Raw genomic sequence first — 57671 nt, forward strand, 5'->3', positions numbered from 1 at the left:
CGGTTTGTAGCTGTTTTTTTACGGTGTTGTCTAAATAATCGGACAGATCTTTGATTGGCATCGTGTCTGATCGAAACGTTACCGATACCACAGGCACATCAGCAGGGTTGTATTGGGCAATGATTGGATCTTGTATTTCATCGCGAAAAGTTGGGGTTACCAATGCCAATTTATCACGTACATTTTGGGCGGCAACATCAGAAGATACATTTAAGTCAAACTGTACAATTACCCGTGATAAACCTTCTTGTGAAATGGAGGTAACTTCTTTTACCCCTGAAATGGTATTGACTTGATCTTCAATTTTTTTGCTAATATCGGATTCAACGACCTCAGGCGATGCTCCCGAATAAACCGTATTAATCACCACAAAGGGAAAATCAATCTCTGGAAACTCTTCTATTTGCATGCGTTGAGTGGCAAAAAAGCCAACTACCATAAACGCAAGCATGATCATGGTTGCAAAAACAGGATTATTAATACTGACTCGGGTAAGCCACATGAGGGTTCTCGCTTTTTATTATAAGTTTTTTGGTTTGTATGTTTAAGCACAATTAAGTTTAAGCACAATTAAGTTTAAGCCAATAAATTTTTCTTAATTTTTTATTTCTGCATTGTATTTATTTAATTTTTAACAAATTTTAATTCAGCAAAAATTTGCCACTATTTTAACACCACTTTTTTACCCAAATCCTCATGATTTAAGGTTGTGGTAACCACCACCGTGCCTTGTTCAATGCCACTTACCAAATATTGGCTGCTGTCGTCTTGATGGCGGATAATTTGTACAGTTTGGCTGCGCAGTACATGATCTTGTCCGACAACCATCACCATACCGACGGAGTTTTTTGCACCAGTTTGGTTTTTTGCACCAGTTTGTGCACCAGTATCAGTTTGTGTATCGGAATTAACCGCGGTAACATTGCTTGCTACCGAACTTGCCATTGAGCTTGTGGTTTTGGTTGGATTTTGATCAAAACTTACCGCCGTCATCGGAATGAGTACGCCGACTTGGATTTGTCCGTAATCAAGTTGCCCTGTGGCAAATTGCCCTGCTTTTAAGATCTGTCCATTTTGTTCAGGTTTTACGGTGATAAAAATTGGCAATTGTCTGGTCATTGGATCAACCTGAGGGGCAATGCGACTGATCTGTCCAACAAATTGTTCGGTAGAATTGGCTAAATGAAATGGCACGCTTTGTCCGATGCTAATTGATTGGGCTTCGCTTGGTACATTGGCACTAAATTCTAGTTTGCTTGGGTTAATAATTTCCATCAGTGGCTGATTGGGGGCGACGATTTGCCCTGCGTTCACATTGCGACTGGCGATAATACCATCGGTTGGGGCGGTGATGGCGGTATCACCAACTTGTTTTTTGACAATGTCAAGTTGGGCTTTTTTGGCTTTAACCGAGGCTTGTTGGGCTTTGGCATCGGCCAGACTGCGTTTGTATTCCATTTCTGAAACAAAACCTTGTTCAAGCAAAATTTTGTTTTTTTGTGCCAATTCGCTTGCAACTTGGGCTTGGGCTTCGCTTGCATTGACATTGGCTTGGGCTTGAGCAAGTTGATTGTCGCTGTCTTGACTGTCCAATTGGATAAGCGGTTGATTTTTCTTGACAGACTGTCCAACGTCTACCAGTACTTTTTGCACTTGAGCGGAAACGGTGGATTGTACCACGGTTTTATCATTTGCTTGTAGTGTGCCTGTAATGGTAACGCTTGGTTGATAGCGTTCGGCTTTGGCAGTCATGACATCACTTGCAAGGAGTTGAATTTCTTGGCGGTTGGTATTGTCTTGACTGGTAGCGGTTGTGGGCGTACCGTCTTTATTGCTTTGATTTTGGGTTTTATCGCACGCACTTAGCCCTATGCTTAGTCCAATTAACACCGCTAAAAAAGTCTGTTTTTGCTTAAAATTTTGCACAACAACGGATTTTAAGGCATAGGGTGAGTAAGTCATGGCGTTTTCCTTAAATAAATATAAAATCGGTGGCTTGAATCCAGGTTTTTTACAAAACATCGTTAAAAAACTTTGTTAAAAAACTTTGTTAAAAAACTTTGTTAAAAAACTTTGTTAAAAAACCTTGAATAACTATTGTAACAAAATAAGTGGTAAATATTGTAATAAAATGTGCTTTTATTTGATTGATAGTATTTTGTTTAGCACTGATTTGTGATAGATTATACAAAATTATATAAAAAATTTGCATTTTATACACTCAAACTGCAAAATTATCCTATTAATGGTTTATTTTACCTGAAAAAATGTGGTAACATTTTAACTGTATGCGCAAGGATAAAAGTTTGTTTGGCAAAATAAATTTTATCGATTCAATTTCACAAAGGTTTTATGGTTTTTTGTTTTTTATGGTTGTCAACTGCAAATGCACAAAGGCAACCACAAAATAAATAGCCATTTCACCCACAACAACTTAGGAATTTACTATGGACGCAAATTTTGACGGTCTAAAAATCATGATTATTGACGACTCAAAAACCATTCGTCGTACAGCCGAAACCTTGCTTGAAAAAGCAGGTTGTCAAGTGGTAACAGCGGTTGATGGTTTTGATGCGTTGGCAAAAATCGCTGATTCAAACCCTGATGTAATTTTTGTGGATATTATGATGCCACGCCTTGATGGTTATCAAACCTGTGCGTTAATCAAAAACAACGCTGATTTTGCCAACAAACCTGTGATTATGCTGTCATCAAAAGACGGTCTATTTGATAAAGCTCGCGGTCGTATTGTGGGTTCTGATGAATATTTAACCAAACCATTTAGCAAAGAAGAATTGTTTGATGCAATCAGCCGCTATCGTCCTGCTAATTAAATATTTTTTGCAATTTTTATCATCAATTTATCATAAAAAAGTTTGTAAGGAAATATTATGGCAAAGATTTTAGTAGTTGATGATTCACCGTCTGAAATGGCAAAATTTCGCGATATTTTAGGGCGTTATGATCACCAAATCATTGAAGCAACCACGGGTGAAGATGGCATTCAGCATGCCATTCACGATCAGCCCGATGTAATTTTGATGGACGTGGTGATGCCTGAGATGAATGGTTTTCAAGCAACCCGTCAAATCACCAAAAACCCTGCAACAGCACACATTCCTGTGGTGATTATCAGTACAAAAAATCAAGAAACTGACCGCGTGTGGGGAAAGCGTCAAGGGGCAAAAGATTATTTAACAAAACCTGTAACAGAAAATGAGCTTATTCAAGTCATTCGAGCGATGATGGAGTAATGATCTGTGGCATCAAACGGATTTATTGAATTATTACGCTTGGCCGATAGGGCGGTAAAACGCAAAAAAGGTGAGCATTTTACTGCCAAAACCCAGTGGCTCGGCGTAAGTTTTATGTTGGGCGGCGAACAATTGGTTGCACCACTTGGTGATATTGCTGAAGTTTTGTCTATTCCTGATGTAACGCCTGTGCCACTTGCAAAATCGTGGATTACGGGCGTGGCAAATGTGCGTGGACGTTTGTTGCCAATTACGCATTTGGGCAATTTTTTGGGTTTACCACCAACACAAGGCAGACTGTCGCAACAAAAACTTTTGGTTGTTGATCAGCCTAAGATTTTTAGCGGTTTACAAGTTGATGAAGTGTTGGGTATTCAAACCTTTAGCCAACGTCAATATGAACCTATTGGATTGCCACCTGAGTCGCCTTTGGCAAACTATACGCATGGATGCTTTCGCCAAAACGAACAAACATGGTATGTATTTATGCCAAGTCGTTTGGTTGCAGATCCGCGTTATTTAGAAGCATCGCTATAGGCTTTTAATTTTTTATTTTTAGCCATTTTTATTTTTAATCTTTTTAATCAATGTTGTTTTAATCAATGTTATGTTTAATCAATGATTACTTAATCAAAATCTGTGCTTAACGTTTTGATTGTAAATAGAGGAACATCTATTCATGGATACCCAAACTTCTAGCGTGAATACCAATACGACGTCGCCTGTCGTGGTTTCATCAGAAAAATTTGTGAACAATGCTGGCACTCAAGCGTCTAAAAAATGGACGACTTTGGCGGTGGTTGTTACAATTATGGCTATTTTGGCGTTTATTTATTTGGTCTATAGCTTGTTGGGTAACCAAGGCTCAATGCCTGTTACCACCAATGTTGGAGCAATTGGTCAAGGTATCACAACCAGTATTGATGATACTTTAAAAGCCAAGGATATTAATGGCGTTAAGTCAGGCATTGCGAATTTGGACAAAAATGCCAATGAAATGAATACGGTTGTTACCGCAAATCCAAATTTGGTAGCAGGTTGGCCAGAAAACCAAAAACGCATTGACTTTTTATTGCAAAACCAAGAAGCAATTGCAAAATTCCATAAAGGCATGGGCGGCATCGCAAAATCCTTGCCAGAAATACAAACCCAATACCGTCAATTGGTTGAAAAAATGTTGGTGACAGGGGCGACCACCAATCAAGTTGCAATTGCCAACAATCAAGTATGGCTGGCAGAAAAAATTAACCACCAAATCAATTTATTGCAATCCAATCAAACCACCGATATTAAAGCCTTAATTCAAGATTTACAACAATTTGATGCGACGATTAAAGCTGAATTATCAGGCACGCCTGAAATCCAAAAAGTCTTTAACCCCACCCAATTAGAAACCTTGCATTCAATCAAACAAAGTTTTGATGGTTCGGTAAAATCGGCATTACAGCAATTGGTTGCCAACGAAGATATATATAGCCAAGCCCGCGAACAAATCAATGCAATCATCAAATTTGCCAATGCCAACAATCAAGTCATCAGTAGATCAGGAATTGCCTCAAATCACAATCCAATGTTGTATTGGGTGTTGGCATTGACAGCCTTGGTTGGATTTTTGTTGGCACTTTATTTTATGTATCGTCAATTACAAGCCAAAGGCGAAGAGGAACGCCGTATCGGTGAGCGCGAAACCTTGCGTCAACGCCACGAAATGGAAGCTGAGTCTGAACGAGCCAGAAAAATCCAAGAAGAAAATGAACGCAACCAAATGGCAATTTTGCGCCTGCTTGATGAATTGGGTGATTTGGCAGAGGGCGACTTAACCGTCAATGCCACGGTATCAGAAGATTTTACTGGAGCAATTGCTGACTCGGTGAATTTTGCAATCGACCAATTGCGTCAATTGGTATCTGCAATTAACGTTACAGCAGACCGAGTTGCGCGAGCATCAGAGCAAACCCAAGCAACCGCTGTTGAACTTGCCGAGGCATCAGAAAGCCAAGTTGAAGAAATTGCAGGTGCTTCAGCAGCAATTAACGAAATGGCGGTGTCAATTGACCAGGTATCATCTAACGCAGCCGAATCAGCATCGGTTGCTGACCGTTCGGTTGCGATTGCTTATAATGGAGCGGAAGTGGTACAGCGTTCGATTGATGGCATGAATACCATTCGTGATCAGATTCAAGAAACATCAAAACGTATTAAACGTTTGGGTGAATCATCACAAGAGATTGGTGATATCGTTGGATTGATTAACGACATTGCTGACCAAACCAACATTTTGGCTCTAAACGCCGCCATTCAAGCATCGATGGCAGGTGAAGCGGGGCGTGGTTTTGCGGTGGTTGCTGATGAGGTACAACGGCTTGCAGAACGTTCCGCCACAGCGACAAAACAGATCGAAACCTTGGTAAAAACCATTCAGGCAGATACGAACGAAGCGGTTATGTCAATGGAATCAACCACGGCGGAAGTTGTAAAAGGGGCGAAATTGGCAAAAGACGCAGGCGAGGCACTAGAAGAAGTACAATCAGTTTCTAATAACCTTGCAGAATTGATTCAGTCAATTTCTAACGCTGCAAAACAACAAGCGGCATCGGCAGGGCATATTTCAAATACGATGAACATCATTCAGGATATTACATCACAAACAACGTCCGGTACGTTGGCGGCCGCTCGTTCAATCGGCCAGCTGAATGAAATGGCTGCAGCCTTGCAAGAGTCGGTATCTGGTTTCAAATTACCCGATGAAGCCTTTACCATTAATTAATGTATGAGGCCAAATGATTGGCAAAGGTGGTTTTGCCACCTTTTTTAGTCATTGTCATGCAGACCAATAAAAATACACACAAAGGTAAGGCCGTGCAAGCATATAAACTTACGCCCAATGAATTAAGCCTATGGCTCAAATACATTGAACATCAGGTAGGTTTTGTGTTGCCTGATGCGCAGATAAATTGGGTTAAAACAGTGATTGAACGCCACTTGGCAAAACAGTCGCTAAGCACCACTCAGTTTTTGGAAAAATTGGCATTGGACAAAGCATTGTATCATAGCTTGTTTGATGATATTTTAATTCCAAGAACTCAATTTTTTCGGCATCAGCCCAGTTTTGCATTGATACAACAGTACGCAAAAGAATGGACAAAAGTCTACCAAACCAGTGCGATGCCTTTTACAGCGTGGAGTGTGGGCTGTTCTACAGGGCAAGAACCTGTTTCTTTGTTGTTAAATTTGGCACAAGAATTGCTAAAGCATAACTGGCGTGAGTTTTTGGTGTATGGATCGGATTTTCGTCAACAATCGTTAGAAGTTGCCAAACAAGGGCTGTATGACAAATCTGAACTGGCAAATATTCCTGAAATTTATCATAATAAATTGCAGATATCGGAAAAAAAATTTGGTTTATTGCCAGATTATCACCGTCATTTGCAATTTTTTAGCAAAAATTTGGTGGATAAATCGGTGTTTATTCCATTGGCAAAACGTCAATGTCAAGTAATTTTGTGTAAAAATGTGCTGATTTATTTTCGTCAATTTGAACAGCGCGATATTTTGCAGTATTTAACGCAATTTTTGGCGGACGATGGCATACTTTTGTTGGGTGTTGGTGAATTGACAAAAATGCAACAATCAAAACTCATGCGTTTGCCTTTGCCAAATTTGAATGTGTTTTGTAAAAAGAATGCTCCGATGTGGGTGCAACAGTTAACACCAACAGGCTAATTAACAGACTAATTAACAGGCTAATTAACAGGCTAATTTAATCAATTTTTTAATCGTATGGCTTGGAAAATTTAAAAAAATTAAATGTATGACGGTAGGAATGTATGAGTAAACAACGCACTTTAGTCGCTTTAGATTGGTTAATGCCAGTATTGCAAGATATTTTTGAGGAACAAAATCGTCTGTTAAAGCGTGATGATGAGCCGATGGATTGGACGGCTTTGGGGCAGTCATTGCACCAAGTCAGCGGTGCGTTGACACTAACCAATCAGGCGTTATTGGCACAGCTTGCAGGCAGTTTGGAGCTGGCAAGTTTGGCATTGGCACGTGGTGAATTGACCGAGCATTTGGCATTTAAGAACGAACAAGCGGCCAAACAAACCTTAAGTCAAGCCATTCAATTGTTGCGTTATGAAATTCAGCAGCTACAACGCAAGCAGCAGCTTCATCAAAATTGGTTGATTGATCGCATTAATTTTTTACATGAAACGTTGCAAATTCCAAGTCCTGATTTTAGCAAATTGGTTGTCGATCCGCTCCTTGAACAAAACTTAGGCACTGAATATGTGTCTTTATTGGAACAATTGCCAACGCCAGATATTGAACGCGAGTGGCAAGACAAAGCCGTGCGTTTACAAGAATTGACGAAACTTTGGCGTTATTGTACGTTACAATTATTACAGCAACAAAAAAACGACAGCAAAACTTTAGATACCTTAACCAAATTGGCAAATTATTTGGCAACCTCGCCGTTAAATGTATCATTTCGCCAAGTTTGGCATTTGGTGGCATTATGGTTTTCAAGCCTTGCGTTAAATGAAAAACCCACGCCTGGGCAATATGTGGCATTTTTGGCAAATTTAGAAGCCTTGATGCATGGCGATACAGATGAAGCAGTTATGCCTGATTTTGACACAGGGCGTTTGGCTGTAGATGTGTTGTTGCACTTAAGTCAGTTGGCACAAAAAACCGAAAATGCCCAAAATTTATTGGCAACATTGGATTTAAGCGAAGGCTTGCAACATACCACGGTATTTAGTCAAATTTTGGCAAATTTGGAAAAAACCATTTATCAGATCTATCAGCCTCAATTGGTTTTGCCAATGCTAAACAATATGAAAACAGCACTGGCAAACCGTGGTTGGGTGTTGTATGAACATCAGCTTGATGTGATTATGAACGACGTGCAGATGATGCTTGATGATGAGAATATGGCATCAAGTTTGGCGTGGCAAGTTGAACGCCAATTGCAAGATTTGTACACGCAGATTTTGTCAACGGTAGACACGCTGGAGAGCCAAATTGGACTACATCAGTTTGCCTATGCGTCCGATCCAAAACAAGAAGCGGTGCGTAAAACCCGCGTTCATTTAGAAAATGTAAAACGATCATTTAATAATTTTACAAAAACACACAGTCTTACCGAGCTTAATGTAAATGATGATCTTGTGGCAATGGTGCAGGTGTTTGGGTTGTTAAATTTGGTGCGTCCAAAAGAGCTAACGGAGCAATTACGCATTTTGTTAAACCGTTTGTTAAGTAAGCATGTGGCAGTGTTAAGTTGGGACGTAACCGATGCAATTGCTGAAATGATTGCACGTTTTGAGTTGTTTTTGGATTATTTGTCGCACCAAAGCGTGAATGAAGAGCTGTTGGACAAAACACAATCACAATTAAATCGTGCCAATCTGTTGGTGAAAAATCTGATTGATGAACCATTAAATGCCACAGCACTGCCATCGCGCGATAAAGTGTTTGGGCAAAATACGGTGATTTATGACGATGAAGGCGAAAAAATTGCCAATGCTGATACCGCTTTTGACGCGGAAAATGTTGCAGCTATTCATGATGACATGATTGACGATGATGTGGTTTTTGCTGATGAATCCAGCACCACCGAGCCTACCACCGCCGACAGTGCAGAGCTTATCGAAAGTGCAGAACTTACCAAAGCCCGCGAGGCTTTAAAACCTGATGATTTTGATTTAGCCGATGAAGAGATTCGCGAGATCTTTATTGAAGAAGCGGACGAAGTTTTGCAAGCAATGGATGCAAACTTACCAATTTGGCAAGCCGATCCTGATGATCTAAAAACCCTAAAAGAAATCCGACGCGGTTTTCATACCTTAAAAGGTTCAGGGCGTATGGTAGGTGCTTACCAAGTTGGTGAAATGGCATGGGCAGTAGAAAACATGCTTAATCGTGTGCTTGATGGCACATTGTCTGTTAGCGAAGAACTTACCAATTTCATTGCTCAAACTCGCCAAAAAATCCCAACCCTTGTCAATGATTTTGCTCAAATGCACGCTCCAAGCATTGACCCTGCTATCACAGTTTTGCAAGCGAATAATTTATTGGCAGGGCAACCGATTGAGACAGGATTGGACATTGTTGACCATCAAGCAAAAGATTTAAACCCAACATCAACCGATCAACCTACTGAAATTAGCACAGATGAGGTTGAGAATGTCGCAACTGTAGATACAATTCAAACCGAAGCGATTGTTGATGAAGTTGTTGACGAGATTGTTGATGAAGATGCGATATTGACCGAAGAAGAGGAAAATGAACAAGCGTCGATAAATGTATTTTTAGAAGAAGCCCATGAATTGATTGCTAAAATTGATACCTTTATCACAATGCATGAACAACAAGGCAAAGCAAATGTTACCGATGAATTGGTGCGTGCGTTTCATACCTTGCGTGGCGGTGCAGGCATTGCTAAGTTGTCGCAGGTGCAAGCCTTGAGTGAAATGTTGGAATTAGGCCTTGGTGAATTGTTACGCAAAGAAATTCCGTTGCACCAAGAACAATTGCAACTATTAAAAAATATTAAAAATAATTTGCAAGATTATTTAAATGGTTCTCAAACAGAAAGCGACATTGCAATGCTTGATGATATTGAAAACCTAGAAAAATGGCGTGAACAATTGTTTGTTAACGTACATCAAAGCAATGTGTTAAGCGTGTCAGAACTGTTAAACTTAGGCATTGATGATTTGATTGATGCGGATAATACTTTGGTTGAAACTTTTGCAAAAGACGATCATGAAATTATCGCAAATTATGCCACCGTTTTGGCAGACCAAGCGGATAAATTGCAAAAAGCCACCAATGAACTAAGCTATAGTGTCATTGCGGAAACTTTGGCAAATGCGTATCAAATGCTGGCGACTTATCCAACTTTTGCCAAAGATGAACGTTTGCAATCGGTATTGTTGTTGTTACAAGAACAGCTCATTGGTATGTTTGATGCCATTGCAGCGGGGTTAAATGTTTTTGTGGATCAAGGCTTGATTCAAGAAATTAAACAATTGTTGGCAGAAAAACAGCATCAAGCCCAAATGGATGCGATTGAGTATGAAAATGTTGATACAGACATTGAACTGCTACAAATTTTCTTAGTGGAGTCGCAAGAATTACGTGTAAGCATTCAAGAAAATTTTAACCAATGGCAAAATAACCTAAGCAATACCGAAGTGGTTAAAGAGTTGCGTCGTCAATACCATACCTTAAAAGGCGGGGCAAATATGGTTGGTATTCTTAGCGTGGCAGATTTGGCAAAACAAGCCGAAAAAATTTACGATGCGTTGTTGACTGAAGATCTGGTAGCCGATCCAGATTTGGTGTTGGTTATGCAAAAAGTGCATGAAACCACACAAGCCCAGTTACAATATGTAGCTAATCAACAACAATCGTTTTTTGCCAAAGAATTGGTCGAACAATTGGCAAAAATTCGTCATGGCAATTTGTCAGTGCATGATGTTGTGCTTGCTGTGCCCTTGATTGTTGAGGCCAATCAAGAAGATGTGAATGTTGCTGAAACGGTCGAAGAAGAGCAAGCAGTAGGGCATACAGCCGATCCATTGTATGTCCAAGAAATTATTAATAACTTTGAACAACGGCGTTTAGAAACTTGGCAAGGCCAAGAGCCTGATGAAGATATTTTGGGCGTGTATTTAGAAGAAGCCAAAGAGCTTATTGACAGCAGTAGCCAAAATTTACAAGAATTTCGTAGTAATAACAACAATTTAGGTGCATTGCAAGCCTTACAGCGTGAGCTGCATACCATTAAAGGTGGTGCAAGAATGGTGGGGGCAGAGGGAATTGCCAATCTTGCTCACGAAATGGAAAGCATTTATGAAGAGTTAGGCAGCCGTCGTAAACCTGCAACGCGTATGATTGGTAATTTGTTGGCATCGTGTCATGACTGGTTGGCAAGTTCATTGTATGTGCTTGAAAATAAATACAATCCCCAAACGCCTAACACGTTAATTGAGGCCTTGCAAGACTTTTCGCACAATCCTGACAGTCTAAAAGAAATTCCTGTTGTGTCATTGGCACAACAGATCGAACAAATTGAAATTTACCAAAGCAGTTTAAACCGTGAAGATGAACGCAATCAGCGTGATTTAACGGTAATGCCAGCGATGGAGGGAAATTTTGAAGCTGAACAAGAACAGGTGAATCTAAACGCGGAAATGCTGCGTATCTCGGCAGGCTTAATGGAGCGAATGATTAACCTATCAGGGGAATCGGCGATTAACCGTGCGCGTATTGAAATGGGCGTGTCAAGTTTGACGCATACCATTGAGGAAATGGGGATCACGGTACAACGTCTTGCAGACCAGTTGCGACGTATGGAAACCGAGCTTGAGGTGCAAATTTTGGCACAAATTGCAGATGAATATGCTGATGAGGCAGGTTTTGATCCATTAGAAATGGACCAATATTCATCATTAAATCAATTGTCAAAATCATTGTCAGAGTCGGCATCGGATTTGATTGATATTAAAGCTACCATGCTTGATAAAACGCGTGATACCGAAAATCTGTTGTTACAATTGTCGCGTACTCAAGAAGATTTGCAAGAAGGGCTTATGAACTCGCGTACCGTACCATTTTCGCGGATTACGCCACGTTTGCAACGGATTGTACGCCAAACCGCTACAGAGCTTGGTAAGTCAGTTGAATTGCGGATTTTAAATGACGAAGGTGAAATTGACCGTAATATTTTAGAGCGTGTTACATCACCTTTGGAGCATATGCTTCGTAATGCTGTTGACCACGGTATTGAAAAGAGCCAAGAGCGTATTGAGCATGGTAAATCGCGTACAGGGTTAATTACACTGGAAGTTCAGCGCGAGGGTAGTGAGATTGTCATTCATTTATCCGATGATGGTAAAGGCATTAATGTGGATGCGGTGCGTAAAAAAGCGGTGGAGCAAGGGTTAATCTCTGCAGATGACACGTCATTAAAACCGCTGGATATCATGCAATATATTTTTAACGCGGGGCTATCAACTGCCAAATCTGTGTCGCAAATTTCAGGGCGCGGCGTGGGTATGGACGTGGTGCAAAGCGAGGTAAAACAACTGGGTGGCGTGGTGTTGGTTGACTCGGAAATGGGTAAGGGTTCGCGTTTTACCATGCGTTTGCCATTGACGGTTGCTGTTTCGGATGCGTTGGTGGTGCGTGCAGGGGATAAAAACTATGCCGTTCCGCTTGTGCAGATTGAACGCGTTTTGCGTATTAACACGGAAACCATTTATCAATTCCATAGCCTTGAGGCAACAACATTAGACATCGATGGACAAGATTATCGTTTGCGTTATTTGAATCAAATATTGTATGGCAGCGATCCATTGGAGGCTTTGGCTCAACAACCTGTGAGTGTGCCAATACTCATTATCCGTACCGAAACAGGGCAAAATATGGCCTTGCAAGTAGATGCGATTACAGGTTCGCGTATTGAAGTGGTGGTAAAACCATTGGGGCCACAGTTATCACAAATTTCAGGAATTTCAGCTGCAACCATTATGGGAGATGGTTCGGTAATGTTGATTCTTGATTTGATCGCCTTGATGCGTAATGCCAGTGCTGCTGTTCGTATTGAACGCCAAAAAACCAAAGATCTTAGCCGTAAGCCTGTGGTATTGATTATTGATGACTCGGTAACGGTGCGTAAAGTAACATCACGTCTGTTGGAGCGTAATGGTTATGAAGCCCAAGTTGCAACCGACGGCGTGGATGCACTAGAAAAACTACAAGAGCTAACACCAGATATTATGTTGCTTGACATTGAAATGCCACGTATGGACGGTTTTGAAGTGGCAACCCAAGTGCGTCATAACTCACGCCTTAATAACACACCAATTATTATGATCACCTCGCGTACAGGTGAAAAACATCGCGAACGTGCTATGAGTATTGGGGTGAATGAATACAAGGGCAAACCATTCCAAGAGCAAGACTTGTTAGACACAATTGCTCGTTTGCTAAATGCCAAAACAGTTAGTTAATCTAAGAGCAAAGGGAAATTAAATGCAGGATATCGATCCGCCTTTACGCTTTATTGTGGTCGCCGAAAACAATCAACAACGCATGGCCTTTAGCGATACCATTCGTACTTGGCAAATGGAGTTGGTGGATTGTATCAGTGTACACAAACTTAATGCAAAGCATTTTCACAGTGCTGCTGATGTTTGGCTTGTAGACAGTGAAAAAGATTATGAGGTTATCCAAAGCCTAGAAGAAGAAATGGTGCGTACAAGTTACAGTTGTATGCCAAAAGCGGTGCTTGTTGGTTTTACGCCTGCACCTTATATTAACACAGGTGCATTGTATGAAAAATGGCAACGCAAACTTAAGCGTAAAATTGCTGACAGTTTGCAACGTCCTGATCTGTTGTTAAAAGAGCGGGAAAAATCCGACGATGTGGTAACGTGGAGGTATGTGATCATGCTTGGTGCGTCCATGGGTGGGCCTATGGCGGTCAAAGAATTTTTGGATTATTTGCCACATGATTTGCCAATTGCACTGATTTTAGCCCAACATTTTAACCGTGAAAGGTTGTATACGTTACCAAGAATATTAACGCGACACAATCAGTGGCGTTGTGATGTCATTGCCAATACCCAACAGTTGTTGGCAGGTCGCTGTCTGATTGTACCGGTTGAACAATCGGTGGTGTGTGACTCAAATGGACGCGTGTTGCTACAAAAACAAGGTTGGCAAGGCATGTATGAACCGTCTATCAGTCAATTGCTTGCCACTTGTAGCAATGTGTTTGGCAATCACTTGATTACGATTATTTTTTCGGGTATGGGCAATGATGGCAGTGATACCGCCCAATTGGCTCGCAAAAACAACAGTGTGATTTGGGTGCAAAGTCCTGACAGCAGTGAATGTCCAAGCCAACCACAAAATATGATAGATACAGGTTTTGTGGATTATGTTGGTACGCCAAAACAATTGGCTGAAGCATTGGTAAGTTTGTGCAAAAAACGCTGCCTACCTGATGGCACGCCGATTTTGCTTGCACCAAATCCATTAAGCTACCAAGCACCGAAATTGGATAACTATTAGGATAAACTGGGATAAACCTATCCTAACGGTTTTAATGAATAATATTAACTTTGCTTCATAAATCATTAAGCACATTTAGAGAATAACATGGCAAAAAGTCTGATTAAAATTTTAACCCAAGATCGAAATATTGGTATTTTGAGTGTAACCACAGGACAGCTTGAGATCGCACGCATTCCTGTAATGAATGCTCCTGATTGGATAATACCAAAAGAGCTGATTTTGGCAATTGAACCATACCGCGATAGGATTTGGAATTTTTTGTGGCAAGGGCAAGATGTATCGGTATATCATTTATTGCCAAAAACCGAACAAGCTGAATCTATCATTGTGTTAGAAAGCATTACAGATGTACACCGCATTGGCCTACAAATTCAAGGTGATGTAACGTTTCATTCGGTGCGAATTTCAGAATTAAAAGATGTTGATGCAACGGTTTATCAACAAACCTTAGAAAGTTTTTATCCGCATATTTTAGAGCAAGAACGCCTAGAAAAACAGCACCAACAAAAACAACTGGAAAACAATCAACGCTTAGCATATCAACCAACCGAGCAAGATTATGTGTTTCAAGCGGTGATGCTTGACGGTGATGTTTGTATCATTCCTGATTTGGATAAGATGTCGCACTTTTTGGTTGATTTGGACAGTTAAGATTGGTTTAATTGTAAATTAACGGTGTATTGTTTGTAAGTGATTGATAATATAGGAAAAGTTATGGCGTTATATCCTGCCAGCGAGCGTTCTCAGCCAGCAGTTGTTGCTCATACAAAATGGGCGATCAGTGTACGGATTTTTCATTGGCTTGGGGCGTTATTGTTGTTGATAACTTGGGCAATGATTAAACTTGATGCAAATGCAATTGACGATACTTACATAGATCTGCATAAGGCGTTTGGTTTAAGTGTGTTATTTTGGACAGTTGCTCGTTTGTTGAATCGCGTATTGACCTTAAAATCCATACCTGCCAAAGTTGTGATGCCAAAATGGCAAACAGGCATTGTGCATTTAACCCAGTTGTTGTTGTATGTGTGCATGCTTGCTATGCCCTTAACTGCGTTTACGGCCGAGATGATGAAAGGCAATGTTGTTTGGTTTTTTGGTATGGAAATACCTGCTTTTATTGGTGAAAACCGCGACGTTGCTCGCACGTTGATGAAGTTGCATAAAGATGTATTTTGGACAATGTTGTTGGCTTTTACAGGATTGCATATTCTTGGAGCATTACAGCATCAATTTATCAAAAAAGACAATTTAATTAAACGAATGTTGTAATTAAAAAGATTGAAAATTAAGAAGATTGAATAAATAAGGCTTACATATGATTTGTGTAAGCCTTATTGGTAAAAAATGATAAAGTTTGTGTGGGTTTATTTAAAACCAGCTTTTTTCATAAGCATAATTGCACGCGATTGGTTTTTACCGGCAACAGAAACGTTAATCACGTCCTGCTTAAATTTACCCCAAGCGGCAATTTTTGCATCAGGAGCAATTTTTGGATTGGCAGGGTATTCATTGTTTAGATCGGCAAATAAGTTTTGTGCTTGATCGCCACTTAACCATTCAATGAATTTTTGAGCTTCTGCTGCGTTTTTGCTGTATTTGACAACACCTGCACCCGATACATTGACATGTGTGCCTTTGCCATTTTGATCAGCGAAGAAAATTTTCACATTTAAGTCTGGTTTTTTATCCAACATACGACCCAAATAGTATGAATTGGTAATACCAACATCACAACGCCCTGCATCAATAGCTTCCAAAACATTGTCGTCTTTTGGCATTGGATCGGTTGCTAAATTATTCACCCAACCTTTGACAATATTTTCAGTTTGTTTTACGCCAACATTTTGAATCATCGTACCAACCAAAGATTGGTTATAGACGTTGTTTGAGGTGCGTAAACACAATTTATCTTTCCATTTTGGATCTGCCAAATCGGCATAAGTGGAAAGTTGGCTTGGGTTAACTTTTGTTGGGTTGTAAACAATGGTTCTGGCACGTACAGATAAGCCATACCAATGATTGTTAGGATCTCTTAAGTGAGAGGGGATATTTTTTTTCAAAACGCTAGAATTGATGGGTTTTAACAATCCCATCTGAGTGGCTTGCCATAGATTACCACCGTCTACGGTAATAAATACATCTGCTGGTGTATTTTTACCTTCGGCTTTTAATTTTTCCATTAGTGGACCAGCTTTGTCGTTAACCAATTTTACGCTTGTGCCTGTTTGTTGTTCATATTTGGCAACAATTGGTTCAAGTAAGTTGGTAGCACGCGATGAATAAACCACCAATTCATCAGCAAATGCCGGAGCGATACTTGCCAATGCAACACTGGCAACCAATAATTTTTTTAACATCGTTGTAACTCCTTTGGATTAAAATAAGTGTTTTTAATTATAAATGATAATTATTCTATAAACAAGTTTTATTCTCAAAAATAACTGTTTTTTTACATAAAAATTGTTATACTAATGTGATACCTTTTAGACAAAATATAAAAATTTAGACAAAATACAAAATGACACATCGTACTCATACACGTTTTTATCTATGGCCTAAGCTGTGGCTATTTTTTTGCATGGCATTGGTGCTAATTCCTGTTTTGGTGATTTTATTGGGCTTTAGCGAGATCGATCGCGAAATTTGGGATTTTTTATGGGAATTTCAGTTGCCACTACTGATTAAAAATACGTTATTTTTGATGATGGCAGTTGGCATTGGGGTTGTGTTTTTGGGAACAACCACTGCTTGGTTGACAACCATGTATGATTTTGTAGGACGGCGTGTGTTTTTTTGGGCGATGATGTTGCCTCTTGCAGTGCCTGCTTATGTGTTGGCGTTTACGCAGCTTGGCATGGTAGATTATGCTGGATCTATTAATACATTTTTTAGAGAAACTTACCAAATAAAGCAGTTTATTCCAGACATGCGCAACGGTTATTTTTTAAGTGTGGTGATGAGTTTGACGTTTTATCCGTATGTGTATTTGCTTGCACGCAATGCGTTTATGAGTATGGGCAGTCGCAGTCTTGAGGTTGGTGCAAGTTTGGGATTAAATCCCATGCAGTCTTTTTTTAAAATCGCACTACCAATGGCACGTCCGTGGCTTGTGGGTGGTTTAATTTTGGCATTAATGGAGGTATTGGCGGATTTTGGTGCGGTGAGTGTTTTTGGTTTTGAGACGTTTAGCACGGCTATTTATGAAGCATGGTTTGGTTTTTACTCCATTGAAACCGCCAAACAATTAGCCTCTTTGCTGATTATTTTTGTGTTTTTATTGATCGCACTGGAGCAGTTAAGCCGTGGCAAACGACGATTTCATACCAATAAATCTACCAATTACCGCCAACAATTACCCAAAAAATATGGCATTTTGGCATTTTGTTATTGTGGGTTGATTTTGGCATTGGCATTTATCATTCCGATCATTCAGCTTGGAGTTTGGGCTGTGCGAACATGGGATCAAATCGCAAATGAACAATTGGTAGAACAAGCCATGTATTCATTATTAGCCAGTGGGTTATCGGCGGTTTTGATTGCATTTGTGGCGTTTTTATTGGCGTTGTCAAAACGTATGGATAACTCGGTATTTGCCCTGATTGCCAGTCGTATTGCCACTTTGGGCTATGGCATTCCAAGTTCGGTATTGGCTGTTGGTGTGTTTGTACCAATTGCTTTTATAGATAATTATTTGATTGACTGGCTAAGTCCAATAATCAGCCCTGATGAACCGTTGACAGGGGTGATTAAAGGAACGATTGTTGTGGTGTTAACCGCGTATTTAATTCGTTTTTTGGCTTTGGGGCTTTCTAGTGTTGAGGCGGGTTTTGAACGCATTCGTCCAAGTTTAACCGAAGCCTGCGTATCACTTGGCGTAACGGGATTTGCGATGATTTGGCGGGTGTATTTGCCTTTGTTAAAAAGTTCAATGGGCGTTGCGATGCTGATGGTGTTTGTTGATGTGATGAAAGAGATGCCAATGACCTTGATGACAAAACCATACGATTGGCAAACGCTTGCTACGATTATTTATGCTTATACCAGTGAAGGGCGTTTTGACCAAGCGTCTTTGCCTGCACTGTTGATTGTGTTCACAGGGCTTATCCCTGTGATTTTATTTTCAAAAATTAATGACAGTAACCACTAATAAGATGACTATGCTAAACGTAACTGATTTATCTGTAGAATTTGACAAGCGTCCGATTTTAACCAATTTTAATTTTAACTTGCTCGATGGTGAAATTGCTTGCTTATTGGGGGCGTCAGGTTGTGGTAAAACAACTGCTTTGCGCTGTGTGGCAGGATTTTTAACCCCAAACCGTGGCAAAATTGTGCTAAATGATAGGCCGTTGTTTGATGCAAAAATTAATTTGCCTGCTCACAAACGTCATATCGGTATGGTTTTTCAAGATTATGCGTTATTTCCTCATTTGACTGTGGCGGATAATATTGGATTTGGCTTGCATGGTTTTTCAAAAACCGTTAAGCAACAACGCATTGATGAAATGTTGTCATTTATTGGATTGACTTCACACAAAAAACATTATCCGCATGAATTATCAGGCGGCCAACAACAACGCATTGCTTTGGCTCGTGCGTTAGCGCCACGTCCAAAATTAATTTTGCTTGATGAACCATTTTCTAATTTGGATACCGATTTGCGCACGCATTTATCCAAAGAAATCAGACAATTGCTAAAACAAGAACAAGTCAGTGCAATTATGGTAACACATGACCAACAAGAAGCTTTTGCTATGGCGGACAAAATCGGCGTGGTAAATGAGGGCAAAATCCAACAATGGGATAAACCACAAAATCTATATCATTATCCTGCCAACCGTTTTGTTGCAAAATTTATCGGTCAAGGCACATTGCTTGATACAACACAGCTAACCGAACAATTTTGTCAAATGCTTATGACTCAAAGTCAGTTAGTCCAAAGCCAGTTACCGACACAAGCACTGTGGCTTATTCGTCCTGATGATGTGGTTTTATCCACGCAAAATACCAGTAATGGCATGCCTTGTGTGATTAAAGATAAAGAGTATAAAGGCGATCATTATTTGTATCAAGTGCAACCAAAGTTGCCTAATGACACAAATTTGTTGTTGGTTAAAACCGATTTGCACACAGATTATGCTTGTGGGCAAACCGTTTTTGCTGTGATTAACAACATCGTGGGTGTTGAATAATCCGTTAACTGGGTTAAAATGTCAACTGGGTAAAAATAGCTTAACGTCGACTGTTGTCAGGCAGATTAATGTTCATTTCCAATACTTCCATATTGGCCTCGGTGTGATGATTGATATTCACATCGTCAATTTGTACGCCTGATACATAGGTATTTACCACCGCCAAAATTTCACGCTTCATTTTTTCAATGCGTTCTGGTGTCAAACGGTTGTGTAAGCGGTTTTCACTGGCAACAATGACTTTTAAACGTTCAGCGGCGGTATTGGCACTTTTGGATTTTTGTTCTGTCCCAAATAGGTTGCTCCAAAAACTTTTTTTCATGGATTAACCTCCAAACCAACGTTGTAAGAAACTTTTCTTTTTGACTTCAATATGACGATACGGCCGTTCTTCGCCCAAAAATCTTGCCACCATGTCATCATAAGTTTGTCCGGCTTTTGAATCTTTATCCAAAATCACAGGTTCGCCTTGGTTAGATGCTTCCAGCACACTGTTGCTTTCTGGAATAACCCCAAGCAGTGGCACTTTTAAAATATCGTTAGAAATACTGTTAATATCCATCATCTCGCCACGTTCTGCACGTTCTGCATTGTAGCGGTTAATTACCAAATGTTCGCGTACGGAGCCTGTGCCTTCTTCTATTTTTTTGGTGCGACTTTGCAAAATGCCAATAATGCGATCAGAGTCGCGCACCGATGAAATTTCAGGGTTGGTAACAATAATTGCTTCATCTGCGTGATACATAGCAAGTTGAGCACCACGCTCAATTCCGGCAGGCGAGTCGCACACGATGTAATCAAATTGTTTGGATAATTCAGTGATAACCTCTGCTACGCCCTCGTCAGTTAAAGCATCTTTATCACGGGTTTGACTGGCCGGTAAAATAAATAGATTGTTTAACTGTTTGTCTTTAACAAGTGCTTGGGATAGGCGAGCATTGCCTGTGATGACATCTACAAAGTCATATACGATGCGATTTTCACAACCCATAATCAAATCAAGGTTTCTAAGTCCTACATCAAAATCAATGACGACGGTTTTATAACCACGCAATGCCAAACCTGTTGCAAAAGATGCACTGGTAGTGGTTTTTCCCACACCACCTTTTCCAGAAGTTACAACCACGATTTTTGCCACTTCATGCCTCCAAATTCATTTATAATAAAAGTTAATATAATAAAAGTTAGTATTCTATCATAAATATTCTATCATAACTGCTGGCTTAACATAAATCTTTTTATAATTGACAACTTAGCCGATTAACTTAGCTGATTAATGTAAAAATTAACCCTATATTATGATCAAAACTTACCTCGACCGCTTTGCCAAGAAGTTCGGTTGGAATGTTTTCTTTTAAACAATACGTTCCTGCCACCGATACCAATGACGGATTAAATTGTAAACAAAAAATCCTTGCGTTTTTATCACCTGTTGCCCCTGCCACCAAGCGTCCTTCGCCTTTGCCATAAATATGCAAGCTATAATCGGTAATTGCTTCTGCCCCTGCGTTGATGCCTTTGGTTAAAATCACATCACCTCCGACGTGGTTAATGCTTTGTCCGGATCGCAAAATTTGATGGTAGACTAAATCACCCTCCACATTATTATTGTCGCTGTTACTGTCATTTTCATGCTGAATGTTGAGTTGGTTGTTGGTTTCGGTAAATGGGGCTTGATTGTCAAGTGCGTGTAACTGGTTGTCATCAGTAGTGGTTTTGGGTTTTATTTTGGCAATCGTATCATCGGGTTTTTTGTCTGTTTTACCGTCAATGCGTTGTCCATCAGCAGGGAAAATTGCGATTTTTAACTCTTTTGCTTGATGGTCAAACGCTCCGGTTACTATACCAATGGGTTGTAATCCAAGCTCCCATAAACCATGCCACAGTTTTTTTAAATCAAACGGTGTTAAATTTGTGGTTAAACTTACCACAATGGGCAAATTTGAGTTTAATTTTTTTGCCAATTTTTCTTTGACTTTTGCAAGCATTTCATCAATATCATCACCTTGTAATTGCAATCGGCTAAAATTTAGCATACGGCCGGTGATTTTTACCGATGTTGCTATGTTTACCGATGTTGCTATGTTTACCGGTGTTGTTGGGGCAGGTTGGTTGTCATTTTCTTTAGGGGCTGTGTTTTTTTGTGTGATATCAGTCATGTCAGTCTTCTTGTGCGGATAAAAATAATACAAGGTTTGGTTATACAGGGTTTGGATTAACAGGTTTATGTTAACAAGGTTTTGTCAAAACTACAATCAAAAAGCGTGTCAAAATCACCTTTTTTAATGAATCAAATCAGGTGAGTTTGCGTGATTTTTCCATTGCTTCACTTTTACTTGCTCGGCAATGGCAGTTAGGCTTTCGTGAATGATTGAACCAACCAGTTTTTCAAGGGCAGGGCTTGTGATATCGACCTTAGCAATGCCTTTGCCAATTTCTTGATAAATTTGGTTTAAATTGTCAACTTGAGTCAACTGTTGTGCGGTATTAAATGCAATGTTTTGGCCGATTTTTTGGCTAATCACCACGATTTGATCCTCGATAAGGCCGCCTGCTATTGGTATCATGCGCAACAAGCGATGCAAATCAGGGGTTTGCAAAAAGGCGTTTTTCACTGCAAGGCTTACATGTTCGGCAAGTGGTTTGGCGAATTTTGCAGGTTGATGGTTGGTGGATTGAATAAGAGGAGTTACTTCTTGTTGCAGCAGTTCAATCACAACGGTTTCGATCTCATCACGGTGCTTGTCAATGATATTTTGCACCAAATGACCTTTGGTATTGGCAAGTTCGGTGCGAATGTTGTCAATTGCCATTAAAATCACGCGATCAGAAATTTCTTCTAATAACACATGGTAATAAAATTTGCCTGTTTTTAACCAATTTTTTGGCAAAACCTGATAGCCAAGCTGATACAAGCGATAACCAATCACCACAACTCTAAGCAGTCGCAACGCACGCAATTGTGGAAAACAGCCCAGTACTTCATACCAATGCACAAATGGAAAAAAGAACCAACGATAATGGGTTTTTTGTACAATTGCAATGCCCCAACGCAGCAACAATTCTACCACCAAAAATACAGTAAACAGGCCGGTAATAAATTTTAACATTGAATGAACATCAGTGCGATAGTGGTTGATTAAACTGCTAAAACCGCCCCATTGGCCAATTTGATCCATAAAACCACTCATCAGCAAGCTATCGAGGATTAACAGTAACAAATCAACACTGATAACCAACATCATAACAATGTCATACATCAGTTGTGGGCGAGTGCGAACGGTTTTTGGTAAAGATGTGTTTGGCATATAAAACTCACGATTAACCTTAAGAATAATTAAATTGCGTAGTTTAAAACAAATTGGTTGGTAAAAAAATACATTTTGTAACCATTTTTTTGCCAAAAATACATAACTTATCACATTTTATTACACACAAAGATGAGATTTTTCGGCATAATACAAAAATTCATAATGCAAAAATTATTGGTATTTTTACTTACAAACACTTTTTAAAAAAACAGTTTTAAAAAAACAGTTTAAAAACAATTTTTAAAAAGAACAAAGTTTAAATGTAATTTTTATGGAGGCGAGCATGAACATGAACACAAAAAACATGAACACAAAACTATTGGCTGTTACCTTGACATCAAGCGTACTCATAGCAGGTTGTGCCAGTACAGGTACAAACAATTTAGAGGGTGTTACTAGTAACAAAGCGGTTTTGGGTGCGTTAGGTGGAGCATTGGGCGGTGTTGCAATTTCCAAAGCAACAGGCGGTGAAAAAACAGGTCGTGATGCAGCAATTGGAGCGGCAATCGGTGCAGGCGTGGGTTACTATATGCAACAACAAGAGGCCAAACTACGACAACAAACCGCAGGTACAGGCATTGAAGTAACTCGCGATCCTGTAACCAATGACATAAACCTTGTCATTCCTGAGGCAATTACTTTTGATGTTGCACAATCGGCGATTAAACCTGGATTTTACAACACATTGGCACAAGTGGCAAACACCCTTAGCCAATATAACCAATCATCAATTGTGGTAAATGGCTATGCATCGGTTGAGGGCAATCCAAACTTTAACCTAAATCTATCACAAAACCGTGCCAATGCTGTTGCAAATTATTTGGTTAACCAAGGCATAGCACCAAACCGTGTGCGTGCAATGGGCTATGGTGCAACATCACAATTTGGCAGTTCTTACGATGCCAATCGTCGTGTGGAAATGACCATTCTTGCACCACAAAACTTAAACTAATTTTTAATTGATTGTTAATAAATTGATTGTTAATAAATGATGACTGACCGTGAGCCGTCTGCTTTTTTGCCTGACCTAAAAACTTTTTTACTTGCCATCAGTCCTGTGATTTTGGTGTGGTTGCCTGTGTTGCTGTTGCATTTAACGCTTGTGTTATTTGCAGGGTTGATAACTTATACTTTTACTCGAGCAATTGCCAATAGTATCCGCCAAAGCAAACAAATGCCGACTTTTTTTGGCAAGTTTCATGCAAACAATCGTGCTGAGATGGTGGCAATAGCTGTTATTGTGGCATTAATTTCGTTGGCAACTTATTTGTTTGGCGATTGGATGATGGCAAAAGCAAATGTTATGGTGCTAAATCGTTTGCTAGAGCAGTTGATGTCTATCATTGAACAATTGCATACTTTATTGCCGTTTTCTATTTCGCAATATTTGCCAATTTCAGATTATGAATTCAAAGAAATGTTGCTAAGAACCGCAAAACAGCATGCACCACAACTACAAACGCTTGGTGTACATACGTTGCGTGGCGTAGGTTATTTTGTGATCGGAATTGCAATTGGAGCAATTATGGCATTGCAAATACCATCAACATTGCCACTTACTGCCAAGCCTTTTTTGCATCATATGCGTCAACGTTTTGATGAGTTGATTACAGGTTTTAGCGATGTGTTTTTTGCTCAGGTAAAAATTTCCAGTATTAACACGATTTTGACATCGGTGTATTTGCTTGGAATTTTGCCAATGATTGGACATCCGTTGCCTATGTCATGGACGGTAGTGTTAATTACCTTTTTGGCAGGGTTAATACCTGTGGTTGGGAATTTATTTTCTAATGTGGTGATTGTTACCTTAAGTTTAACCCATGGCTTAATGGTGAGTGTGTTGTCGCTTACATGGTTGGTTGCTATTCATAAGTTGGAATATTTTTTAAATGCTCAAATTATTGGCACAAAAATCCGGGCAACCGCTTGGGAATTGTTGTTGTTTATGTTGGTATTGGAAGCAACGTTTGGTTTGGCGGGGTTGATATCTGCCCCTGTGATTTATGCTCAAATCAAACGAATTTTACACAATCGTGGTTGGGTATAAAAAAATTTAAAAAAAAATTGTAAGAAACCTGACGGTATAAAAGTCTAAACTAAAACCTTTTTTGTATCAATGTAAATGTAATTGGAGCTTTATATGCAAAACACAATTTCTCAATCATCACAAAACAAAAAACACCTTGCGAAAAACTTGGCTTTATCATCACTTTTGGCAGTGAGTGTGGTTGGTTGTGCCGAAAGTCAAATGGGAGCAAAACCAATGGAACAAGGTTATCAAAATAACCAAAACCCACCACAAGCAAGCCAAGAAAACATGAGTCAAGCCAGCATGAGTCAAGAAAACATGAGCCAAGCCAGCACAACTGTGAACGAACAACAATCAAATTTATTCAAAGCCCCAGAGGCTAAATGTTCAGAGGGTATGTGTGGAGCTTCGCACAAAGATTCATCGGGAGGTTGTGGTGCCTCGCACAAAGATGCATCAGGTGGTTGTGGCGCATCGCATTAAGGAGCAAAAAGGAGCAAGCAATGAATCCTAATGTTGGTAAGACTGATCGTATTGGTCGTATCGTGATCGGCGTGGCAATAATTGCTATAGGTGCTTGGTTTAAGTCGTGGTTAGGATTGGTTGGGCTTATTCTGTTGGCTACGGCAATGATTAATTTTTGTCCGATTTATCGCATTTTTGGCATTAGTACTTGTCGTATTAAACATCATCAGGGTTAATAATTGTCATGATACATAACCATACTTCCCAAGTTCTGCAAGGTGCAGGGCTTGGTTTTCGTCGTGAGCTTGTAAGTGAGCTAAGAAATGCTGATTTATCAAGCATTGATTTTTTTGAGGTTTCGCCAGAAAATTGGTTGACATCACAGGGAATCATGGGCGGACGTTTTAACGCCATGTTAAGAGAATTTACCGAACAATTTGTTTTTAGTTGTCATGGGCTGTCTATGTCTATTGGCGGTAGTGGTGAACTTAATATTCCATTTATCAAAAATATTGGCAAATTTTTGGATTATCACAATATTGCGTTATTTACCGAGCATTTGGCATGGTGTTCTGATGCCCAAGGGCATTTGTACGATTTATTTCCTATTGCTTGTACCGATGAGGCGGTCATGTGGGTGGCATCGCGTATCAGGCAAATACAGGATATTTTGGAACGTCAAATTGCCATTGAGAATGCATCTTATTACTATCGTCCGAATCTAAGTACTTTATCTGACAGTGAGTTTATCACTTATATTGTAAAAGAAGCGGATTGTTTGTTGCATTTAGATGTGAACAATGTTTATGTCAATAGCCAAAATTTTGGTTTTGATGCCGATGAATATTTGCAAAACTTGCCACTGGAACGCACTTGTTATTTGCATATTGCTGGACATTATCAAGATAAAGAGCTGATTATTGACACGCATGGCAATGCGGTGATAGATCCTGTTTGGGCATTGCTTGATCGTGCTTATGAATTAATTTATCAAAAAACGCAAAAACAGCCCAGTCTTTTGCCAACTTGTTTGGAGCGTGATTTTAATTTTCCGCCGTTGGCAGAATTGTTAAGCGAGGTGGCTGTTATCCATCAAAAGCAAAAACAGATTTTGCCAAAAACACAATACACCAAACAAGCACAACAAAACAAACACATAGCGTAAACAGCGCGGTACAAACACGACATAGATAGCACAAGCATTATGACCAATCACACCATTGCACCCATCTTAAACCGTTCGCTTGATATGCCTTTTGTTGTGCATCAGCAGGCATTTGCCAATTTTTTACGCCAACAAAATTCAGTTGATCAAAATTTACCTCTATCCGCTCCACTTGATGATTTATCACCGCGTATTGGCAAATTATACCAATCTTTAGTGTGTAATAATGTAACAAGTTTTGTCAATCAATGTTTTCCTGTTTGTCAGACATTGGTAGATAGCGTGCTTTGGCAACAACTTATTCAATTGTTTATCCAATCCAATCATCTTAAAAGTCCGTATTTTATTGAAATTAACCGTCAATTTTGTGAGTTTTTGGCGGATACGACTTGTCTTGTTGATCTTGGGTTGCCACTGTTTTTAGGTGAGCTTGCTCATTATGAATGGATAGAGCTTTGGGTAGAAACATTGCCAAATGAAGCATTTCATCAAGTTTTGCCAATGCTTTTTATCAATCCAACGTTGCAGGTTTTGCAGTATGATTGGGCGGTGCATGAAATTAGCAGTAAGACACAGCCTATTGCTACGCCGACGTTTTTATTGGTGTATCGTCAAGGCACAAGGGTAAAATTTATGCAAACCAACAGTTTAACCTTTTTATTATTGGATTTTTTGCAACAATCGATTCATGACAACCAAGCCTTTCATAATTCCGCTGTTTTGCTTGATGCTTTTTCTCACCATTATGAATTGCCTCAATTGTCATGTCATGATTTTGAGCAGTTGGTGGCTGATTTTAGCCAGCAACATATTTTTTCTCAAAGGAGCGTTGTATAACGTTTTGTGTAAGGTCTTATGAAAAAGCACCCATTTGTTAGCAATCATTCACAGTTTACCGATGAATTTATCCAAAAAACTTATGGACAATTGTTAAGTTTTGCCAAAAATCAGCTTGGTGATAGTGATGAAGCGTTTGATGTGGTGCAAGAAACTTTTGAAAATGCCTATAAGTATGCCAATCATTTTAAGGGCAATTCAGCATTTAAAACTTGGGTATTTGCGATTTTAAAAAATAAAATTGCAGATCACATTCGCCAAAACCAAAAATATGTAAATTTAGCCAATTTAAATATCGACAATCAATCCGATACCGATATTTTACAAGTGCTGTTTGATGACATTGGGCATTGGCAAGCGGCAACAGGCATTGCCGCGTTTGATGACAGTTGGCAAAATCCAGAGCAGCACGCCGAGCAGGATAGTTTTTGGCAAGTGATGGAATTGTGTTTGACCAATCTGCCCAGAGATCAAGCCCAGGTGTTTTTAATGAAAGAATATGTTGAGTTGTCCACCGATGAAATTTGTCAAGAAATTGGCATTAGTACGCAAAATTTTTATGTGCTTATGCATCGTGCCAGATTGCGATTACAGCGGTGTTTGTCATTGCATTGGTTCAACCACGATGCTGTTTAAAACAACTTTATCTAAAAATTAAACAATAAATTTAAAAAATTGACATACGGATAAAAAATGCCCCTTAAAAAAATCCCACGCCACTTAGCCACTCACTTGACTTTAAGCTGTGAGCAAGCCACTAAAAATATCAGCATGTCGCACGAGGTAACATTGCCAAAATCCACTCAATTGCGATTAAAATTGCACCGAATGCTTTGCAAAGAGTGCGAACAATTTTATCAAAATGACAAAGAATTAAGTCGGATTATTGATGCCCACAAACAGCAGTAATCATTAGCAGTAACTTGTTGATTGAATGGTTTTAATAAATAGATTTTTTAATGTTTTTTAACATTTCATCTAATAAATGATTGGCATCTGTTGCAATTTTTAATTCATTTTGTAGATTTTGTGTTTTTTCAAACAAGGTTAACGCACACAGCAACAACAATTCTTCTTGTGGCAATTGAGGAGAGGTGCGTCGGATTTCTTGAATAAAGGTGTTCATGTAGCTTGATGCGTGTTGAAGAGCGGATTCTTCGCCTTTTGGGCAGTTGATACCATAACTGCGCCCATTGATAAAAATGTCTACTTTTTGGTGCTGATTTGACATAAAAAATCCTTAATGGTTTTAAATTGGTTTTAAAATGAATTGGCTTGATTGATTTTAATAGCTTGCTGATTTTACTGGTTTTCACTGTCAATTTTGGCAAGGCGTTCTAGCACAAGTTTTGTGTGTTCGGCGGCTACATGATTTTTTTCGATCAATTTTTGATTGGTTTGGGTGAGTGTTTCGATTTTGGCTTGGGCTTGTTCGTATTCGCTGCTAAGCATGCTGTGCGAGTCGGCAAGCGATTGGTAACGGCTTTCTAAGTCGGCGTGTTGTTGTTCGTGAGTGGCAATCAGTTGTTCTAATTTTTCAATGCGTTGCTGGGTGTTGGTTAGTTCGGTTTGTACGGCTGTCATTTGTTCACTGCTAATGCTTGGCTGGGTTTTGATACGTGCCAATTCACTACTAAGATATTGATTTTTATTGATTAATTTTTCGATATAGCCTTTTAGTTCGGTTAATTTTAAAAGCAGATTTGTCATGATGGTGTCTTCAAAAAGTTAAAAATAAAATGAAAAAAGAAATGTAAAAATTTATGCTTTAATAATGCCACAAAAGCCCCTATAATGGCTAGTATTTTTTGTAAAATTGTCAAAAAACAAATATTAAAAAAACAAATATTAAAAAAACAAATATTAAAAAAACAAATATTAAAAAAACAAATTGTTAAAATGTTGGTTGTCAAAAAATACCAGTGGTTTTGCTAATTTTAGGTTTTTGGCAATTTTACAAGATGGTTTGTAGCAGCAAAAAGGTGAAAAAATGAATGATTATTTATCAGGTTGGCAAGATTGGCATGAAGCATTGCAAGATTGGCATGATGTGTCAGTCAGTGAGTTGCATGGACTGATAACAGGCGTGCTAAGTGTGTGCGATGCTCCAACGCCCAAACTTTGGCAAGCACTGCTTACAGAGCTAAGTTTTACTGAACTTGAGCCAAAAGCACTGAAACTTATCAGTGAAGAAGGTGAGGATTTGGCAGCATTATTGACCGATGATGAGGACAGTTACCAGTTTTTGCCTTTGTTGCCTGATGATGAACACCCATTGTATGAACGCTTGCAAGCATTAAAAAATTGGGCAAATGGTTATTTGACTGGGTTTGGGGTAACAGACAGTGCACTTCGCTCTTTGGAAAATACATTGTTTCATGATTTGGCAAAAGTTGGAGCATTGCGCATTGATGTGTTTGACGAAAATTTGCAGGGCAATGACAATCCTGAAGGTGAGTTACAATACATGGAGCTTTTGGAATTTGTGCGTATGATACCTGTGAGTGTGGCAAATGGGCGTGTGCGCAAATCAGTGGCAAAATTGCCATTGATCGCAGGGTTTGCTATGACACAAGCGATTGGTAAAACGCCTAAAAATCAACCAGTTTCTGATTTTATTGACAATGACTTGATTGACAATGTACAAGATTTTGACAATGTACAAGATCTTGTAGATGATGAGTTGGATTGGCAACATGAAAAAGACCACAATGATGAATTTGTTACCAATATGGTGATAGATGCGATGACCGGAAAAAAGCCATCATAATTGCCTAGCAACAATTATCCAGCAAAGAGAAAAATCCATGATTTATCCAATCACCACTTTACAGTGGCTGGCAAAACTAATCAGTTTTGATACCACGAGCCGACACTCAAATTTGGCATTGATTGACTACATCAATCAATTTTGCCAATCACTAAACCTTACGCCACGGTTAAGTTTTAACCTTGCAAAAAACAAAGCCAACTTGTTTGTTAGCATTCCTGCCAATGACAATAATGTCAAAACAGGCGGTTTTGTTTTTTCAGGGCATACCGATGTTGTGCCTGTGGACGGACAGGCGTGGGATAGCGATCCTTTTGTTGCTGTTGTCAAAGAGGGCAAGGTTTATGGGCGTGGTGCTTGTGATATGAAAGGATTTATTGCGTGTTGTTTGGCAATTTTACCAAATATTGTTAAACTATCTGTTGAGAAAAAATTAACAAAACCCATACATCTTGCGTTATCATTTGATGAAGAAATTGGCTGTTTAGGTATGCCTTTTTTGTTAACAGATTTGCAAAATCAAGGAATTATGCCTGATTATTGTATTGTGGGCGAGCCTACGATGATGAAAATGGTTACCGCCCATAAAGGAATACAGACCTTTCGTTGTCGTGTACAGGGCAAGGCCGCCCATTCATCACTAACCGAACAGGGGGTAAATGCGATCAGTTATGCCAGTCAAGTGATTGGTTTTATTGATGATTTGGCAGAAAAATTAAAACAGCAAGAGTTAAAACAGCAAGAATCAAAACAGCAAGAGTCAAAACCACGAGATTTGGTGCAAGGTTTTGATGTGCCATTTTCTACCTTGTCAGTGGGCATGATTAAAGGCGGTATAGCGACCAATATTATACCTGATTTTTGTGAGTTTAGTTTTGATTTTCGCAATTTGCCCCACGTTTTGCCAACACCGATCATTGAATCAATCCGTGATTTTGTTAAAACACTTAGTGAACAAATGCAAAATAAAAACCCCAATTGTTATATTGAACTTATTCAAGATTGTCAAGTGCCTGCGATGAACGATAAGGAGAGTTTGGCTTTGCAACGCTTGATTGAAAATTTGGTTGATGACAAACGCCGTCATAAAGTGGCATATGCAACCGAAGGCGGACAGTTTACTAATTTTGGCGTGCCAACACTGATTTGTGGTTGTGGTGATATTGCACAAGCCCACAAGGCAAATGAATTTGTAAGTATTGAACAGCTAAACAAGTGCGAACAATTTTTGATAAATTTGGTAACAATGACGGCGGTAACCAATAATTATGGTAACTGACAATTGCGATAACTAACAATTGCGATAACTAACAACCAAGAACAGAAGGAATCAGCATGAAAATCAACCTGTTGGAAAAACTTCCTCAAAGTGAATTTGCCAAACGTCGTGCCAAACTTGCCAAAAATTTGCCAAACAACAGTTTGGTAATTTTATCCACCGCACCGCACCACATTCGCAACAACGATGCCGAATACAAATACCGTCCTGATAGCAGTTTTTTTTATTTAACAGGTTTTGCAGAGCCTGAAAGTACTTTGGTGTTACAAAAAACTGCCAATGAAGTCAGCTATATTTTGTTTTTACGTGAAAAAGACAAATTGCGTGAGATTTGGGACGGTAGGCGTGTTGGTATCGATGGGGCAATCCGCAAGCTTGGGGCAGATAAAGCCTTTGCCATTGACGAGCTTGACGAAAAAATACCGCAGCTGCTTTTAGGGGTAAAGCATTTGTTTGCACGTTTTGACACGCGTGTAAGCAGTTGGCTGGCTGGAGCAAAAAATTTGGTGCGTGGCGAGGGCGTGGTGAATGAAATTCACAACATTGATAGTGTGATTCATGAAATGCGATTGATTAAAGATAAGCCGGAAATCGAACGGATAAAAACCGCTTGCCAAATCAGCAGTCTAGCCCACATACAAGCTATGAAAACCGTACGCCCACAGCAGTATGAATATCAACTCGAAGCCGAGCTAAATTATGTATTTGGACAATATGGTTGTGTGCCATCTTATAACAGCATCGTGGCAAGTGGTGATAATGCCAATATTTTACACTATATAGAAAATGACCAAATCATGCAAGACGGCGATTTGGTGATGATAGATGCAGGGGCGGAGTATCAACTGTACGCAGGCGATATCAGCCGAACTTTTCCTGTTAATGGTAAATTTAGCGATGTACAAAAACAGGTTTATAATATTGTCTTAAAAGCCAATATAGAAGCAATTAACAGTCTTAAGGCAGGCGTGCATTGTAAAGTGCATCACGATACCGCTTTAAGGATTTTAACTCAAGGTTTGATTGAACTTGGCATTTTGTCAGGCGATGTAGACACACTGATTGCCAACAAGGCTTATCAGCCGTTTTATATGCATGGTACCGGGCATTGGCTTGGACTTGATGTGCATGATGCTGGGCGTTATTTTAGCGATGAAACACAAGACGGCGAAAAACAACCACGCCTATTACAAGCAGGTATGGTGATGACAGTAGAACCCGGCTTGTATTTTGCTAATGACAATGAGCTGATACCCAAAAAATACCGTGGCATTGGCATACGCATTGAAGATGATGTGTTAATTACCGAGCATGGCGCTGTGGTATTGACAAGTGATGTACCAAAAACGGTTGAGGAAATTGAGTGTTTAATGGCCGATTCGATTGGCAATATCGATCAACAATTAGCAAAATAATAGCCAAAATTTATAATGCTTATAAAAAGAATTTATGCTTTTAAGAAAAATTGATAATTGGTTGATTTTATTATTGTTTTATCAAGAAAAACGGCAAAATTTGTCGTTTTTTTGTTGTTGTGTGCGGATATTAAAAAAAGATAGTTTGACTTTATGATAGATTGCATTAAAATTTGGAATATAAAACACAAAATGCTGACAAATTTTTGCATTTTTTAACATTTTTACAAAGTATAAATTGAAAAAAGGAGCAATGAGATGAGTGAAAATCACAAATCTTCTCATGCACAATGGAGTTCCAAAATCGGTTTTTTGATGGCGGCGGTAGGCTCGGCGATAGGTTTGGGCAGTATTTGGAAGTTTCCATATATGACGGGCGATAGTGGTGGATCTGCGTTCGTTTTGGTGTTTATTGTCAGTATTACACTGATTGGTTTTCCTGTTTTGGTAACAGAATGGCTTATTGGTCGTCGCGGGCAGTCAAACCCACATGCAAGTTTTAAAAAAGCGGCTTTACAAAATAATACAAGCCCTGCGTGGGCGTTGCTTGGCGTGTTTGGACTGCTTGCAGCCTTTATGATTTTGTCATTTTATAGTGTCATTGGCGGGTGGTCGCTTAGTTATACCGCTAAGGCAGGCATGAATGCGTTTTCAGGTTTAAGTGCTGATGCAACAGGGGCAATTTTTAGCGATATGCTTGCCAATCCGATCCAAATGACGATTTGGCATACAATCTTTATGGGTTTTACGGCGTTTATTGTAGCAAGTGGCGTTACCGCTGGCGTGGAAAAAGCCTCCAAAATCATGATGCCTGCACTTGCGGTGATTATGGTGCTTATTGTGGGGTATAATGCGATCAATATGGATTTTGCCAAAGGCATGGAATTTTTGTTCAAATTTGACTTAGGGCGTATGCAAGAGGTCGGTGTTGGTAAAGTGCTAATGGCAGCCTTGGGACATGCATTTTTCTGTTTGTCGCTTGGTATGGCGATCATGGTAAGTTATGGTTCGTATTTAAAACAAGATGTCAATCTGTTGGCAACTGCTCGCACGGTGATTATTTGGGATATTATTTTCTCACTTATGGCAGGCCTTATGATTTTTCCAATTTTGTTTAGCAATGGCTTGGATCCGGCTGGTGGGCCTGGTTTGATTTTTATCACCTTGCCAATTGCATTTGGACAGATGAGTTTTGGTGTGGTGGTTGGCACATTGTTTTTTATTTTGTTAACCTTTGCAGCTTTGACATCGTCTATTTCGATTTTAGAGCCAATTACTGAGTTTTTAGAAGAACGCACATCACTTAGTCGTAAGGCTTCAGCCTTGGTTGGTGGGGTAACAACTTGGGCGGTTGGAATTTTGGCTTTGTTGTCGTTTAATGTGTTGAGTGATTTTGCGGTATTTACCATTACTGTGGGCGGTGAAGCCAAGCCACAAGGCATTTTTGATGCGTTGGATTATATTTCAAGCAAAATCATGCTGCCATTAACAGGGCTTGGCACCATTATTTTAATGGGTTGGTTTATGAATCAAAAATCGGTGCAAGATGAGCTTGGATTGACAGGTACAAAATGGACACTGTGGCAATTGGCAGTCAAATTTGTTGCGCCACTTGGTGTCATTGCAGTGTTTTTAACCGAACTGGGCTTGTTTGATTTTTTAATTAAATAAGCAAAATATCTAAATTTAGTTGTTAATGGTTTTATTAAATCTCCAAAAAATCAGATTTTGGGGATTTTTTCATTTACCAAATCTGTTCTATCCCTTATAATACCAAACAATACCCTAATTGTTACTTTTAATCGTTAAAACATAAGGATAAATTTATGTACGCAGAAGAAACCACCAACACGGTGCAAATTAAAGACATTATCGCTCGTGAGATTTTGGATTCTCGTGGCAATCCTACCATTGAAGCGGATGTAATTTTGGCAGATGGCACAATTGGGCGTGCAGCTGCACCGTCTGGTGCGTCTACTGGTTCGCGTGAAGCGTTGGAATTGCGTGATGGCGACAAATCGCGTTATCTTGGCAAAGGGGTAAAAAAGGCAGTAGCAAATGTTAACAGTGAAATTCGCTCGGCACTTGTTGACAGTGATGTAACCGATCAAGCGGCCTTAGATGACAAACTTATCAAACTTGATGCCACGGACAATAAAGCCAAATTAGGAGCAAATGCAACGCTTGCTGTATCCTTGGCGGTTGCACGTGCAGCAGCTGTGGCAACCAAATTGCCACTACATCAATACATTGCCAATTTACGCGGTCAGACATCATTGTCTATGCCTGTACCAATGATGAATATTTTAAACGGTGGTGCTCACGCTGATAATACCGTGGACATTCAAGAGTTTATGATTGAACCTGTGGGTTTTGACAGTTTTGGTGAAAGTTTGCGTGCTGGTGCAGAAATTTTTCACAGCCTAAAATCGGTATTAAAAGCCCAAGGTTTAAACACAGCCGTGGGTGATGAGGGAGGTTTTGCACCAAATTTACGCAGCAATGAAGAGGCTATCACGGTCATTTTAACTGCTATCGAACAAGCAGGTTATAAAGCAGGTCAGGATATTTATTTGGCACTGGATTGTGCAGCGTCCGAATTTTATCAAAATGGCCAGTATGTTTTGGCAGGCGAGGGCGATAAAGCATTTAGCTCTCAAGATTTTGCGGATTATTTGGCGGATTTGGTGCGTCAATATCCGATCATCTCTATTGAAGATGGGCTTGATGAAAGCGACTGGGAGGGTTGGGCGTATTTAACTCAAAAATTAGGCAAAACTGTACAACTTGTTGGAGATGATTTGTTTGTTACCAATCCAAAAATCTTACAAGAGGGCATTGACAAACAAATTGCCAATGCAATTTTGATTAAGTTTAACCAAATTGGTACATTGTCAGAAACCCTTGATGCAATTTACCTTGCCAAACAAAACGGCTATGCCACTGTGATTAGTCATCGTTCTGGTGAAACTGAAGACAGTACAATTGCTGATTTGGCTGTGGGGGTTGCAGCAGGGCAGATCAAAACGGGTTCGTTGTGTCGTTCTGATCGTGTGGCAAAATACAATCAATTATTACGCATTGAACAAATGGTTACCGCAAGCTATCATGGGCGTGATGAATTTATTGGTTTGCGCAATCCAAAAGCGTAAAATGTTAAGTTAAACCACTTAATCATTTTATTTTTATTAACTTTTTTAATTTTAAATTTGACAAAAAAGGAAATCGTATGGCAGATTTTAACCAAATTTTGAATGCAGGTGATGTTGAGGGTGGTGTTATTAATGTTGTGATTGAAATTCCTGCAGGTTCAAGCAACAAAATTGAGTGGAATCGCAAACTGGGTTTCATGCAACTTGATCGTGTCGAGCCAAAACTGTTTGCAAAACCAACCAATTACGGCTTTATTCCCCAAACTCTTGATGAAGATGGCGATGAGTTAGATGCGTTAATTATCACAGAAGAGCCACTACCAACAGGTCTTGTGATACAAGGCAAGGTTATTGGCGTGATGAAATTTGTAGATGATGGCGAAGTAGATGACAAAATCGTTGTTGTTCCATCTGATGATCGTAATAATGGCAATGCAATCAATACCTTAGCGGATTTACCACAACAGTTGATTAAACAAATTGAGTTTCATTTTAATCATTACAAGGATTTGAAAAAAGTAGGCACAACCAAAGTAACCAGTTGGGGTGATATTGATGAAGCCAAAGCGGTGATTAAACAGTCGCAAGTGCGTTGGAATAATCAATAACAGTTTTGGTTTTTTGTGTTTGGGGTGAAAATTTGGTTGAAGCTATGTTTAAGACTGTGTTTAAGCGGTTAATTTTTTAACAACAATCTTTGGCTTTTGGCAAATAAGGAGTTTTGCATGAAAAAGGTATTAAGTTTGGTGATGCTAATGGGTGCATTGGCATTGACGGCTTGTGGTGGTGGCAGTTCTGAAAGTTCTGCCAGTTCTTATAAAGATGTTTTTAAAAAAGTGATCTTGCTTAACGGCAATGAATACAGTTGTCCAACACAAGTTGCTCACAATTCATGCACAACCGATGACAGTTGTAAAGCAGCAAAATGTACTTTAACCAAAGCAGTAAATAAACCGAATAATCCGGCCTTAAAAGCCTGTGCTGTAAAAGGCAAAAACATTTATGGTAAAAAAGGCGAAAGCTGTACTTTTAGCCTTGCTATTTTGAATAAAGGTGCACCCCAAACGCTTATTTGTGGTGCAACAGGTGGTGCTTCGATTGCAAATTCGTTTTATTTTGGTAAAACATTGAAATTTAACGATACCACCATCAGTTGTCAATAAGCAAATTCTTAATGTAACTTTTGGTGTTTAGATATGCAACAAATGATATGCAACAAAACCATCACAAAACGACTTAACACATTTTAAGTCGTTTTGTTGTTTAAAGGCGAGCTTTGTGAAAAACTGCTATGAAAAATAAACTGTTGTTTGTGCTATATACTTTGGTTGTGTTTGGATTTGGTGGGCTGTTGACTTTTATGGTGATGACAAAAGTGCATATGCAAGCGTTAGAAACGCTGCATCAAAAGCCACAACATCAAACCAGTCAAACCGATCAGTCTGTAACCCGATCTGTAACCAGTTCTGCAACCGATGTTGCAGTGAATGATGTGTTAGCCAAGCCAAAAGCAATTGAACAAGTCATTGCCAATCAAAAGCAAAACAAAACCAATTTTTTTACCCACGATTTTAATGAACAAGCGGCCAAAGCGGTGTTAAATAGCATTTCCGATCGCCAATTAAACCATTATGTAGAACGCTTTATGAGTGCAAGTGATGCAGTTTTGATAGGTGATAAACGTCAATTTGCCAATCGAGCGATTGAAGAGCTGTACAAACAAAATGACAATCAGCCATTGACAGGGCAGATTTTGCTTGCACCAACATCTGATTTTCCAGATGCCTCAATGAATACGCATACCATTCAAAAACGTCAAAAATTATACGCCCATCTTAACACTTTTGGCAAAATTCCTTTGGGTGCAAATGTGTTTATCAAATGGACAAATCGCACCACAGGCGAGGTTTTGTTGTTTGAAAAAAAGCCCATTTCTGAACACGCTACCACCAACTGGGTGAGTTATCAGCCGTATGATACTTGGCAAACAGGCACGTATGATGTGCGTTTTTATCAGTTTACATCAAGGCTTGAGCCTGTGGCACAGTTTAGTTACGAGATTTATCAGGTGTCAGAATAGCGGTTGTTTTTACAAAGTTTTTATCAGCTTTTTATGAAATCCAGTTTTACAAAAATATTGCTAAAAGATTAACAAACATTTTATTTTACAAAAATCCGCAACAGTGGCTAATTTTTTGTTAAAATATTGCCTTTACCTCTAAAGCAAACAGCACGGAATCAAACATGGAATTACAGATGTCAAATGATAAAAAACCATTAAGTTCTAACCGCTCATTGAATTTTCAGCGATCATTAAAACAACAATCTGGTTTTACCTTAATTGAAGTGATGGTTGTGATAGTTATTTTAGCGATCATGGCAGGTTTGGTTGTGCCAAAAGTTGTTGGACAAAGTGATAAAGCCCGGGTTAAAACCACCGAAACCGCCCTGGCGACCACGTCAAACGCGATTGATATGTTTAAAGTTGATAATGGGCGTTATCCTACCACTCAAGAGGGTTTAAACGCTCTATTAACACCGCCACAAGGGGCAAAAAACTGGCCTGATGGCGGCTATATTAAAGGCGGTTTTCCAAAAGATGGTTGGGAAAATGATTTACAGTACATTGCACCCGGTACAGAAGGGCGAGCGTATGATCTGTTTTCTATGGGTGCAGATGGCCAAGAAGGTGGCGAAGAGGGCAATGCTGATATTTTTGCCAAACTTTAACAACATCAATTTGTTTTGCCAAACTTGGGGTTTAGTCAGAAAATTTTAGCCGATTTGTAAGATTTTAACAAACCTAAAGACTAAAGATAACCTTTTATTGGTTATGAATTGAGTAATTGTATGACTTTTTTGCCAAAAAAACTTAAAAAATCTGTCTTAGTCGGTATCTTATTAGCGACCCATTTAACCACGCCAATTGCCCATTCTGATGGGCTTGGCGACTTGTTTGGCAATACCACAAAAACAAGCGATATTTTACCTGCCGATCAGGCCTTTCGGGTATTTCCTACTCAAAAAGGCAATGTTATCAGTGTGCGTGTTGAGGTGCAAGACGGCTACTATGCCTATCAAGACAAACTAAAACTTGACTTGCCAGCTGGTGTAAGTGCAACGCCTTTTAGCTTTAGCATTGAACCAAAATTTGTCGATGATCCGGATTTTGGGCGTGTTGCTGTGTTTGAAAAAACCTTTACCGCTACTTCGACCTTGACAAGCGATGTCAAAATTGACAAAGTCCAAGCGGCGGTAAAATGGCAAGGTTGTGCCAAAGCGGGCTTGTGCTATCCACCTGAAAAAACCAATTTTAGCATACAAAATTTATCCGCTAATGTAGAAAAAGCACAAAACAATCAACAAAAAAACCAACAAGACAGTCAACAAGACAGTCAACAAGCTGATGTAAAAAAATCATCAAAACAAGCGGTTGCTACAAGTACAGCAGCAGCAAGCACGGCTACAGCCACAAATTTGGCTGCTCAAACCGAAATGCCTGAAAAAACCAGTCAAATGAATGAAAATCAGGTTGCCAGTGTGGCTATGGTTGATAATGCGTCAGCTTTAGCCGAAACCGCGTCAAGCACAAGTGTGGCTTTAGCTTCACCAGATACGTCATCACAAAACGCATCTGCTCAAGCCACAACTCAAGCCACAACAAAGCAAAATTCTGTAAGTTTAGATGTCAGCAGCCAAGATCAAGATATTTTTGGATTGGCGGATCATACAGGACTTGCATTGATGTTGTTATTTTTGGCGGGTTTAGGGCTTGCGTTTACGCCTTGTGTGTTGCCTATGTTGCCAATTGTTGCCAATATTGTGGCACGTCAGCATAATCCAACGGCCAAAAAAGGACTGCTGTTAACTGGCGGTTATGGGCTTGGCGTTGCGACCAGTTATGGCTTAATTGGAGCATTGATAGCGGTATTTGGACAGTCGCTTGGTGTGATAACTTGGCTACAAAACCCCAAAATTTTGTTAAGTTTTGCGTTATTGTTTGTGTTGCTTGGCTTATATATGTTGGATTTTTTGCCAATTCGTTTGCCTGCACGTTTAAGCATGAAATTGCAAGGTTTAACTCAAGTTGGTGAAAACCGTTTGGGTAGTGTAACAGGCAGTTTTGTTACAGGGTTTTTTTCAGCCTTGGTGGTATCACCTTGTGTGTCTGCACCGCTTGCAGGGGCATTGGCAGGCGTGGCGACTGTTGGTAATCCTGTGATTGGTTTTTTTGCCTTATTTATGCTTGGACTTGGACTTTCTACGCCGTTGATTTTGCTTGGAGCAACTCAAGGCAACTTTATGCCAAAAGCAGGCGAGTGGATGAATTGGGTCAAAACTGGCTTTGCTTTGATGATGTTTGCTGTAGCCTTGTTGATGACAGAACGCGTGTTTATTAGCAGTCTTATGTTGGCATTGTGGGCGGTGTGGTTTGCAGTGGTGGCAATTTGGGCGTATCACTGGCAAGGACGTGGCCAGCTTTTAAGCAAAGCGATTGCACTGATTTTTGCACTTTGGACAACAGTTTTGGTACTTGGCGTGGCATTGGGTAGTACTGACAATTGGCAACCACTAAAACCGTTAACAAATCAACAAGTTAGCACACAAGCTGGTCAACAAGCAACCAAACAGAATGCGCCGATAAAAATTCATAAATTATCCGAACTTGAACCATTGTTGGCACAATATCCAAATGTATTGGTAGATGTAACCGCTGATTGGTGTATTGAATGTCGGATTATGGAGAAAACGTTGTTTGCCAATCCGCCTGCAACATTGGCAAATTGGCAGGTTGTCAAGCTAGATGTTACCGAAAATACGCCCGATAGCAAAGAAGTGTATCAACAACTACAAGTATTTGGCCCGCCTGTGTTGTTGTACTTTCAAAATGGTAAATTGGCAGAGCGTCAAAATGGCGAAACCAAACGTGCTGATTTTGAAGCTGCATTAAACAAACTGTCTCAATAACAAACCACTCCAACAAGGTTATTCACCGTTAAGGCTACTAACTTAACGGTGAATAACACTTTAAAAAACAATTGAGTTTTTGCGATGATTGTGTCAAAATATTGCGTTATTTTTCGCTGCTTTAAATCAGGGCATTATCATGAGCATGGCAAATTTGGTTTTTGTTCGTACTTCATTGTTAACATTGTCAAGTTTATCGTTAATGATGTTAAGTATTTCTGCACAATCTACAACGTCTGAACAATCTACAACGCAAACATCTCAAACAACCAACCAAACCGATGAAGCTACTATCCAAACCCAAGCGGATAAATTTTTTCAATGCTCGCAAATTGGTGATAGTGTGTTGCGTTTGGCCTGTTATGATAAAATTGCAGCTGGTGATGCCACTCTTGTGCAAAAAATACCGCTTGATTTAAGTAAAACGGTTAGTAACAGTATCCACGCAGGCAAAGTAGCCCCAGTGCTTGTCAATGGCAAACAAGTCGATCTAAACCGAGCAACCGTACTTAAATCTATTACAAATCAATCTCTTACAAATGTCTCCAATAACAACCAAAATCCGCCAAACCAAACCAACGCCGAAATTGACCCAATTGCCACAACCGAAAGCGTGCAAAAAGCCAACGCCCATTTAGATACCATGCCGGATAAAGACCGCGAAATTTTACAAGCGGTTGGCGTGAATCAAGACGATGTGGTAAGTTATACGCCATTAAGCCAGATGTTTGATTTGGATCGCAATGATCCTGCAGGGTTGTTTACTTTACGGCCGTATTATCAGACGTATTTTTTACCGATTTTTGCCCACAAAAATCCAAACGAAACCCCACATTCACCGACACAAGTTATCCCTGACAATTACCCTGATTTGCAGCACATTGAAAGCAAAATGCAATTGTCCTTAAAAACCAAAATGCTACAAGATGTATTTCACACCAATGCTGATGTTTGGTTTGGTTATACGCAGCAGTCTTATTGGCAAGTGTATAATGACAATGTATCACGCCCATTTCGTGTGTCCGATTATCAACCAGAGATTTTTATCACGCAGCCTGTTAAGGCGGATTTGCCCTTTGATGGTGATTTGCGTATGATCGGAGCGGGGCTTGTACATCAATCCAATGGACAATCCGATCCATTGTCGCGTTCATGGAATAGGGCGTATCTGATGGGTGGTATGGAATGGGGCAAACTTACGGTGGTACCCAGAGCATGGCTGATTTTTCCAAGTTTAAAACCAAAGCCCAGAAGAAACAATGAAGATATTGGTGATTATATGGGTTATGGTGATATTCGTTGGCAATATCCGCTGTCTAATAAAGACACAATTGGTGGCCTTGTGCGTTTTAATCCGCTAACAGGCAAAGGTGCAGCCCAGGTTGAGTACGCTCGCCCCATTCGTGGTAGTATGAAAGCCTATGTGCAACTGTTTCACGGCTATGGTGAAAACATTCAAGACTACAATCACGAAAGCACCAATATCGGTGTTGGACTGATGTTTAACGATTTTTCAGGATTGTAATGTGTTAATGCCAAAAGCGTGGTGGCAGTTGCCTTTTGCAGGGGCGTTGGTGTTGCATGCCAAATTTTTTAATCAATGCCAACTTTGCCAGTTAAATCATTGCCAACCTTTGTCGATTGATAATGTCAAACATCGCAACAATTCACATTGGTTTAACCGTTTGCAATTTTTATGCGTTGATTGTCATCAGCGTATCTTATGGCAACAGTCTGTTTTTTCTATAAATACTGATTTTGCCAGTGGTGCTGCTCACCCTGTTATTCAAGGCATTGCCAGCAGTTTTTATGATTATCCGCTTAATCATGCGATGACTGAATTTAAAAACCATCACGAACTGCGTAAGCTTATGGTGCTTGTGCATGCCATTCGCCAATTGGATTTGCCACACGGTTGTCATGCACAAAACAGTGCAATTGTCATTGTGCCAACCACCAAACAGCGTTTAATCGAGCGTGGTTTTAATCCTTTATTTATGCTAACTTTATATTTAAGTTTTCATTGGCAAATTCCGATTTTTACCCAAATCAAACGCGAAGAACGCCACCATCAACAAGGGCTTAGCCGTACACAGCGCCTTGATAATGTCAAAAATGCGTTTTATGTTACAACAATGCCACAAGTAAAAAATCCACGGATAAAAAATCTGATTTTGTTTGATGATGTAGTAACCACAGGAGCAACGTTACAAGCGGTACTTGAAAGTTTATTTAACCAAATTAAACCAAGTGCAAATGCCAGCCCTTATCCGTATCAGATCCACGCTCGAGCGATTTTGCATGGACGCCTTGGCTTTGATAAAAAAATGATGATTTTGTAGAATGATTAATTTTGTCTAAAAACACTTTACCCCCCGAAACCTTTTATCACATAATCATTAACAATTAAACTTATTTTTGTTATAATTATGATATATTTTTACAATTTGTCAAAACCTAAGATTTTTGCTAGTCTTACAATGTATTGTGATACGGTATATTTTTTGCAGTGCTTTTTGCAATATGCTTTTTGCAATATATTGTATTATTATTTTTATTAATTTAAGAGAAGCTTATGAGACATTCTGTCAATCAGTCGGGTTTTACGCTGATAGAGCTGATGGTAACCATTGCGATTATAGCTATTATCGCAGGTATGGCATATCCGAGCATGCAGCGTCAAATTGCCACCATGCGCCTACAAAACGCCGTTAACACAGCCGAGATGATGTTAAAACAAGCACGCGTAGAAGCAATGACGACACGCCAAAACATTACCGTTGCTATGACACCATCAACAAGCAATGCCCCTGCTGTGCTTAAAGTTAGCAAACAACAAGATTTTACATTTGACAGTGGCGTAACGGTTACCCAACAAAATACAGGCAACATCACCATTACAGGGCAAAAAACCGCCCAAGGTTCATCGAAGTCAAGCCCCTTGCCTAAGTATGATTTTTGTTACAAAGATTTGGCATCTGATAAATACACCGTGAGTATTGATGCCTTGACAAACGTTAGGGTAACCGCCACGAAAGGGGGCTGTTCGTGATACAAGTGCGATTAAACCAAGCACAACAAGGCGCAGGGTTGGTTGAGATATTGGTTGCTTTATTGTTATTGGCAATTGCAGTTTTGGGTTTTGGTGCGATGCAAATCACCGCGGTAAAAGCCACGGACGAAAGCGTGATTCGAAGCCGTGCGTTAACCGTCATGCGTGGCGGTGCTGAAATGATGCGTGCCAATCCTGAAGGTATTGCTGAATTTGAAAAAGCCCTAAAAAACGGCAATTATCCCGGTATCACCAAAGACAGCTGTACCGATATCAATAAACCTTGCACCATCAATCAACTGGCAGCAAGAGACGCATTGGCGTTAAAAGAATTTGCTGATAGCAACGATGTACGCATCGAAATGGGCGATTGTGTTGGCACAAAAACCACAGGGCTACCCATCAAATGCTTAACTGCCAGTTGGGGAGATACCGCCCCCATCTATGACAATTCGGCGGACAAAACCACCTACAAAGGGATAAAAGATTTAACCCCTTGTGCCAAAGCAAACGGTGAATATCACCCCGGTGCTCGGTGCTTTATTATGGAGGCATATTAATGAAAGCGGTACAAACAAAAGCCACCCATCACGTCCAAACTGGTTTTACATTAATTGAACTGATGATCTCACTGGTATTGGGTTTATTGATTGTGGCGGCGATCACGCAGATTTACATCACCATGGTTCGTACCGATTTGGTGCAACGCGGTGCAGGCGAGATCGGTGATGTGAGTATTTTTGGCATTCAAAACGTCGAACAAAAACTACGCATGGCAAATCTTGGCAATCCTGAAAACAACATTCATCAGGAAACTGATAAAGGTGGCGTGGTACTTTCACAAAAAAACATCGGCGGAGCACAAAATAGCGTTGATAAAAAATATTTTACTCACAATCCAACTTCTAAATCAGATGATGACGGTGTATCTGGCACGGACAAACCCAGTGATACTCTTACCATTCAATACATCAATGTAACCGGTGCACCGATGATCGATTGTGAAAGCAATGTGGTTGATGTAAATGATCACGTTATTGAGCGTTATTTTTTACGTAAAAGTCAGGTAAATGGTGCAACAGGCCTTGCTTTGGCGTGCGATGCAGGGCGTGTAGATTATCGAGGTATTGTTACGGGTACAAAAGCCACTGGTACAAAAGTATTTGGCGATAGTGGTAGCGAAATGGTACTCAATGTTGAGCAGTTTAAAGTACTGCTTGGCGTGCAAAAAAAAGACACAGGGCAAATGGTATACATTTCACCGAGTGCATATACCGCAGTAACCAACAAAAATTTTGAAAAAGCCCCCATTGTTGCGATTCGTTTTGGTATGATAGTGCGTAGTGATAAACCGATTATTGGTACAGACATTCCCAATACCGCGATCAAGGTTTTAGGTGAGGACAATACCCCCACAGATTCAGCAAGTTACATTCGCAAAGTTTATGAATCGACCTCCATGCTTCGCAATGCTCGCGTGATTAAAATCACCGTAGACAACGCCTCCGAAACGTTTTAAGCGGTAAAGATTAAGAAAGCAGTAAAAAAAGTTAAGAGTTAAAAAAAGAGTTAAGAGTTAAAAAAAGAGTTAAGAGTTAAGGAATCGCATGACACACCCACCAACCCACCCGCCGAGAATCCACCGCCCAACACAGCAAGGGGCGGCCTTGATTGTTGTGCTGCTGATGCTGGTTTTGATTATGATAGTTGGTGTAGCGGCAGTACGGCGCAGCAACACCAATTTAAAACTTGCCACAAGCGATCAGATGAACACCTTATTGCTCCAAGGGGCGGACGGGGCAAATTTAAAATTAGAACAAATGGTTAACGGCAGTCCAGATTCTCAAGCCTACTTGGATATCACCGCCAATAACGGCATTTTAGGGCATTTTTTTGATGATGAAGCCCAAAAAGATGAACTGATCTATTGTTACAATCCCAGACATTTACAAAGCCTAACCAATAACGCACGCATTATCCGTGGCAGTGGCAATTTGGTAGGTTTTGAAAAAGGCTACTGTAACCCTAACTTAAAAGACAACTACATCAGCGAGCGCAGCACCGTACTCACTCAAGTCAGTATCACCCCAAGCCCTATAGATGATTCTGGTGAAGCCTATGGCCGCGTTGCGATTGGCCGTGATATCAATGCAGGATCAGCCGAGCAGGGCAGCCAAAAAAGCCGCTATGACTTTGATGTGCGATCCACCGCCGGCATTCCGGCTTATAATGATGTTGCCAAATGTTTTGAAAACAGCAGTGTTAACAATACCACATTACAAGCCTGTTTAACCAAACAGGGCGTACCACAAAAACAGCTGTTTTCTCAAGTACAACTGGAGCATGTATCGGGTAAAATCCGTTGCATTCCCTTTGGTGTGGGTACTGGGAAGTATCTGCATACAAAATGCACCCCAGCTTAATTAATTAAAATGCAAAAACGCAAAGTAAAATTGTAAAAAGTTTTAGATGTTTAGATGTAAGGAATTCACCATGAAATTATCACACAATCACGCCCTAGCCGCTCCAACGCTAAAGTTTTTAACTCTGGCGGTATCTGCGCTGATGGTAACTGCGGTACAGGCGGACACAGGCGGTGATGCAGGCAGCAGCGGTATCCGCCATGTGGGTGATCTTGAGATTTACCAATCTGCTCAAGGTGCGTCGCCACGTCTGATGATGATGATCGATACTTCAGGGTCTATGGGGATTAGCTCGCTTGTGATTCCAAAAAATAACCAATACGGAAGCCCCGGCGATGTAGACTCGCCACTGTGTGAAAAGGGTTATAATAACGAAGTGGCGGATGTTACATATTGGAGGTTTAATTACCATATTTCGCTCGGTATGAGTAAGGCTCATGAGACAACAAGGAATGGCATTCCACAATGGAAATACGATGCTCCGCCTAAAGCTGAAAGCGTAACTATTAATGGTAAAACTCACAATTGGCATATGCGTGGTTGTTATAATCGAAATGGTACTACAAAAACAAGTCAAATTACTTACGATCGGTTATCACGGCTTAAAAAAGCCATGATCGACTTATTGGCAAGTGATAAGATCAAAGACGATGTGGTGATGGGTTTGGGGCATTATTCCTCTTATACTCCTTATAAAGTGGCAGACACGCAAAACCGCTTGGTCGACAGCCATTCAGGTACGATCTTGGTTGAGGCCGCTCCGTTAACCCCGGCACACCGCGAAAAATTGATTAAAGCCTTGATTGACTTTAAAGCCGTCGATGCCTTTACCGATGAAGACGGCAAATCCAATACCGACCGAGCCATTACCAGTCTTAAACAGCCAGAACACTACAGAGTCGCCGGCGGTACTCCCACTGCCCACGCGTATGCTGAAGTGGGGGCGGCCATGCTTGGACAAAATACCGGCAGTGTATTTAATTATTTAGCCAAAGATAAAACCGTGGATTTGGTCTATGATGGTTATTCAGTACTGATAGGGCGAAAAGAAGACTATTTTACCAAAGAGAATACAGAGCCTTTATATTATCTGTGCAACCAACTTGGCTCAAAACTTCCTACCACTAAGGCCTTAGGAAGCTCATATAATAACGTTGTACAATGTATCAACAACTGGGGTCATTATGATGTTACTTATGATTACAATGTCAGCGTATATTATGGCGGCGGTAAAGTCAACAATGATGATGCCAAAAAAGCCAAAAGTACACAGTTTGGTAATTTACTGGGCGGCTGGCGGCGCGTCCCTCATGAACCCTTAGACACTGAAACCGTTACCGCCAAGGTGTGGAATAGCCCTTACGGTGATAATCTGGTAACCTACCGCACCAGTCCATTTGCCATTAAACAAAAAGCCATTCCCAAAAAAGGCTGTCCTGCTGGGCAAGATGCCACTACTGATGGCACACAATGTAAGCGTTATACTCAACTGCGAGGTCATTTTGTAACAGGTGCATGTGCTGCTGAGACATACAAAGATGGTGCGCGTTATACCTACTTAAGAAAAGATGACGGATGGAATACAATTTGTCATTATATGAATACCTATACCATGCCCACTATTAACGACTACGTCCCTGACGAAGATGGCTATAACATGGGCGGTTTTGACTATTCAGTGGCCGCCTCTAAAAACGGTAATAACTATAAAAAAGTCGCCGCCGACACCCAGTGCAGCGGTAACGGTATCTTCTTTTTAACCGATGGAGCGCCTAACTCCACACGCCCTGCCATTGCCGCCAATATTATGAATTTATCCTTAGGCGGAGCAAATACTACGTACGGTAACTTTACCAGTACGCCTCCGACAGGCGGATTGACATCACCAAAACTCAACACATCACTGTTTGAAGGTGAAACCGGCGGTTGGGAATATATCGGTGAATACGCAAAACGCCTAAAAGACCCCACCAAAAACCCCGCAGGCGTCAGTATCAAAACCGCCGTGGCAGGGTTTGGTTCATCATTTGCAGGGCTTACCAAAAAATCCGACGGCAGTTATGACTGTAATACTCAAGGGGCAACCGAAGACGCCAAAAACGCCTGTAAATGGGGACAAAAAGGCGAGGGTTACGGCGAGGGCGGATTTTTCTATACCCAGTCATCTGATGACATCTCAAACAGTATCCAAAACTTTATTAACGAGCTAAATAACACCATTCCGGCATCGCCATCAGGCACGGTTACCATTCCAAAAGATCCTTACCGCGCCATTGGTGAATTGCCTTATGCTCTGATGCCAAGTTTAGAATCACAGCTTAGCAATGACACGCGCCTGGCAAACATCTGGCCGGGCAACATCAAAAAATACAGCCTAAACGACGGTACATTAATGGGTAGGGATAGAACTTCACTGTTTGTCAATGTAGCAGGGGATCTGAACGCCAAGGCCAAAGACTTTTGGCAACTAGAAAACCACGCCCTAACGGATTCCAGTGGGGTAAAAACCGAGGCGAACAGTTCGGTATTTGCAGGCGGTATCTATGAGGGCTTAACCACCCCGCGTAGCAACAAATATCAAAAAAGCCGTGTAATTTGGGTAGAAGATTTAGAATCAAAAGACTCAACCAAAACTGTGCTAAGAGATTTATACGTAGAGGGTGCAATAGGCATACCACATGGTTTTGACAAATTGGTTGATAAAACCACTTATAGCCGTGAAAACCAAATCAAATTGCTTCAGTTTTTAGGCTATAGCAAAGCACAAGTACCAGGTGAGGGGCAACAATTATTAGAAAATCTACTAACTGATCCAAGGCTTAAAACCAAAGAAGTAAAAGATCTTACCTTAATCCACCCAAACAAAGAAATCAAAGTCCTAGGGGCGACGATTCACTCAAAACCCGTGGTTGTGTCTTACGGTGCCAAACTTAAAGACGGTCGCGTACAAAACAATGAGCGTGATGATTATGCCTTGTTTGGTTCGATGGACGGCGTGTTACACCTAGTCAATGCCAAAGACGCAGCCAGTAACAATAACGGCGGTTTAGAAAAACTGGCGATCATTCCGCGCATTATGATGCAAACACAGCCTGATGCCTTGGTGCCTAATTCTCGCTACAGCATTTCAAATGATCGTCAAGCAGCCACGCCGTATTTTGGTATTGATGGACATTGGACGGTTAAAAACGCCTATAAGTACGATTATCCAAACAATGAAGTAAAAACCACTTCTGTGTACGCTTACGGCGGTATGCGTTTGGGCGGTAAGGGCTTATTAGGCTTTAATTTAACCGACGCAGGCAAGCCAGAAGTTGCTTTTGGCAACAAATCTTTGATCGATGACAAAACTCCGGGTTTTGAACGCATAAGCCATATTTTTAATCAGCCCAGTGTTGGCAAAATGAAAGTTGGCAACGATATCAAAGAAGTGCTAATTTTTGGTGGCGGTTATGACATGTGTTACGAAAACCAAAAATTCCAAATCGGTATGCCAAAAGAAGTTAAAAAAACCGATGCCAAACCCGAAATTGACGAAAAATGCACCGCTAAAACCGAAGCCGACGGCAATGCAGTCTACATCGTCGATGCCAAAACCGGCTCACTGTTATGGACAGCTTCATCATCAAGCCCTAGAACCAACACCACCAACGCCCAAACCAAACAAGTCAGCGAAATGAAACACAGCATTGTTGGTGGCATAACCGCCTTGGATCGCAACAATGACGGTACGATCGATCAGTTGTATTTTGCAGATCTGGGCGGTCAACTCTTCCGTGCCGATTTTAAAGATGGCGAGATTAAAAATGACAAAAATTCAGGGCGTGTTACTCGGTTGTTAAAAGACAATCAGGAAAATACTCAATTTGCCCGCCGTTTTTATGAACGCCCCAATGTCAGTTTTTACCGCAACAATGGTAAATTATTGGCAATGATTAACGTAATTTCAGGCGATAGAAGTTCTCCTTTGTCAAAAATCCGCAATACGCACGAAAATGCCGATCGCATTTATGGCATTATCGATACCGATGTTACCAAACCGGATAAAGAGTACTATAAAGACGATTTTACTTTTAAAATCAAAGATCTATCAGCAACTGATTCAAAAATGGTTGACATGACTCAAAGCTTTGATTTTCGTATAAAACAAGAACAAGAAATGAAAAAAGGCAATGTTAATGCGTGGTATTACCCCTTAACCAAATTTGACGGCTTTGACAAGGTGAATTACTCAAAAGGCGTTGGGCGTAGCGAAGTGGTTGGACATCAGCTGTTTACCACTGTGTACAATCCAGATATGAGTTACAGCAACGCAGGATCTTGTAGTACAAAAATCGTTGGCGGATCTGAAAGACAGATGTACTGCTTGCCTTGGGGCGTTTGTTATCACGATGACAAAAAAACCAGAGCAACCGAAAACGGCACAGGTGGTTATGAGCGTGCAGGGCAGGGGATTCAAGAGTTAAATTTTGGCCCGCGTAGCCAAAAACAAGCCAATCAGCGTCTACTGATCGGCACACGCTCAATGAGTGAAATCCTAAAAACCGACAATCGCACCAATTTTAATAAAGATACAAAGAAAAAAGCCAATGTTGTTGGTGAAATTGGTTTACAACAACAAACAGGCGTGCAAGACAACGGCGGTAGTGGTACTATGGAGCGTAATATTTACATGGAGCGTTACATCTTAACCCCAAACCGTTGGTTTGAACAATAACAAAAAGGATAACACCATGCAAACACAAATCCGAGGTTTTACACTGATAGAGTTGATGACTGTGGTGGCAATTATCGCAATTTTAGCGGCCATTGCCATTCCATCTTATCGTCAATTTGCAGTAACCAATGCTGAGGCCGAAGTGCAGGCCAAAATGCAGCAGTTGGAAGTGGAGTTAAACGGTTGGCGAGCTTCCGCCTTGACGTATCGTGGTTTTTTTCCCAAAAAACCCAAAACCGACGGCGGTGTAACGTATGCTTATGACGAAACCGACAACAAAACCATCTATATGCCAACAGGATCTACCGCCAACAACTACCGCTACAAAATCCAACTGGTCGATGGTGTTAACCCTGCTAAGAGCTTGGTAACCAATACTGGCGATCTTAATCAAGCCACCGGACGCAGTTGGCAAATGTATGCCGAGCCTAATAAAAACTTAACTGGGGCGAGTAAGTTTTTGTTTACCAGTGTTGGCATGCGCTGTAAAGCCAAAACAGGCACAGACAGTATTACAGTTACATCAAATAACTGTGGCACGGCCTCGGAGAAATGGTGATGACAATGCAAAAAAGGCATAAAAACCAACGTGGGTTTAGCTTGATTGAGATCGTGATTGTTGTGGCGATTATTGGCATTTTGGCTGCTATTGCCTTGCCAAGCTATCAGCGTTATGTTATCAAAACCAAACGCACCGATATGATGACCGAACTACAAAATATTGCCAATACCATTGAGTCCAAAAAATTGGCTTTGGGTAGTTATGATCGGGTAAAATTACCGTCCACTGTTACAGGCAATTTTCCAAGAAGTGGCACGGCCCTATATACAGTTAGTGTAAGCACACCGCTAACCGCCAAATGGGAATTAAAAGCCACTCCAAAAGTAGGCGGCCAAATGCAAGAAGATGGTGAATTGACCCTATCAGCCAATGGCACAAAATGTCGTATGGCAAAAACAGGTAAAAAATGTGGCAGTGATTGGAATGATTGACCCATTGGCATGATCGGCTAAAAGTTTACTATGCAAATTGTTTGTGTCGCTTTGGATCAAAAGGTGTGTTGGTTTTGATCACCATATAGCAAATGCTCAAAAGTTTACGCATGATCGCGACGATCACTTGTTTTTTGCATTTACCATTGGCAAGCAGTCGTCCAACGAACGGCTCAAATGCCCTATGTCGTCCAAAACTTACCACCACTGCTGGCATGTATAAAACTTCACGAATGTCAGGCTGTCCACTGTGGCCGATACTGGCGGTTTTGTAAATGCTGGTGCCAGATTGATACAATCTTGGTGCAAGCCCGGCAAAACTTACCAAATGTTTGGCCGATGCAAAACGAGAGCCATCACCGATAAGTGCCAAAAGGTGCGGAATGGATTTTTTGCCAATGCCCGGAATACTGGCAAGCAGATCGGCACGTATGCTTAGATCGGGGTGTTGGGCAATGGTTTGCCAAATGATGGTATCAAGATGTTTGATTTGGTTTTCCCAAAAACCAATGGTGCTTTGGATAAATACCATATTATGACAACTGGCGGTTTCACTGCGATTTATCTCAACCATAAGTTTGTGTTTGCTGTGTTGTCGTTGTCGCGTGAGACTGGTTAGCTTTTCTTCTATCACCTCTAGCGGTTGCCAAAGGGGCGGATTTTCATGTCGTCCAAATCGAGCCAATAAAGCGGCATCTTGTTTGTCAGTTTTGATACGAATGCCTAAACTTTTGGCATAAGCGTGGATAAAACAAGGGTTGACAACACTCACCAAAAACCCAGATTGATAAGCCCATAATGCTAACGCTTGCCAATAAATATTGGTGGATTCTATAATCAGATGAATGACAAAAGGTGGTGCAATGCGTTTTTTGATATAGTCAGATAAGTTTAAAAACCCTGATAAATGATTGCCAAAAGTGTGATGAAACTGCTGATTGTAATAAACAAAACTGGCATCAAAAGACAGTTTGGCTATGTCTATGCCGATTACCACATGGGTATCAGAAAAACCAGAAGTGCCAGTATCTTGCGTTTGTGGATTTGGCAAATTGTGAAGCTCGTTACGTTATAATTAAGAAACCTAGAAAAACCTATCTGCAGTAGGCTTATGCCCCTCTTGCTCAACCTAGCTTGCGGGTTTTGCCCAAGATACCGACCGAGCTTTTGAATTAGGCATGGGTGTATTTTACTGCAATTGGTTGTAAAATACAAGCGTTTTATTAAAATTTATTATATTTGTTTATTATCAGTATCCTAGCCGCGATTGCTTTGCCTGCGTATCAAGACTACATTGCCAAATCTCAAGTGGCAGAGGCGTTTACGTTGGCTGATGGATTGAAAACGAGTATTGGGACGAATAGACAGAGTGGATCATGTTTTGCTAACGCTGCTACTAGTGCAGGTACTGAGGATAAGATTGTAGGTAAGTATGGTACAGCTACAATTCTGCAAGAAACAAAAACTAAATTAACCTGCGGAATTCATTATAAATTCGATCAAGCTAAAGTTTCTGACTTGCTTAAAAATAAAGAAATTGTGTTGCAACTTGATGAAGCTAGTGGGGCGTTAAAACTTAATAATATGGGTGGTAAGACAAGTAATATTGATACTAAATACCTACCCAGTGCTTTTAGATAAACACTACTTTACTTTAAAAGCAAAAACCCCAATATTACATTGGGGTTTTGTTGTATTAAGGAGTTATGATTATTTGAATGCAGTTGGTAAATATTTTTTAACTTCGTTACTGGTTGTCTTAGAGGCCATATTTTCCAGTTTTAATGTGCCACTAGTCTCATCAAGTTTTAAAACAATCTCTTTGTTTGTAAGCAGATCAGAAACTCCTTTGGAGTTAAATTTATAGTGAATGCCACAAACTAATCCTGCTGTACCTGTAGCCGCCTGTTCAAGTACTGTTGCCTTACCATATTTACCATCAATTTCCTCTACGCCTTTCGTTGCTTTTTTCCCTGATGTATCAGAAAAACAACTCCCATTCTGACGATTGGTTGCAATCGTTGTCTTTAACCCATCTGCTAAAGTAAACGCTTCAGAAACCTGCGACTTAGCAATATAATCCTGATAAGCCGGGATAGCAATCGCGGCTAGGATACTGATATAACTCATCATCTCGTTAATAAACTCAAAAAATGACAAAAATTGTCATAAACTGACAGAACGCCTTGTTGCATAATGTCGGATTGGCTTAAAGATATTTATCGTTAAATTATGCCGTTTATTTTTGTTTTTTTAAATTTTATTCTATTTTTGATAAAAATTTTGCCAAAATTTACCGTTTATCGTGGTTTTTTGCCAAAAATCAATACTTTTTGGGTTATTTTAAAAAGTTGGCATAGCACTTGCAGGACTTAAGATAAGAACAAAAGTTATTCAAGGCGAGGTGCTAAACCGCTAAGCCGAAATTAAACCCTTTGGATAATCTTATACACCTAACTCTAGCATAAGTTTATCCAAACCTAAAAAAGGAGTTCGTTATGAACGCTCAAAAAGGTTTTACACTGATTGAATTAATGATCGTTATTGCTATTATCGGTATCCTAGCCGCGATTGCTATCCCAGCTTATCAGGATTATATTGCTAAGTCGCAAGCATCGGAGATTTTCACCTTAGCGGATGGGCTTAAAACTACTATTGCTACAAATAGACAAAATGGTAGTTGTTTTGCGGATGCCACTAAAAAGACACCAGCAAAAGGTACAGAAGAGATCGATGGTAAATACGGTAAAGCTAAAGTTATTGAAGGGCAAGATACAAAAACCAAGGGCGTACTCTGCGGTATTCACTATAAGTTTAATGCAACTGGCGTGTCTGATTTGATTAAAAACAAAGAAATTATATTAAAACTTGATGAAGATAATGGTAGATTAAAAGCAGAAGCTGTAACTGGATCTAGTGTTACTGTTTCTACCGCTAATCAAGTTGACACTAAATATTTACCAAGTGCTTTTAACTAATTTAGTAGATATATAGTTCTTTAGTAAAAACCCCAACGTAATATTGGGGTTTTTACTGTTTAAGGAAAGGTTAGATAATTTTTTAAGGCTTTTTAAATGCACTTGGTAGGTATTTACTATCAACAGTATTCGTACCACCTGTCATATTCTCCATTTTTAACGTGCCACTATCCTCATCAACTTTCAATGTTATTTCTTTATCTGCAATTAAATCAGAAACTCCTTTTTTCTCAAATTTATACTTAATGCCACAGTTTAATTTATTAGCTTTTGTTTCCTGTAAAATTTCAGCTTTACCGTATTTGCCAGTGATCTTGTCTTCAGTACCTGCAGTAGTGGCGGCGTTAGCATAGCATGTACCATTCTGTCTGTTTGTACCGATGCTGGTTTTAAGTCCGTCTGCTAAAGTAAATGCTTCTGCTACCTGTGAGCGTGCAATATAATTTTGATACGCAGGCAAAGCAATCGCGGCTAGGATACTGATTACAGCTTTTCAATACTGTTTTTATCAAGTCCAGTGGCTTGTATAATCATGTGTATGGGTAACCCTAGGTTTTTAAGTTTTTGGGCGGTTTGTAGGATGCCCTGATTCAACCCATCTTCCCAAGCCACCTGCTTGGCATATTCTTGAGTTGCCATGTTGTCTCTGTAGGTCTTTAGACTTAGTTCATATCGCATCCACTCTTCTCGGTTCATGTTGGCGATTTTGGCTTGTTCAAAGGCTTGTTCAAATACTTCATTGCCGTCAAATACTTGGGGTATCATTTGTAAGTCCTTTAGGTTTTTTAGATAAAATAACCATTTATCAAGGTTTGTGGTTAACTCGTTTTCTCCTTTGTCAAACTTTGGCATCTCAAAGTAGATAAGGGTTAGTTTATCATAAAAGATTTGATTGTTTTGGTCTTTTAGTTGTACTTTATGAATGACTTGTTTGTTTGTGTCATTAAAGCAAAAGTCCAAAATACTAATACAGTATACCGCTTTTAATTGATAATGCCAGTCTTTACCTTTTTTGGCTTGTTCTGTGATGGCAAAGGTTGAGTAGTAAAGGGTTCTGTCTTTAAAGAAAGCTTGTTTGGTTCTTTGTAGTTCTACAATAAACTGCTCACCTGTAATGCTTTCACAAAAGATGTCATAAATGGCTTTGCGGTCATCAATGGTTTCTCCCAATGCTTCTGTGTTTTTAAAGGTTAAATCAGCAATTTGATGATGATCAGGTAAAATGGAGTTTAAAAAGCTGATTAAAAAAGGTTTGGATGCAACTGTGCCAAACAGTCTTTTAAAACCAAAGTCTGTGTAGGGGTTAATAAAGGTTGGGTTTGTCATAAAAGAGTTTCTTAATGGTTTATGTTAATAAAAATTGTAGCATAGAATGATGGTGATTTATAGTGGGTTTGTTTGTTTATGGGTTAATCAGTATCCTAGCCGCGATTGCTTTGCCTGCGTATCAAGACTACATTGCCAAATCTCAAGTGGCAGAGGCGTTTACATTGGCTGATGGATTGAAAACGAGTATTGGGACGAATAGACAGAGTGGATCTTGTTTTTCTAACGGTGCTAGTAGTGCAGGTGCTGATGACAAAACCACAGGTAAGTATGGTACAGCTACAATTCTTCAAGAAACAGGAAAAGATAATAAATTAACCTGCGGAATTCATTATAAATTCGATCAAGTTAAAGTTTCTGACTTGCTTAAGACTAAAGAAATTGTTTTAAAACTTGATGAAAGTAGCGGTACATTGAAGTTAGGAACTGTTAGTTCTAAGTCATCTAACATTGACACTAAATACCTACCAAGTGCTTTTAGATAAATACTACTTTACTTTAAAAGTAAAAACCCCAATATTACGTTGGGGTTTTGTTGTATTAAGGAGTTATGATTATTTGAATGCACTAGGTAAATATTTTTTAACATCAGAAGTACTTGTCTTAGAAGCAACAGTATCCAACTTCAGTGTACCGCTAGTCTCATCAAGTTTTAAGACAATTTCTTTGTTTGTAAGTAGATCTGAAACGCCACTTGCATTAAACTTATAATGAATTCCACAAATTAAACCCACTGTACCTTTTGGCTTTTCCTCAAGAACTGTCGCTGTTCCATATTTACCTGTTAATACCTCTACTCCTGCTGTTGCTGATGTCTTATTATCAAAACAACTCCCATTCTGACGATTGGTTGCAATCGTTGTCTTTAACCCATCTGCTAAAGTAAACGCTTCAGAAACCTGCGACTTAGCAATATAATCCTGATAAGCTGGGATAGCAATCGCAGCTAGGATACTGATTAACCCATAAACAAACAAACCCACTATAAATCACCATCATTCTATGCTACAATTTTTATTAACATAAACCATTAAGAAACTCTTTTATGACAAACCCAACCTTTATCAACCCCTACACAGACTTTGGTTTTAAAAGACTGTTTGGCACAGTTGCATCCAAACCTTTTTTAATCAGCTTTTTAAACTCCATTTTACCTGATCACCATCAAATTGCTGATTTAACCTTTAAAAACACAGAAGCATTGGGAGAAACCATTGATGACCGCAAAGCCATTTATGACATCTTTTG

At 39.9% G+C, this 57671-nt stretch carries 56 protein-coding genes (2 of these 56 only partly in view); 42 read left to right on the top strand and 14 right to left on the bottom strand.

The window, feature by feature from the left end:
* Positions 1–502, bottom strand: the 5' portion of a protein-coding gene (locus tag MOMA_RS05215) for an efflux RND transporter permease subunit (RefSeq protein ID WP_009767558.1). Its footprint begins 2648 nt before the window's first position; only the first 502 of its 3150 coding nucleotides appear in the window; it begins with the start codon at positions 500–502; the stop codon falls past the left edge of the window.
* Between the two features lie 161 nt (positions 503–663).
* Positions 664–1962 carry an efflux RND transporter periplasmic adaptor subunit gene (locus tag MOMA_RS05220; RefSeq protein ID WP_009767559.1) on the bottom strand — a complete coding sequence of 433 codons (1299 nt, stop codon included), beginning with the start codon at positions 1960–1962 and terminating at the stop codon, positions 664–666.
* A gap of 485 nt (positions 1963–2447) precedes the next feature.
* On the opposite strand from MOMA_RS05220, the gene pilG reads away from it, so the two are divergent.
* From pilG to MOMA_RS05265, 9 genes are all read left to right on the top strand, one after another.
* Positions 2448–2834, top strand: coding sequence for a twitching motility response regulator PilG (gene pilG / locus MOMA_RS05225; RefSeq protein ID WP_009767560.1), 387 nt, complete (start codon positions 2448–2450; stop codon positions 2832–2834).
* 57 nt (positions 2835–2891) lie between these two features.
* The gene (locus MOMA_RS05230) at positions 2892–3254 is read left to right on the top strand and encodes a response regulator (RefSeq protein WP_009767561.1); all 363 of its coding nucleotides are present in this window, start codon (positions 2892–2894) and stop codon (positions 3252–3254) included.
* A gap of 6 nt (positions 3255–3260) precedes the next feature.
* Positions 3261–3791, top strand: coding sequence for a chemotaxis protein CheW (locus MOMA_RS05235; protein ID WP_009767562.1), 531 nt, complete (start codon positions 3261–3263; stop codon positions 3789–3791).
* Between the two features lie 142 nt (positions 3792–3933).
* The gene (locus tag MOMA_RS09810) at positions 3934–6021 is read left to right on the top strand and encodes a methyl-accepting chemotaxis protein (RefSeq protein ID WP_009767563.1); all 2088 of its coding nucleotides are present in this window, start codon (positions 3934–3936) and stop codon (positions 6019–6021) included.
* A gap of 92 nt (positions 6022–6113) precedes the next feature.
* A complete protein-coding gene (locus MOMA_RS05245) occupies positions 6114–6977 on the top strand; it encodes a CheR family methyltransferase (RefSeq protein ID WP_152411768.1) in 864 nt (287 codons plus the stop codon).
* Positions 6978–7081: 104 nt separating this feature from the next.
* Positions 7082–13279 carry an Hpt domain-containing protein gene (locus MOMA_RS05250; protein ID WP_009767565.1) on the top strand — a complete coding sequence of 2066 codons (6198 nt, stop codon included), beginning with the start codon at positions 7082–7084 and terminating at the stop codon, positions 13277–13279.
* Between the two features lie 22 nt (positions 13280–13301).
* The gene (locus MOMA_RS05255) at positions 13302–14345 is read left to right on the top strand and encodes a chemotaxis protein CheB (RefSeq protein ID WP_009767566.1); all 1044 of its coding nucleotides are present in this window, start codon (positions 13302–13304) and stop codon (positions 14343–14345) included.
* 87 nt (positions 14346–14432) lie between these two features.
* Complete coding sequence (locus MOMA_RS05260) at positions 14433–14999, top strand: hypothetical protein (protein ID WP_009767567.1); 567 nt, start codon at positions 14433–14435, stop codon at positions 14997–14999.
* 63 nt (positions 15000–15062) lie between these two features.
* Entirely contained in the window at positions 15063–15620 is a 558-nt protein-coding gene (locus MOMA_RS05265) for a cytochrome b (protein ID WP_009767568.1), read from the top strand.
* Positions 15621–15715: 95 nt separating this feature from the next.
* Here the strand turns inward: MOMA_RS05265 and MOMA_RS05270 are convergent, their stop codons facing one another.
* A complete protein-coding gene (locus MOMA_RS05270) occupies positions 15716–16708 on the bottom strand; it encodes an extracellular solute-binding protein (RefSeq protein WP_009767569.1) in 993 nt (330 codons plus the stop codon).
* 161 nt (positions 16709–16869) lie between these two features.
* On the opposite strand from MOMA_RS05270, the gene MOMA_RS05275 reads away from it, so the two are divergent.
* Together MOMA_RS05275 and MOMA_RS05280 are read left to right on the top strand one after the other, a co-directional pair.
* Positions 16870–18498, top strand: coding sequence for an ABC transporter permease (locus MOMA_RS05275; RefSeq protein ID WP_051012690.1), 1629 nt, complete (start codon positions 16870–16872; stop codon positions 18496–18498).
* 10 nt (positions 18499–18508) lie between these two features.
* Positions 18509–19543 carry an ABC transporter ATP-binding protein gene (locus MOMA_RS05280; protein WP_009767571.1) on the top strand — a complete coding sequence of 345 codons (1035 nt, stop codon included), beginning with the start codon at positions 18509–18511 and terminating at the stop codon, positions 19541–19543.
* 40 nt (positions 19544–19583) lie between these two features.
* Here the strand turns inward: MOMA_RS05280 and minE are convergent, their stop codons facing one another.
* The 4 genes from minE to MOMA_RS05300 form a co-directional block, all read right to left on the bottom strand.
* On the bottom strand, positions 19584–19865 hold the full coding sequence (gene minE / locus MOMA_RS05285) for a cell division topological specificity factor MinE (RefSeq protein WP_009767572.1): 282 nt from the start codon (positions 19863–19865) through the stop codon (positions 19584–19586).
* 3 nt (positions 19866–19868) lie between these two features.
* Positions 19869–20681: a septum site-determining protein MinD gene (minD, locus tag MOMA_RS05290; RefSeq protein ID WP_009767573.1), complete on the bottom strand. Its 813-nt coding sequence runs from the start codon at positions 20679–20681 to the stop codon at positions 19869–19871.
* A 127-nt stretch (positions 20682–20808) separates the two neighbouring features.
* Positions 20809–21702 (bottom strand): septum site-determining protein MinC, encoded by an 894-nt coding sequence (gene minC / locus MOMA_RS05295; protein ID WP_009767574.1) that lies wholly within the window; start codon positions 21700–21702, stop codon positions 20809–20811.
* Positions 21703–21825: 123 nt separating this feature from the next.
* On the bottom strand, positions 21826–22851 hold the full coding sequence (locus tag MOMA_RS05300) for a hypothetical protein (RefSeq protein ID WP_040625112.1): 1026 nt from the start codon (positions 22849–22851) through the stop codon (positions 21826–21828).
* Positions 22852–23137: 286 nt separating this feature from the next.
* Here MOMA_RS05300 and MOMA_RS05305 point away from each other — a divergent pair, with 286 nt between their 5' ends.
* The 8 genes from MOMA_RS05305 (at position 23138) to MOMA_RS05340 (ending at position 28259) form a co-directional block, all read left to right on the top strand.
* Positions 23138–23806, top strand: a complete 669-nt coding sequence (locus MOMA_RS05305; protein ID WP_227498086.1) for an OmpA family protein — start codon at positions 23138–23140, stop codon at positions 23804–23806.
* Between the two features lie 36 nt (positions 23807–23842).
* Positions 23843–24901 carry an AI-2E family transporter gene (locus MOMA_RS05310; RefSeq protein WP_227498087.1) on the top strand — a complete coding sequence of 353 codons (1059 nt, stop codon included), beginning with the start codon at positions 23843–23845 and terminating at the stop codon, positions 24899–24901.
* Between the two features lie 93 nt (positions 24902–24994).
* Positions 24995–25366 carry a hypothetical protein gene (locus MOMA_RS05315; protein WP_009767578.1) on the top strand — a complete coding sequence of 124 codons (372 nt, stop codon included), beginning with the start codon at positions 24995–24997 and terminating at the stop codon, positions 25364–25366.
* A gap of 20 nt (positions 25367–25386) precedes the next feature.
* Positions 25387–25584 carry a YgaP family membrane protein gene (locus MOMA_RS05320; protein ID WP_009767579.1) on the top strand — a complete coding sequence of 66 codons (198 nt, stop codon included), beginning with the start codon at positions 25387–25389 and terminating at the stop codon, positions 25582–25584.
* Positions 25585–25592: 8 nt separating this feature from the next.
* A complete protein-coding gene (locus tag MOMA_RS05325) occupies positions 25593–26513 on the top strand; it encodes an HvfB family MNIO-type RiPP peptide maturase (RefSeq protein WP_009767580.1) in 921 nt (306 codons plus the stop codon).
* Between the two features lie 39 nt (positions 26514–26552).
* Positions 26553–27350 carry an HvfC family RiPP maturation protein gene (locus MOMA_RS05330; protein ID WP_009767581.1) on the top strand — a complete coding sequence of 266 codons (798 nt, stop codon included), beginning with the start codon at positions 26553–26555 and terminating at the stop codon, positions 27348–27350.
* Positions 27351–27368: 18 nt separating this feature from the next.
* Positions 27369–27986, top strand: a complete 618-nt coding sequence (locus MOMA_RS05335; protein WP_009767582.1) for a sigma-70 family RNA polymerase sigma factor — start codon at positions 27369–27371, stop codon at positions 27984–27986.
* A gap of 57 nt (positions 27987–28043) precedes the next feature.
* Positions 28044–28259: a hypothetical protein gene (locus MOMA_RS05340; protein ID WP_009767583.1), complete on the top strand. Its 216-nt coding sequence runs from the start codon at positions 28044–28046 to the stop codon at positions 28257–28259.
* Between the two features lie 31 nt (positions 28260–28290).
* Here the strand turns inward: MOMA_RS05340 and MOMA_RS05345 are convergent, their stop codons facing one another.
* Both MOMA_RS05345 and MOMA_RS05350 read right to left on the bottom strand, forming a co-directional pair.
* Positions 28291–28581: a cell division protein ZapA gene (locus MOMA_RS05345; RefSeq protein WP_009767584.1), complete on the bottom strand. Its 291-nt coding sequence runs from the start codon at positions 28579–28581 to the stop codon at positions 28291–28293.
* A 71-nt stretch (positions 28582–28652) separates the two neighbouring features.
* Entirely contained in the window at positions 28653–29060 is a 408-nt protein-coding gene (locus MOMA_RS05350; protein WP_009767585.1) for a hypothetical protein, read from the bottom strand.
* 280 nt (positions 29061–29340) lie between these two features.
* On the opposite strand from MOMA_RS05350, the gene MOMA_RS05355 reads away from it, so the two are divergent.
* The 19 genes from MOMA_RS05355 (at position 29341) to MOMA_RS05445 (ending at position 52119) form a co-directional block, all read left to right on the top strand.
* Positions 29341–30120 (top strand): UPF0149 family protein, encoded by a 780-nt coding sequence (locus tag MOMA_RS05355; RefSeq protein ID WP_009767586.1) that lies wholly within the window; start codon positions 29341–29343, stop codon positions 30118–30120.
* A gap of 37 nt (positions 30121–30157) precedes the next feature.
* Complete coding sequence (argE, locus tag MOMA_RS05360) at positions 30158–31399, top strand: acetylornithine deacetylase (RefSeq protein WP_009767587.1); 1242 nt, start codon at positions 30158–30160, stop codon at positions 31397–31399.
* A 56-nt stretch (positions 31400–31455) separates the two neighbouring features.
* Positions 31456–32814 carry an aminopeptidase P N-terminal domain-containing protein gene (locus MOMA_RS05365; protein ID WP_009767588.1) on the top strand — a complete coding sequence of 453 codons (1359 nt, stop codon included), beginning with the start codon at positions 31456–31458 and terminating at the stop codon, positions 32812–32814.
* 258 nt (positions 32815–33072) lie between these two features.
* A complete protein-coding gene (locus MOMA_RS05370) occupies positions 33073–34485 on the top strand; it encodes a sodium-dependent transporter (RefSeq protein WP_009767590.1) in 1413 nt (470 codons plus the stop codon).
* Between the two features lie 155 nt (positions 34486–34640).
* Positions 34641–35966 carry a phosphopyruvate hydratase gene (gene eno / locus MOMA_RS05375; RefSeq protein ID WP_009767591.1) on the top strand — a complete coding sequence of 442 codons (1326 nt, stop codon included), beginning with the start codon at positions 34641–34643 and terminating at the stop codon, positions 35964–35966.
* Positions 35967–36043: 77 nt separating this feature from the next.
* Positions 36044–36574: an inorganic diphosphatase gene (locus MOMA_RS05380; RefSeq protein ID WP_009767592.1), complete on the top strand. Its 531-nt coding sequence runs from the start codon at positions 36044–36046 to the stop codon at positions 36572–36574.
* Between the two features lie 117 nt (positions 36575–36691).
* The gene (locus MOMA_RS05385; RefSeq protein ID WP_009767593.1) at positions 36692–37129 is read left to right on the top strand and encodes a hypothetical protein; all 438 of its coding nucleotides are present in this window, start codon (positions 36692–36694) and stop codon (positions 37127–37129) included.
* A gap of 128 nt (positions 37130–37257) precedes the next feature.
* A complete protein-coding gene (locus MOMA_RS05390) occupies positions 37258–38046 on the top strand; it encodes a hypothetical protein (RefSeq protein WP_009767594.1) in 789 nt (262 codons plus the stop codon).
* A gap of 176 nt (positions 38047–38222) precedes the next feature.
* Positions 38223–38696: a type II secretion system major pseudopilin GspG gene (gene gspG, locus MOMA_RS05395; protein WP_009767595.1), complete on the top strand. Its 474-nt coding sequence runs from the start codon at positions 38223–38225 to the stop codon at positions 38694–38696.
* A 120-nt stretch (positions 38697–38816) separates the two neighbouring features.
* On the top strand, positions 38817–40934 hold the full coding sequence (locus MOMA_RS05400) for a cytochrome c biogenesis protein CcdA (protein ID WP_009767596.1): 2118 nt from the start codon (positions 38817–38819) through the stop codon (positions 40932–40934).
* A 139-nt stretch (positions 40935–41073) separates the two neighbouring features.
* Positions 41074–42459: a phospholipase A gene (locus MOMA_RS05405; RefSeq protein ID WP_009767597.1), complete on the top strand. Its 1386-nt coding sequence runs from the start codon at positions 41074–41076 to the stop codon at positions 42457–42459.
* Positions 42460–42466: 7 nt separating this feature from the next.
* The gene (locus MOMA_RS05410; RefSeq protein WP_227498094.1) at positions 42467–43276 is read left to right on the top strand and encodes a ComF family protein; all 810 of its coding nucleotides are present in this window, start codon (positions 42467–42469) and stop codon (positions 43274–43276) included.
* A 233-nt stretch (positions 43277–43509) separates the two neighbouring features.
* The gene (locus tag MOMA_RS09570) at positions 43510–43986 is read left to right on the top strand and encodes a pilus assembly FimT family protein (protein ID WP_009767599.1); all 477 of its coding nucleotides are present in this window, start codon (positions 43510–43512) and stop codon (positions 43984–43986) included.
* The gene (gene pilV / locus MOMA_RS05420) at positions 43983–44546 is read left to right on the top strand and encodes a type IV pilus modification protein PilV (protein WP_009767600.1); all 564 of its coding nucleotides are present in this window, start codon (positions 43983–43985) and stop codon (positions 44544–44546) included. Before MOMA_RS09570 ends, pilV begins: the two co-directional genes overlap by 4 nt.
* Positions 44546–45505 (top strand): PilW family protein, encoded by a 960-nt coding sequence (locus MOMA_RS05425; protein ID WP_009767601.1) that lies wholly within the window; start codon positions 44546–44548, stop codon positions 45503–45505. The genes pilV and MOMA_RS05425 overlap by 1 nt, the downstream gene beginning before the upstream one ends.
* Before the next feature lie 88 nt (positions 45506–45593).
* The gene (locus MOMA_RS05430; protein WP_009767602.1) at positions 45594–46409 is read left to right on the top strand and encodes a hypothetical protein; all 816 of its coding nucleotides are present in this window, start codon (positions 45594–45596) and stop codon (positions 46407–46409) included.
* 70 nt (positions 46410–46479) lie between these two features.
* Complete coding sequence (locus MOMA_RS05435) at positions 46480–51126, top strand: pilus assembly protein (RefSeq protein WP_009767603.1); 4647 nt, start codon at positions 46480–46482, stop codon at positions 51124–51126.
* 16 nt (positions 51127–51142) lie between these two features.
* Positions 51143–51685, top strand: coding sequence for a prepilin-type N-terminal cleavage/methylation domain-containing protein (locus tag MOMA_RS10065; protein WP_009767604.1), 543 nt, complete (start codon positions 51143–51145; stop codon positions 51683–51685).
* Entirely contained in the window at positions 51685–52119 is a 435-nt protein-coding gene (locus MOMA_RS05445) for a type IV pilin protein (RefSeq protein ID WP_009767605.1), read from the top strand. The genes MOMA_RS10065 and MOMA_RS05445 overlap by 1 nt, the downstream gene beginning before the upstream one ends.
* Before the next feature lie 28 nt (positions 52120–52147).
* On the opposite strand, the gene MOMA_RS05450 is transcribed toward MOMA_RS05445, so the two are convergent.
* The gene (locus MOMA_RS05450; RefSeq protein WP_040625123.1) at positions 52148–53116 is read right to left on the bottom strand and encodes an IS110 family transposase; all 969 of its coding nucleotides are present in this window, start codon (positions 53114–53116) and stop codon (positions 52148–52150) included.
* 275 nt (positions 53117–53391) lie between these two features.
* Here MOMA_RS05450 and MOMA_RS05455 point away from each other — a divergent pair, with 275 nt between their 5' ends.
* A complete protein-coding gene (locus MOMA_RS05455; RefSeq protein WP_152411769.1) occupies positions 53392–53760 on the top strand; it encodes a pilin in 369 nt (122 codons plus the stop codon).
* 69 nt (positions 53761–53829) lie between these two features.
* On the opposite strand, the gene MOMA_RS05460 is transcribed toward MOMA_RS05455, so the two are convergent.
* The gene (locus MOMA_RS05460) at positions 53830–54279 is read right to left on the bottom strand and encodes a pilin (RefSeq protein WP_009767608.1); all 450 of its coding nucleotides are present in this window, start codon (positions 54277–54279) and stop codon (positions 53830–53832) included.
* A 338-nt stretch (positions 54280–54617) separates the two neighbouring features.
* Here MOMA_RS05460 and MOMA_RS05465 point away from each other — a divergent pair, with 338 nt between their 5' ends.
* Positions 54618–55097, top strand: coding sequence for a pilin (locus tag MOMA_RS05465; RefSeq protein ID WP_009767609.1), 480 nt, complete (start codon positions 54618–54620; stop codon positions 55095–55097).
* Positions 55098–55179: 82 nt separating this feature from the next.
* Here MOMA_RS05465 and MOMA_RS05470 read toward each other — a convergent pair whose 3' ends face one another.
* Entirely contained in the window at positions 55180–55557 is a 378-nt protein-coding gene (locus MOMA_RS05470) for a pilin (RefSeq protein WP_009767610.1), read from the bottom strand.
* Positions 55558–55580: 23 nt separating this feature from the next.
* On the bottom strand, positions 55581–56423 hold the full coding sequence (locus MOMA_RS05475) for an Rpn family recombination-promoting nuclease/putative transposase (RefSeq protein WP_009501487.1): 843 nt from the start codon (positions 56421–56423) through the stop codon (positions 55581–55583).
* Positions 56424–56485: 62 nt separating this feature from the next.
* On the opposite strand from MOMA_RS05475, the gene MOMA_RS05480 reads away from it, so the two are divergent.
* Positions 56486–56908 (top strand): pilin, encoded by a 423-nt coding sequence (locus MOMA_RS05480; RefSeq protein WP_009501488.1) that lies wholly within the window; start codon positions 56486–56488, stop codon positions 56906–56908.
* 69 nt (positions 56909–56977) lie between these two features.
* Here the strand turns inward: MOMA_RS05480 and MOMA_RS05485 are convergent, their stop codons facing one another.
* Positions 56978–57406, bottom strand: a complete 429-nt coding sequence (locus MOMA_RS05485; protein WP_009767611.1) for a pilin — start codon at positions 57404–57406, stop codon at positions 56978–56980.
* A 62-nt stretch (positions 57407–57468) separates the two neighbouring features.
* Between MOMA_RS05485 and MOMA_RS05490 the strand changes: the two genes are divergently transcribed.
* Positions 57469–57671: the 5' end (the start) of an Rpn family recombination-promoting nuclease/putative transposase gene (locus MOMA_RS05490; RefSeq protein ID WP_009767612.1), read on the top strand. Its footprint extends 676 nt past the window's final position; the window shows 203 of its 879 coding nt (coding positions 1–203); it begins with the start codon at positions 57469–57471; its stop codon lies beyond the right edge, outside the window.

The sequence above is a fragment of the Moraxella macacae 0408225 genome, assembly GCF_000320365.1.
Classification (GTDB): domain Bacteria; phylum Pseudomonadota; class Gammaproteobacteria; order Pseudomonadales; family Moraxellaceae; genus Faucicola; species Faucicola macacae.

Coding starts and splice junctions, on each gene's coding strand:
- minE (WP_009767572.1), bottom strand. CDS start 19,865: ATGAAAAAAAGTTTTTGGAGCAACCTATTTGGGACAGAACAAAAATCC.
- MOMA_RS05230 (WP_009767561.1), top strand. CDS start 2,892: ATGGCAAAGATTTTAGTAGTTGATGATTCACCGTCTGAAATGGCAAAA.
- MOMA_RS05335 (WP_009767582.1), top strand. CDS start 27,369: ATGAAAAAGCACCCATTTGTTAGCAATCATTCACAGTTTACCGATGAA.
- MOMA_RS10065 (WP_009767604.1), top strand. CDS start 51,143: ATGCAAACACAAATCCGAGGTTTTACACTGATAGAGTTGATGACTGTG.
- MOMA_RS05435 (WP_009767603.1), top strand. CDS start 46,480: ATGAAATTATCACACAATCACGCCCTAGCCGCTCCAACGCTAAAGTTT.
- MOMA_RS05370 (WP_009767590.1), top strand. CDS start 33,073: ATGAGTGAAAATCACAAATCTTCTCATGCACAATGGAGTTCCAAAATC.
- MOMA_RS05345 (WP_009767584.1), bottom strand. CDS start 28,581: ATGTCAAATCAGCACCAAAAAGTAGACATTTTTATCAATGGGCGCAGT.
- MOMA_RS05300 (WP_040625112.1), bottom strand. CDS start 22,851: ATGCCAAACACATCTTTACCAAAAACCGTTCGCACTCGCCCACAACTG.
- MOMA_RS05465 (WP_009767609.1), top strand. CDS start 54,618: ATGAACGCTCAAAAAGGTTTTACACTGATTGAATTAATGATCGTTATT.
- MOMA_RS05400 (WP_009767596.1), top strand. CDS start 38,817: ATGACTTTTTTGCCAAAAAAACTTAAAAAATCTGTCTTAGTCGGTATC.
- MOMA_RS05355 (WP_009767586.1), top strand. CDS start 29,341: ATGAATGATTATTTATCAGGTTGGCAAGATTGGCATGAAGCATTGCAA.
- MOMA_RS05275 (WP_051012690.1), top strand. CDS start 16,870: ATGACACATCGTACTCATACACGTTTTTATCTATGGCCTAAGCTGTGG.
- MOMA_RS05445 (WP_009767605.1), top strand. CDS start 51,685: ATGACAATGCAAAAAAGGCATAAAAACCAACGTGGGTTTAGCTTGATT.
- pilG (WP_009767560.1), top strand. CDS start 2,448: ATGGACGCAAATTTTGACGGTCTAAAAATCATGATTATTGACGACTCA.
- MOMA_RS05320 (WP_009767579.1), top strand. CDS start 25,387: ATGAATCCTAATGTTGGTAAGACTGATCGTATTGGTCGTATCGTGATC.
- MOMA_RS05350 (WP_009767585.1), bottom strand. CDS start 29,060: ATGACAAATCTGCTTTTAAAATTAACCGAACTAAAAGGCTATATCGAA.
- MOMA_RS05305 (WP_227498086.1), top strand. CDS start 23,138: ATGAACATGAACACAAAAAACATGAACACAAAACTATTGGCTGTTACC.
- MOMA_RS05255 (WP_009767566.1), top strand. CDS start 13,302: ATGCAGGATATCGATCCGCCTTTACGCTTTATTGTGGTCGCCGAAAAC.
- argE (WP_009767587.1), top strand. CDS start 30,158: ATGATTTATCCAATCACCACTTTACAGTGGCTGGCAAAACTAATCAGT.
- MOMA_RS05280 (WP_009767571.1), top strand. CDS start 18,509: ATGCTAAACGTAACTGATTTATCTGTAGAATTTGACAAGCGTCCGATT.
- MOMA_RS05250 (WP_009767565.1), top strand. CDS start 7,082: ATGAGTAAACAACGCACTTTAGTCGCTTTAGATTGGTTAATGCCAGTA.
- eno (WP_009767591.1), top strand. CDS start 34,641: ATGTACGCAGAAGAAACCACCAACACGGTGCAAATTAAAGACATTATC.
- MOMA_RS05325 (WP_009767580.1), top strand. CDS start 25,593: ATGATACATAACCATACTTCCCAAGTTCTGCAAGGTGCAGGGCTTGGT.
- MOMA_RS05410 (WP_227498094.1), top strand. CDS start 42,467: ATGCCAAAAGCGTGGTGGCAGTTGCCTTTTGCAGGGGCGTTGGTGTTG.
- MOMA_RS05385 (WP_009767593.1), top strand. CDS start 36,692: ATGAAAAAGGTATTAAGTTTGGTGATGCTAATGGGTGCATTGGCATTG.
- MOMA_RS05425 (WP_009767601.1), top strand. CDS start 44,546: ATGAAAGCGGTACAAACAAAAGCCACCCATCACGTCCAAACTGGTTTT.
- MOMA_RS05390 (WP_009767594.1), top strand. CDS start 37,258: ATGAAAAATAAACTGTTGTTTGTGCTATATACTTTGGTTGTGTTTGGA.
- MOMA_RS05380 (WP_009767592.1), top strand. CDS start 36,044: ATGGCAGATTTTAACCAAATTTTGAATGCAGGTGATGTTGAGGGTGGT.
- MOMA_RS05310 (WP_227498087.1), top strand. CDS start 23,843: ATGATGACTGACCGTGAGCCGTCTGCTTTTTTGCCTGACCTAAAAACT.
- MOMA_RS05315 (WP_009767578.1), top strand. CDS start 24,995: ATGCAAAACACAATTTCTCAATCATCACAAAACAAAAAACACCTTGCG.
- MOMA_RS05365 (WP_009767588.1), top strand. CDS start 31,456: ATGAAAATCAACCTGTTGGAAAAACTTCCTCAAAGTGAATTTGCCAAA.
- MOMA_RS05220 (WP_009767559.1), bottom strand. CDS start 1,962: ATGACTTACTCACCCTATGCCTTAAAATCCGTTGTTGTGCAAAATTTT.
- MOMA_RS09570 (WP_009767599.1), top strand. CDS start 43,510: ATGAGACATTCTGTCAATCAGTCGGGTTTTACGCTGATAGAGCTGATG.
- gspG (WP_009767595.1), top strand. CDS start 38,223: ATGTCAAATGATAAAAAACCATTAAGTTCTAACCGCTCATTGAATTTT.
- MOMA_RS05270 (WP_009767569.1), bottom strand. CDS start 16,708: ATGTTAAAAAAATTATTGGTTGCCAGTGTTGCATTGGCAAGTATCGCT.
- MOMA_RS09810 (WP_009767563.1), top strand. CDS start 3,934: ATGGATACCCAAACTTCTAGCGTGAATACCAATACGACGTCGCCTGTC.
- minC (WP_009767574.1), bottom strand. CDS start 21,702: ATGACTGATATCACACAAAAAAACACAGCCCCTAAAGAAAATGACAAC.
- MOMA_RS05405 (WP_009767597.1), top strand. CDS start 41,074: ATGAGCATGGCAAATTTGGTTTTTGTTCGTACTTCATTGTTAACATTG.
- MOMA_RS05475 (WP_009501487.1), bottom strand. CDS start 56,423: ATGACAAACCCAACCTTTATTAACCCCTACACAGACTTTGGTTTTAAA.
- MOMA_RS05330 (WP_009767581.1), top strand. CDS start 26,553: ATGACCAATCACACCATTGCACCCATCTTAAACCGTTCGCTTGATATG.
- MOMA_RS05265 (WP_009767568.1), top strand. CDS start 15,063: ATGGCGTTATATCCTGCCAGCGAGCGTTCTCAGCCAGCAGTTGTTGCT.
- MOMA_RS05430 (WP_009767602.1), top strand. CDS start 45,594: ATGACACACCCACCAACCCACCCGCCGAGAATCCACCGCCCAACACAG.
- MOMA_RS05340 (WP_009767583.1), top strand. CDS start 28,044: ATGCCCCTTAAAAAAATCCCACGCCACTTAGCCACTCACTTGACTTTA.
- MOMA_RS05260 (WP_009767567.1), top strand. CDS start 14,433: ATGGCAAAAAGTCTGATTAAAATTTTAACCCAAGATCGAAATATTGGT.